We start from the raw sequence: 57671 nt of genomic DNA on the forward strand, positions 1-57671 counted from the left end.
TCGGCGACGATCTCCACGATGCGCCCATCGATGGCGTTGCGTTGACCGGTCAGCTCGGATAACTCCTCGAACAGCACATCCAGACGCTGGGCAGGACCCCTCCTAGGGGTGCCGGACAGTGCGGTCGTTGACATGAGCTCATCATCACAGCGGGGTCCGACAACTTCGGGCCGTCGGGTCCTTGATGGATGGCCGGCCCCACTTCAGGCGCTCGGTGCTGGCACATCCAGAAGCGCATCGCGAATGGCCGGAAAGTGTCTGAAAACCCCAGCTAGATGTCGCGATTAGGGGTGGTGGACCGCGGTCGCGGTGTGCCAGCATCGATGACATGAAAGCGCGCCGATCGATCGTATTGCTCGGTGTTCCGGTGCTGGCCGCCGTGGCGATGCTGGCCGGTGCTCCCGTCATCGCCCCCTCGGCGTCCGCGGCCAGCTGTCCCGACGTCGAGGTGACCTTCGCCCGTGGCACCGGCGAGGCAGCCGGCGTCGGCGGAGTCGGCCAGAGATTCGTCGACGCACTGCGCTCCCAGGCCGGAGGGCGGTCGGTCGGGGTATATGCGATCAACTACCCCGCCACCGATGACTGGCCGCCGTCGGCGTCCGCCGGCGCCGGCGATGCGAACGCTCACGTCCAATCCATGGTCGCGAACTGCCCCGACACCAAGCTGGTGCTCGGCGGATACTCCCAAGGCGCGATGGTCATCGACCTGATCACCATCGCGCGGGCATCGGTGGCGGGCTTCAACGCCGCCACTCTGTCGGAGGACGAGGCCGCGCACGTGGCGGCGGTCGCCGTCTTCGGGAACCCGACCGACAGGTACCTGGGGGGACCGATCAGCGAAATCAGCCCGTGGTACGGCGCCAAGGCCATTGATCTGTGTGCGAACGGCGATCCGATCTGCACCCCGGGCGCCCTGGCGCTGCCTTCACCGGAGGAGATGGTCTCCGCGCCGCACCTGTCCTATGCGCAGTCGCCGATGCCCGGTCAGGCCGCGTCCTTCGTGGCGAGCCACCTCTGACGCAGGACGCATACCCAACCCGCTTTACTCGATGACCTCTGAAGCCCAGTACTCGCGCAGGCTGGCGATCCGCTCCCCGGCGAACTCCAGGATGGCTACCTCGCGCATGCGCTTGCGGTGGCCCTGCACCCGGTCGTCGAAGGTGGCCTCCCACTCGGCGATCACCGTGGTGCCGTCGGTGGCGGTGTAGAGGTTGAGCAATCGGGCGTCGATATTGGCCTGTCCCTCAACCACCTTGCTCTGCCAGTAGTCGCGGATCCCGGCGCGGGTGCGGATCGGTTCTTCCAGCACCCGCTCGTGATAGGTCGCGTCGTCGGTGAAGATCGTGACGATCAGGGCCGGGTCCTGCTGCATCCAGGCCCGAAGGTAGGTGTCGATCGTGGCGCGGACGTCCATCAGGGGAGTGTGGCCCATGGCGCGGCGCCCCCTTCGCCGAACGCGCATTCAGTGCGAAAAAACCGCCGCGAAACCGCGCTCAGTGCACGTTCGGCGCGGCCGAGGGTCCAGGGCCAGCCAAGAGCCCGCCCGGATTTCCGGCGCGCCCCCCAGCGGGGTAATCTAACCCGGGAAATTAGGGCAGCCTTTACTAACAGACTGAATTGCATGCGAGGGGACCGGATGGACGACACCTCGGCCGTCGCGCAGTTTCCGACCTGGATGGGCCGCTTTTCCGGGCCCGGGCCGGCAACCCTGGTATTCCCGCACGCCGGGGGAGCGGCGGTCAACTACCGCCCCTTGGCGCTGGCTTTGGCCGCCGGCGTCGACACGTACGTCATGCAGTATCCGCAGCGCGCCGACCGGTTCCGCGAACCGCCCGCCGAAACCGTCCCGCAGCTGGCCCGCAGCCTCTTCGACGCGGCGCCCTGGCACCAGCTCGGGCCGCTGCGGCTCTTCGGGCACAGCATGGGCTCGCTCGTCGCCTTCGAGTTCGCCCGGATCGCCGAAGAACGCGGCATCGAGATTCAGCGGCTGTGGGCCTCGGCCGCGCCGGCCCCGGGCGTGGTGGCCGGGCTGCGCAAGGTGCCCACCGGTGATGCCGACCTGCGTGCCGAACTGGAGGAACTCGGCGGCACCGACCCGCGCATACTGGCGGACGAGGAATTCCTCACGCTGTTGCTCACCCCGGTGCGCTCGGACTATCTGGCGTTCAACCGCTACCAGTGCGCACCCGAGGTGCGGATCCGCGCCGCCATCAATGTGCTGGGCGGCCGCTCCGACGACCGCGTCGGCACCGACCTGCTCGAGGGATGGGCCCAACACACCACCGGCGCCTGCACCGTCTCGCTGTACGACGGCGGGCACTTCTATCACTACGAGCACATCGACACACTGGCGAATCGGATCATCGCCGATGCCTGATCGGTGTGAGGATCCGGTCGTCATCGTCGGCCTGGGCATCGAGGCGCCCGGCGGAATCGACACGGCCGAGCAGTACTGGTCGCTGCTGGCCGACGGACGTGAGGCGCTGAGCACCATTCCCGAGGACCGGGACTGGGCGGTGCGCGAACTCATCGACGGATCACACCGCGACGGCTTCAAGCCCATCTGCAACGCCGGCGGGTTCCTTTCCGGCGCCGCCGAATTCGACCCCGGATTCTTCGGAATCGCGCCACGCGAAGCCATCGCGATGGACCCGCAGCAGCGGGTCGCGCTGCGGGTGGCCTGGCGCGCGCTGGAGGACGCCGGCATCAACCCCGACGAGCTCACCGGCCACGACGTCGGCGTCTACCTGGGCGCATCGGTCACCGGCTACGGCCCGGACATGGCGCAGTTCTCCGCCCACAGCGGTCACCTGCTGCCCGGGACCGCGTTATCGGTGATCTCCGGCCGGGTCGCCTACACCCTCGGGCTGGCCGGTCCGGCCCTGACCGTCGACACCTCCTGCTCCTCGGCGCTCTCAGCGCTGCACCTGGCGATCCAGGCGATCCGGACCGGTGACGCCGACATGGCGCTCGCCGGCGGAGTGTGCGTGATGGGCTCACCCGGGTTCTTCGTCGAGTTCTCCAAGCAGCACGCGCTGTCCGACGACGGACACTGCCGGCCCTACAGCGCCGCCGCCACCGGAACGGTCTGGGCCGAGGGCGCCGGAATCTTTGTGCTGCAACGCAAGTCAGCGGCTTTGCGCGACGGCCGGCATATCTACGGTGAAGTGCTGGCCAGCCGGCTCAACCAGGACGGCCACACCACCGGCCTGCTCACCCCCAGTGAGCAGGCCCAGCAGCGACTGTTCCGGCACGCGCTGGCCGACGCGGACGTGCACCCGGGCCAGGTCGGCATGATCGAGGGCCACGGAACCGGCACCCGGGTCGGCGATCCTGTCGAACTGCGGTCGCTGATCAACGTCTACGGCGCCGACACCGAGCCGGGCGCCGGCCCGCGGCTCGGCTCGGTGAAGTCCAACATCGGGCACACCCAGGCCGCGGCCGGAGCGCTCGGGCTGACCAAGGTGCTGCTGGCCGCCGAACACCAGATGATCCCGCCCACCCTGCATGTGAGCGACGGCTGGCACGACGGCATCGACTGGGACGGCGGGGCCGCCGGCGGCATCACCCTGGCCGAGACCAGCACCGCCTGGCCGGCCGGTGATGGCCGCCGGATCGGCTCGGTGTCGGCGTTCGGGATGAGCGGCACCAATGCGCACGTGATCGTCGCCGTCGACGACGCGGAAATGGCGCCGTCGTGCTGAGCACCCACCCGACCGCCCTGCCCGACGGCCGCATCCCGGTCCTCATCTCGGCGCACGCCCGCGACCTGGTCCAGGCCGAGGCCGGCGCACTGGTGCGCTACCTGCACACCCGGCAGCCCGGCGTCGCGGCCGTGGCGCAGACGCTGCGGGCCACCCGCCCGATCCGCCGCTACCGCGCCGTCATCCGGGCCCGCGATGCGGGCGAACTGATCAGCGGCCTCGACGCCGTCTACCACGACGCCGACCATCCGCTGGTGGCCCGATCCCATCAGCAGGAGGCCGCCCGCACCGCCTTCGTGTTCCCCGGGCAGGGAAACCAGTGGCCCGGCATGGGGGCCGACCTGTTCGGCATCGCGGCCTATCGCGCCGAGGCGGACCGCTGCGCGGACGCCTTCCGCCGCGCCGGGCATCCCTCGCCGTTGACCTATCTGCGCGGCACCGACGACGCGGACCCGGTGGTGGTGCAGGCCGCGCAGTTCACCCACGCCGCGGCGCTGGCCGCCACCTGGCGGCACTTCGGGGTGCTGCCCGACATCACCGTCGGCCACAGTCTGGGAGAGCTCGCCGCCGCCTACACCGCCGGCGTGGTGGATCTCGACGCCGCGGTCGCGGTGGTGATCGCACGGGCGGAACTGACCGATGACACCCCGGGACGATTCGGCATGGCGATGATCGCGCTGGGCGCCGAGGCCGCTGCCGAATTCATCGCCGGCACCCCCGGCTGGGTGGAGCTGTCGGTGGTCAACGGCCCGCAATCGGTGGTGGTCTCGGGCGAATGGGCTGCGGTGCAGCAGATTCTGGCGCGCGCAGACCGTCGCGGGGTGTTCGCCCGCGAGCTGGCGGTGCGCTATCCGGCCCACACCAGCGTTTTGGAGCCCCTGCGTGATCGGATGATCGCACAGCTGCCCGACGCGCAATTCCACAGCGCCCCAGTGGAGTTCATCGGCTCGGTGTATGGTGGCCCGGTCCCGCCCGGCAAGACGTTCCGGCAGTACTGGTTCGACAACCTGCGCCAGCAGGTACGGTTCGACCTGGCCACCGGGGCCGCGGTGGCGCGCGGGGTCACCACGTTCGTCGAGATGTCGGCGCACCCCACCCTGCTGGTGCCGCTGGGCGACATCGCCGATTCCGCGCAGGTGCTGGCCAGCGCCGACCGCGATCGCCAGGCCGACGAGGCGCTGTCGGCCAACATCGCTGCTGCGGCGATCGCCGACCCTGGCTATCGCTGGCGGGACTTCGCCGCACCCGACGCAGGTGCACCGCTGCGGCACTTCCCGCACGCGCCGATGCACACTACCAGGCTGTGGGCCGGTGTCGAGCCGTCCGCGCAGCGCCACCGGCAGCCGGTCGTCATGACCGAACAGTGGGCGCCGGTCGACGAACCCGCCGACCGGCCGGTCGGGGTAGCCGTCATCGACTACACCGGCGAATCCGCTGAACTGGCCACCCGGCTGGCGGCCGGTTTGGACGCCGGTGCGGTCGCCCCAGCGAACGCCGAACTGCTGGTGCTCATCGCCCCGCCCGCCGACGATGCTGAGATCACCGCGGCCGCAAGAGCCTTCGCTGGTCACGCGGGAAGACAGACACCGCCGGCACCGGGCCCGAACTGCCGACGGGTGTGGCTGATCACCCGCGGCGCCGAAAGGCTCGACAGTGACCCGCTGCCGCGGCCCGGGGCCGCCGCACTGGCGGCGCTGCACCGCAGCACCGGATTCGGCTACCCCGACCAGACGTTCGCCCACCTGGATCTGCCGGTCCAGCTCAGCGCCGCCGACCTCCGGGCCGCGATCACCGCACTGACCCTGACCGACACCGAGGTCGCGGTGCGCTCCGGGCGGCTGTGGGCGCGACGACTGGTCGAGTCTTCCACCGCGCCGGGAGTGCCCGCGATTCCGGAGACCGTTGTGATCACCGGTGGCACCGGCGCCATCGGAATGGCCTTCGCGGCGTTCTGCGCCGAACGGGGTGCCCGCAGCATCGTGTTGCTCAGCCGCAGCGGGGCCGCCGGTGCCACTGCGGCGCAGCTGGATGCAGTGCGCGCACGCACCGGGGCAAACATCAGCGCGCTGCGGTGCGATATCACCGACGAGGCGGCGCTGGCGGCGCTGATCGCCGAGCACCAGCCGACGCCGGCCGGGCTCGTGGTGCACACCGCGTCGGCCGAAGCCATCGCCGCCGAACAAATCAGCGGTGGTGCTGTTCGGGACGCCTTCGGCGCCAAGGTAATCGGACTGGACAACCTGGTGCGACACTGGCCGCGGCACGCCGACGCGCAGGTGCTGGTCTGCTCGTCGGTGCTGGCGTTGTGGGGCGGATCGGGCCACGGCCTCTACGCGGCGGCCAACCGGATGGCCGACATCCTGGCGGAGCGGCTCCGGACAGAGGGCGTGAACGCGAACGCGATCCGCTGGGGGCTGTGGCAGAACGTCGCCGTGGTCAGCGGCGACGAGAAGAACCGAATCGCGCGGACCGGCCTGACACCGATGCCGCCCGAAGCGGCGATCACCGCCGGACTGCTGGCCGCGCCGAACAACCCGGCGATCCTGACCGCCGACTTCGACCGGCTGGCCGTGTTCTTCGACAGCCAAGGGGTGGGTAGCCCGTTCGCCGAATCACTGACCGCGTCATCGGCGGCCCCCGACACCGGCCGCCCGGTCGGCGAGGTGGTGGCCGTCGAACTCGCGACGGTGCTCGGCCTGGACTCACCCGACGACATCGACATGCACCGGGCCCTGGTCGATCTCGGCCTGGACTCACTGCTCGCCCTGGACCTGCGCAAGCGACTGGGCCGGGCCACCGGCCGGCGGGTAGCGCTTGGACCGCTGCTGGCCGGAATGACCGCCGCCCAGCTTACGGCCACGCTGCAGGACGACACCACGCCGGCCGCGGTGACGGAAAGGACTGTTTTCACCCATGACTGACACCGTCGACCAATCGACCGACGCGGCCGAGCTGCGGTTGGAGTTGCTGCGCCGCCGGCTCGCCGAACGCGGGCTGAGCGCGTCCGCGCCGGCCACCGAACCCGCGCAACCCGCGCAGCCGGAGATGAATGACGGCCAGCGCCGGATGTGGTTCGTGCAGACCCTCGATCCGGACGGCACCGTCGCCAACATCTCGCTCTCCTACCGACTGACCGGCCCGCTGGCGCCGGCCCGGCTGCGGTCCGCCCTGGCCGCGGTGGCTGCCCGACACCCGGTGCTGCGCACCACCTATGCCGTCGACGACAACGGGGAACCCCGGCCGGTGATCGGCGACGTGACACCCGGGTTCGCCGAACACGACCTCACCGACCTGGCCGAGCAAGCCCGGGCGCTGAGGCTGGAAGTGCTGGCTCAGCGCGAATTCGCCACCCCGTTCGGGCTGGAATCCGATGCCCCGCTCCGGCTCACCCTGATCCGGGTCCGGCCCGACGAACACATCCTGCTGCTGGTGGCCCACCACATCGCCTGGGATGACGCCTCCTGGGCGGTCTTCTTCGCAGACCTGACCGCCGCGTACACAGACCCCGATGCCTTCGCCGCCGTGGCCCCCGTACGCGCTGTCGCATCCACGCCCGGCGCCGATCACGAGGCCGACCTGAACTATTGGCGCGCCCTGCTGGCCGATCCGCCCGACCCGCTGGAACTGCCCGGCCCGCGCGGCTCGGCGGTGCCCCACACGCTGCGTGCTGGAATATGCACTCGCGCAGTGCCCGCCGAGTTGATGGACGGCATCGCCGAGCTGGCACGCGGCAACGGGGCCACGGCCTACATGGTGGTCGCCGCGGCGCTGTCCGCGCTGATCTACCGCTACACCGCCACCGACGACTTCCTCATCGCCTCACCGGTTCTCAACCGCACTGCCGGCACCGAGGACGCGATCGGCTACTTCGGCAACACCGTGGTGCTGCGCGCGAAGGTGGACGCCGCTGCCCGGTTCGTCGAACTGCTGGCTCAAACCCGTGACACCGCGCTGGGTGCGTTCGCGCATCAGGGCATCAACCTCGACCGGGTGGTCCGCGAACTCAACCCGGACCGGCGCAACGGGGGAGTGGAACGACTCACCCGGCTCAGCTTCGGCTTCCGCGCCGGCGACGGTGTGCACTCCGGCGGCTTCCGCCCGGCCGGAATCACCTGCGCGCGTGCCGATTACCGCGGCAAGATCGCCCAGCTGCCGCTGGGAATCATGGTCGAGACCGGTGAAGACGGTGCGCTGATCGAAGCCGAATATCTGCACGATGTGCTCGACGAGGGCCTGGTCGACCAACTGCTGCGGCACCTGGTGCAGCTGCTGGCCGCCGTGGTCGCACAACCGGACACCATCATCAGCGAACTGGACATGCTCGGCGAAGAGGACCGCTCCTGGCTGGACACGGTCTCCTGCGGACCGGACTTCGCCGGCCCGCCGATCACGCTGGGCGCGCTGGTCGCCGACCGAGCGGCGCTGACCCCCGACTCCATCGCCGTCGTCGACGATCACGGCCGCTACAGCTACGCCGAGATCAACGCCCGCGCCAACCGGATCGCCCACCACCTGATCGCGGCCGGCATCGGCACCGAGGACAAGGTCGCCGTGCTGCTGGGCCGCTCGCTCGACCTGGTGGTCATCGCGCTGGGCATCGCCAAGGCCGGCGCCGCCTATGTGCCCGTCGACCCTGAATATCCGCCGGACCGCATCGAATTCATCCTCGGCGATGCCCGGGCGAAGTTGGTGATACGCGAACCGCTCACCTCAGAGGAGCTGGCCGGCCGGCCCGACACCGACCCGACTGACGCCGATCGGGTACGCCCACTGCGGCCGGAAAGCCTGGCCTACCTCATCTACACCTCGGGTTCGACCGGGCTGCCCAAGGGCGTGGAGGTCGCGCACGCCCCGATCGCCGAATACCTGACATGGTTCGGCCAGGAGTACGGCATCGACGACACCGACGTGCTGCTGCAGGTCGCCTCACCGAGCTTCGACGTCTCGATCGGAGAACTGTTCGGCACCCTGGGAAACGGTGCGCGGTTGGTCATTCCACGTCCCGACGGGCTGCGTGACATCGGCTACCTGACCGACCTGCTGCAGCGCGAAGGCGTGACCGCCATGCACTTCGTGCCCTCGCTGCTCGGCCTGTTCCTGTCGCTGCCCGGAGTCAACCAGTGGCGCACCCTGCGACGCATCCCGATCGGCGGCGAACCGTTGCCCGGCGAGCTGGCCGACAAGTTCCACGCCACCTTCGATGCGCTGCTGCACAACTTCTACGGCCCCACCGAGACCGTGGTCAACTCCAGCCGCTACAAAGTCGAAGGCACCCAGGGCAACCGGATCGTGCCGATCGGCAGCCCCAACATCAACACCACCATCCGGCTGCTCGACGACGCCCTGCAACCGGTACCGGTCGGTGTGATCGGTGAGATCTACATTGGTGGAACGCATCTGGCCCGCGGCTACTTCGACCGGCCCGGCCTGACCGCGGAACGCTTCGTCGCCGACCCATGGGCGCTCGGGCAGCGGATGTACCGCACCGGTGACCTGGCCCGCCGCAACGCCGCCGGCGACCTGGAATTCATCGGCCGCGCCGACGACCAGGTCAAGGTCCGCGGCTTCCGCATCGAACTCGGCGAGGTGGCCGCGGCTATTTCGGTGGATCCCAGTGTCGGGCAGTGCGTGGTCGTGGTCTCCGAGCTGCCTGCGCTCGGCCGCAGCCTGGTCGCCTACCTGACCCCGGCCGGCGACGGGTCCGAGGTCGAGATCCCACGGATTCGGGCCCGGGTCGCCGCCGCGCTGCCGGAATACATGGCCCCGGCGGCCTACGTGGTGGTCGACGACATTCCGATCACCGCCCACGGCAAGATCGACCGCGCGGCCCTGCCCGATCCGCAGCCGATCGAGACCGCGGCCTACCGGGAACCGGAGACCGACACCGAACACACGGTGGCGCAGCTGTTCTCGCAACTGCTCGGCCGCGAACGCGTCGGCGCCGACGACTCGTTCTTCGACCTGGGTGGTCACTCATTGCTGGCCACCAAGCTGGTGGCGGCGATCCGCGACCGGTGCGGGGCGGAGATCGGTATCCGCGACATCTTCGAAGCGAGCACGGTGGCCCGGCTGGCCGCCGCGATAGAGCGGGCGCTGGCCGGTGAGAACGGGCCGAGCCGCCCGCCCTTGGTCGCGGTGCCGCGGTCGGGTCCGCTTCCGGTGTCGGCGTCGCAGCTGCGCACCTGGTTCGCCTACCGGCTGGACCCGGACGCGACCGGCGACAACATCCCGCTGTCGGCCCGGCTCACCGGACCCTGCGACACCGCGGCCCTGGCGCTGGCGATCAACGACGTGGTGGCCCGCCACGACAGCCTCCGCACCACCTTCTGCGAAATCGACGGACTACCGCACCAGATCATCAACCCACCCGCTCCGGTGCAGGTGAACGAGCTGCGCTGCCCGGCAACCGGTCCCGAAGAGGTGGCGCAGTGGACCCGGGCGCGCCTCGACGAGCAGCGCGGCGCCGGATTCGACCTGGAACACGAGTGGCCGATCCGGGCGGCGCTGCTGCACCTGCCCGGTGATGAGCGGGTGCTTTCCTTGGTGGTGCACCACATCGCCGCCGACCATTGGTCGGTGGAGGTGCTCTTCACCGACCTGCTGATCGCCTACCGGTCCCGGACCACCGGCGCCGAGCCCTCCTGGGCCCCACCGGCGTTGCAGTACGCGGATTTTGCGCACTGGCAAGGCGAACTGCTGCGCGATGAGTCCGGACTGATCGATGCGCAGCGCCGCTATTGGATGGAGCAGTTGGCCGGCCTGGCCGACGACACCGGCCCGCGACCGGATTTCCCGCGCCCGGCCACCGCGAACGGCTCCGGCGACTCCGTCGCGTTCACCATCACCCCGCAGGTGCGGGCCGGACTGGCGAACCTGGCCCGCGAGACCGGCGCCACCGAATTCATGGTGCTGCAGGCCGCGGTGGCGGTGCTGCTGCACCTGGCCGGCAGCGGCGACGACATCCCGCTCGGTGTGCCGGTCGCCGGCCGCGACGACAACGCACTGGACAACCTGGTCGGGTTCTTCGTCAACATCGTGGTGCTGCGAAACCGGTTGTCGGGCAATCCGACACTGCGCGAGGTGGTGCTCCGCGCACGCGAGGCGGCGCTGGGCGCCTACGCGCACGCCGACCTGCCGTTCGACCGACTGGTGGAGGCGCTCAACCCGGTCCGGACGCTGTCGCGCAACCCGCTGTTCCAGGTGGTGGTCCACGTCCGCGACGCCGCCGAGGTCAGCCACGTCGTGAACAGCAGCGCCGAGGGTGACCTGGTGTTCCGCACCGTGATGCCGACGTTCGACATCGCGCACGCCGACCTGTCGGTGAACCTGTTCGCCACCGAGGGCGGCGAGGCCGCTGGGTATGACGGGCATCTGATCTACCGCACCGACCTCTACGAGCGCACCACCGTGCAGCGCCTGGCCGACTGGTTGGGCCGGGTGCTGGCCGCGATGGCCACCGCCCCGGAGCGAACCCTGCGGGACATCGACCTCGTCGACGACGAGCAGCGCGAGTGGATCCTCACCCAAAGCCGCGGCGCCGAGATCCCCCAGGGGGATCCGCGCACGATCGCCGAGGTGCTGGCCCCGAGTCGAAGCTTCGACGGCGTCGCGGTGCGCTGCGCCGGTGTGGAGCTGACCTACCCGCAGCTGCACCACCGCTCAGATCGGTTCGCCGAACTGCTGATCAAGGCCGGCGTGCAGCCGGGAACGCTGGTGGGCCTGTCGGTGCGACGTGACCTCGACCTGGCGGTGGCGCTGGTCGGCATCATGAAGGCCGGCGCCGGCTACTTCCCGCTGGACCCGAGCTACCCGCGTCAGCGGCTGGAATTCATGGTCGCCGATGTCGCACCGAAGGTGATCGTGGTCAGCGCGGCGATGCGTGACGCGATGCCGGCGCCGGCCGGCGTGACGCTGGTGTGCCCCGATGATGCCGACGTGCAGGCGGAACTGTCGGAAGACGCCGCCGTGGCCGACCTTCCGGTGCCGCACCCCGATGACCCGATGTATCTGGTGTTCACCTCCGGCTCCACCGGTGTGCCCAAGGGCGTCGTGGGAACCCACCGGTCGATGAGTGCCCGGCTGAATTGGCAACTGGCCCACTATCCGGTGAATGGGCGCGACATCCGGCTGGCCCAGTCGTCGATGACGTTCCTCGAGGGCGGCATGGAGCTGCTGGCCGGGCTGGCCGCCGGGGCCACGATGATCCTGGCCGATGACAACGAGTTCCGCGACCCCGAGGCGCTGGCCCGGCTGATCGTCGACGAGCAGGTGGCCCAGGTGACCGCGGTCGCCAGCCTGATCTCGGTGCTGGTGGACTCCGCGCCCCAGGCGGTGGCCGGCCTGCGTCGTCTGGTGTGCAGCGGTGAGCCGGTCTCGGCGGACCTGCTGGCCCGGCTGTCCGCGGCGCTCGGGCCGAAGACGCAGCTGCTCAACAACTTCGGCGCCACCGAGACCTCCGGCGCGGTGGTGCGCGGCGAACTGGCACCACCCACCCCGAAATTGGGCCGCCCCACGCCCGGCGCGCAGGCCTACCTGCTCGACGACGCGCTGCAGCCGGTGCCGCCCGGGGTGGTCGGCGAGGTCTACTACGCCGGCCCGCAGGTCGTGCTCGGCTACTGGAAGCGCCCCGCGCTGACCGCCACCCGGTTTGTCGCCAACCCGTTCACTCCCGGTGATCGGCTCTACCGCAGCGGGGACCGCGCCCGCTGGAGCAGCGACGGCGTACTCGAGTTCGTCGGCCGCACCGACCATCAGGTCAAGGTGCGCGGTTTCCGGGTGGAGCTGGCCGAGGTGGAAGCGACGCTGCGGGGCGCCCCCGGGGTTGCGGCGGCGGCCGCGCGCACCTGGGAACAGCGCGGCGGCACCACGCTGGCCGGCTATGTGGTGCCGGCCGGTCCGATCGCCGATGCGGCGGAGTTCATCGCGTCGGTGCGGACCGCGGTGGCCGCGACTCTGCCCGGCTACATGGTGCCGTCGTCGCTGACGGTGCTGGAGACGATGCCGCTGACCGACTCCGGGAAGCTGAACCGGCCCGCACTGCCGCAGCCGGCGGTGGCCACCCGCGGGGAAGCCGACCCGCCGGTCACCGCCACCGAACAGACCCTGGTCGGCATCTGCAGCGAGTTGCTGGGCGTCGAGCGGATCGGGCGCAGCGACGGATTCTTCGAACTCGGCGGCGACAGCATCCTCTCGGTGCAACTGGCCGCCCGGGCGCGTGCGGCCGGATTGGATATCGACCCGCGGATGATCTTCGAGAACCCGACGTTCGCCGACCTCGCCGCTGCCGCTGACAGTCGAACCGCCGACGACAGCGCGCCGCACGATACGGCGTTCGCCCCGATGAGCGTCTCGGGTCTCAGCGGCGAGGCACTGGCGGATCTGACTGCGTCCTGGGGCGATTCGCCGTGACCGAGACCTCAACACAGCGCAACACCGCGTCATCGATCGAGGACGTGCTGGCACTGTCCCCGCTGCAGCAGGGACTGTTCTCACTGGCCAAGCTCGCCGCCGAAGTCGACGACGGGGTGGACGTCTACACCGTGCAGTTCGTCATCGATATCGTCGGCGCCGTCGACCCCGCGCTGCTGCGCCGCAGCGCCGAAGCGATGCTGGCCCGACACGCCAACCTGCGGGCGTCTTTCTGGGATGTCGACCTGCCGCACCCGGTGCAGATCATACCAGCGCAGGTCAGTCTACCGTGGCGCGAAATCGATTTGCCGCCAAGCGAATTCGATGGTCTCGCACGCACCGAACGTACCACCAACTTCGACCTGGCGCGCGGGCCCCTGCTGCGCTTCGTGCTGGCCCACTCCGGCATCGACCGGCACCGGCTGATCCTCACCGTGCACCACCTGCTGCTCGACGGCTGGTCGATGGCGGTGTTCTTCGACGAACTTGTGGCGATCTATCGGGCCGGCGGCGTCGACCCGCTGCCCCCGCCGCGCCCCTACCGCGACTACATCGGCTGGCTGGCCGCTCAAGACACTGATGACGCGGTCGCCGCCTGGCGCGACTACCTGGCCCCGCTGAGCGCCCCGACCATCCTGGCCGACGGCGAGCGGGCCGAGTTGGGCAGCGTCCTACCGCAGACCCACGAGGTGGCACTGGATCCCGGTGACACCGCCCGGCTGACCGAGTGGGCTCGGCGGCACGGCCTGACTCTGAACACCGTGCTGCAGTTCGCCTGGGCGGTGCTGCTCGGCCGGCTCACCGATCGCAACGAGGTGGCGTTCGGTGCGGTGGTCTCCGGTCGGCCCCAGCAACTCACCGGCGTCGAGTCCATGGTCGGACTGTTCATCAACACCGTTCCGGTGGTCGCATCGACGCCGCCGCGTGCCGAGGTCGCCGCGACCTGCCGTGCGCTGCAACGTGATGCCGCAGCCATGCGGGACCTGGGCTACGTGAGCCTGGCCACGGTGCAGCGAGCCAGTCCGAACGCGGTGTTCGACACCCTGCTGGTGTTCGAGAACGCTCCGATCGGTTCGGCGGCCGCCGGGGTGACCACTCCCGACGGAGTGCGGTTCGTCCCGGTCACAGTGGAAAGCCTTACCCACTATCCGCTGACACTCGTCAGCTCCCCGCCCCGCGACGGCCGCCTCACCGTGCTGCTGGAGGCGGTTCCGGACGCACTGGGTGAGCTGTCGGTTGCGGACTTGGGGCAGCGGCTTCTGCAGGTGCTGCGCCAGCTGGTCGACCCGGCGCGGACCCGCATCGCCGATTTGGAGGTGCTGCTGCCGTCCGAGCAGGCCCGTCGCGCCGAACCGGTGGCATCGGAGAACGTGTCCGCCACATCAGTGCCGGCCCTGTTCACCGCCGCTGCCGCCGCCCACCCGGACAGTCCGGCGGTTACCGACGAAAACCACACCCTGACCTACGCCGAGCTGGCCGCCGAAACGGCCAGGCTGGCGGGCGTGCTGGCCGGACGGGGAGTCGGTCCGGAAGACCGGGTCGCGATCGCGGTGCCGCGCTCGCTGGATTCGGTCATCGCGATTCTGGCGGTGTTGCAGGTCGGCGCCGCCTACGTCCCGATCGATGTCAGCCTGCCGCAAACCCGTATCGAATCCATTCTGCGCCAGTCTGATCCGAAACTGACGCTGACCGCCGCTCTGTTGGCCGAATTGCGTTCGGAGCAGACCGAGCAGCGCCCGCCGCCGCCGACGATCCACCCCGACTCCGCCGCGTACGTCATCTTCACCTCCGGTTCCACCGGGGAACCCAAGGGCGTCGTCGGCACCCACCGGGCGATCGCGTCGTACTTCGCTGACCACCAGCAGCGCATGTACGCACCCGCGGTGGCCCGGCTAGGCCGGGCATTGCGCATTGCGCACGCCTGGTCGCTGAGCTTCGATGCCAGCTGGCAGCCGCTGGTCGGCCTGTTGGGCGGGCACAGCGTGCACCTGTTCTCGGCCGAGGAGATGCGCGACGCCGAGGCGATCATCGAGGGCATCCGCCGCCACCGGCTGGACATGATCGACACCTCACCGTCGATGTTCACTCAGCTGTTCGACGCCGGCCTGCTCGACGCGAAGGCCGCCCACCGCCTCAGCGTGCTGGCGCTCGGCGGAGAGGCCATCGCCCCGCACACCTGGGCGAAGCTGCGCGCAGTGCCCGCGACAGCGGTGCACAACTGCTACGGGCCCACCGAGACCACCGTGGAGGCCGTCGTCGCCGACGTCGCGGACACCGAGGTGCCGGTGATCGGAGAAGTGGTCCGCGCCATGACCGCTCACGTGCTCGACTCCGGGCTACGCGAGGTGCCCGACGGGGTGGCCGGCGAGCTGTACCTGGCCGGTGAGCAGGTCACCCGCGGGTATCTGGGCCGGGCCGGTGCGACCGCGGCCCGCTACGTCGCCGATCCCTTTGCCGTCGGCGGACGGATGTATCGCACCGGGGATTTGGTCCGGCGCCGCGCCGATGGCCGGTTGGTGTACCTGGGCCGCGCCGACGACCAGGTCAAAGTGCGCGGCTACCGGGTCGAGATCGCCGAAGTCGAGACCGCCCTGGCCGCGGCGAGCGGCGTCACCGGCGCCGCGGTGCTGCCGGTGCAGGGACCGACCGGAACCCAACTGGCCGGCTTCGTCACCGGCCCCGGTGTGGACGTCATCCGGGTGCGCGCCGAGATCGGCGCCCGGTTGCCGACCTATCTGGTGCCGGCCCGCATCACCGCGGTGGAGTCGATGCCGTTGACCACCAACGGGAAACTCGACGCCGACGCGCTGCTCGCCTTGACCGGCCCCATCGTCGGCGGTGGTGCCGAACCGGCCACCGACACCGAGCGGGCTCTAGTGGAGATCCTGGCCGAGGTCTTCGGGAACATCGAAGGCTCAGAAGGTCTAGTAGGCGCGACCCCCGGTGTCGAGACCGATCTGCGAGATCTTGGCCTGGACAGCATCGTCGCGCTGTCGATGGTGCGGGCGGCACGCCGGCGCGGACTTCCGATGCGGCCGCGGACCGCCCTGACTTGTACCACCATCCGCGACCTGGCTGCGGCGTTGGACAACGAGGCTGCCGAAGCCGAACGAGCCGTCGAAGCCGCCGCCGACGTCGGTCCGATCCCGCTGTTGCCGGCCGGCCGCTGGCTCTACCAGTACGGCAGCCCGCGCCGGCTCGGGCAGGTCGAAGCGGTTCGACTTCCCCCCGGGACCGAACCTGACCGGCTGCGGTCTGCGCTGGCCGCGATCGTCGCGACGCATCCTGTGCTGCACGCGCGCCTCGACCCGGCGACTCTGCTGCTGCACCCGCTCGACCCCGGCGACGTCCTGACCGAAATCGCCGTCGACAACGATGATCTGGAGGCGGTCACCGACCACGGCACCCGGCTTCTGGCCAGCCTGGACCCGCAAGCCGGAATACTGCTGCGTGCGCTATGGCTTCGCCCGCCCACCGGAGCCGGGGTGCTGCTGCTGTGCGGGCATGTGCTGGTGCTGGATCCGGTTTCCTGGCAGGTGATTTTGGGAGAGTTGCACGCAGCGCTGGCGGGTGCCGACCCGCTGCCGGAACGCAGCGGCTACCGGCGCTGGGTCACCGCACTCACCGAACGCGCGCGGGCGCTGGACACCGTGGAGTACTGGGCTGCTCAACTGGCCGGCGATGACCCGGACCTGGGCGCGCGGCGGGTTCGTCCTGACCGCGACCGCGCCGGTGATCTGACCGTGTCGGTGGCCGCGGCCGACGCGACGATCACCGCTGCGCTGTTGGCCTCGCACGTGCCGATGCATGACCTGCTCGTGGCAGCGACGACGCGCATGGTCAACGCCTGGCGCGGGCGGCGCGGCCAAGACAGTACGGCGCCGCTGCTGGCGTTGGAGACCCACGGCCGCGCCGAAGACGTCATCCCCGACGTCGACACCGCCGACATCGCCGGGTTGCTGACCGCCATCTTCCCGCTGCGGGTGCCTCAGCCTGATCCGGCCGGCGTTGCCCGTGCGCTGGCCCAGATCCCCGGTAGCGGCATTGATTTCGGCCTGTTGTCTTACCTGCGTTCCGACACCGCCGCCAGGCTGGCCGCCGCACCCGGACCGCAGGTCCTGCTGAACTACCTGGGACGCGTCGACCGGGCCGGCGGCGGCCCCGCCGTGGCACCCGATCTGATCGCCGGCCTGCCGTCGGTGCCCGAACCCGAGCAGGCGGTACGCCACGAGCTGAGCATCTTCGCTGCGGTGGCCGATCTCGGGTCCGGCCCGGCGCTGATCACCCAGTGGCGCGCGCTGCCCGATGTTCTCAGCGCCGAAGAAATCGGCGCACTGCAAGAACTTTTCGTCGAAAGCTTGGGCGACTTGGTGGAGGAGCTGCGATGAGTACTTTGGCGGTGGTGGGCGCCGGGGCCAAAGCCGTCGCGGTGGCCGCCAAAGCCGCCGTGCTGCGCGAGATGGGAGTCGCCGCACCGGACGTCGTCGCCGTCGAACGCACCGAGGTGGCCGCCAACTGGCGCGCCTCCGGCGGCTGGACCGACGGCGCGCACCGGCTGGGCACCAGCCCGGAAAAAGACGTCGGCTTCCCCTACCGGTCGGCGGTGGTGGCCGGCCGCAACGCCGAGATCGACGAGCGGATGACGCGCTACAGCTGGCAGGCCTACCTGATCGCCACCGGCCAATTCGCCGAATGGGTGGATCGCGGCCGGCCCGCCCCCACCCATCTGCGGTGGAGTAAGTACCTGCGCTGGGTCGCCGATGCGGTGCAGCTGCAGGTGATCCCCGGTGAGGTGGACCGGCTGTCGGTCGACGGCACCGGCTGGTCGTTGCGGACCCGGGAGACCGAGGTGGCCGCCGACGCGGTGATGATCACCGGCCCCGGCCAGGCCGAGAAGTCGATCCTGCCCGGCAACCCGCTGGTGCTCTCGATCGCCCAGTTCTGGCACCGGGCTGCGGCCGACCGGATCAGCGCCGAGCGCGTCGCGGTTATCGGCGGCGGCGAAACCGCCGCATCGATGCTCAACGAGCTGTTCCGCCACCGGGTTTCGACGATCACGGTGATCTCCCCGCAGGTGACGCTGTTTACCCGCGGGGAAGGGTTCTTCGAGAACTCGCTGTTCTCCGACCCGACCGATTGGACCGCGCTCACCCTCTCCGAGCGGCGTGATGCGCTGGCCCGCACCGACCGCGGGGTGTTCTCGGCGCGAGTGCAGGACGCCTTGCTGGCCGATGACCGGATCCGGCATCTGCGGGGCCGGGTCGCGCACGCGGTAGCCCGGGACAGTCGAATCCGCTTGACGCTGAGCACGAACCGGGGCGGTGAGAACTTCGAGACCGTGCACGGCTTCGACCTGGTCATCGACGGGTCCGGCGCCGACCCGCTGTGGTTCGTGCCGTTGTTCGGCCAAGACACCCTGGATCTGCTGGAGCTGGGCCTGGGCGGCCCGCTGTCCGGGGACCGGCTGGCCGAGGCGATCGGCCACGACCTGGCCGTCGCCGGCGTCGCCCCGAAGCTGTTCCTGCCCAACCTGGCCGGACTCACCCAGGGGCCGGGTTTTCCGAACCTGAGCTGTCTGGGACTGCTGTCCGACCGAATCCTGGGCACCCACATCCCGGCGAGCAGCCGCCAAAGCCCCCTTTCGGCGCCGTCTGAGGGGGCTTTGGCGACTGCTCGCGGTCAAAATAACGAGGAGAACTCATGAGCACCAACCCCTTTGACGACGACACCGGCACCTTCTACGTGCTGGTCAACGACGAGGACCAGTACAGCCTGTGGCCGATCTTCGCCGACGTGCCCGCCGGCTGGCGAGTGGTCTACGGAGGCGAACAGGGTGCCGACCGCGCGGCGTGTCTGGAGTACGTCGAACAGCATTGGAACGACCTGCGGCCCAAGAGCCTTCGGGATGCCATGGCGGCCGACCGGGGTTAGCCTGGCGGCACTGCCGTTACGACAACCCGAAAGGCGGAGTTATGTCCGTGAAGCTGCTCATCATCGGTTTGGGCGCAGTGGCTGCGATCGCCGCACCTGGCACCGCAATCGCTGAAACGCCGAGTCAGCCACCGCTGACGGTGTTTCACGCGCCGCATCCGCAGGAGCCGCCGCCGGCAGCTGGCTTGCCGAGCGCCGAGCAGCTCACCGGAATTCTGGACGATCTGGTCGATCCGCGTGTTTCCGATGAGGTGAAAAGTGGATTGGTGGCCGGTGGCCTACAGCGGCACCAAGCCGACGTGCTGGACCATCAGCTGCGCCGATTGGGACACCACGGTGGGCTTCCGCTGACGTTCACCGCGTCCGACATCGCCTCCACCGGGCCCGACACCGTCACCGCCGACGTCACCGCGACCGGGCCCACGCTGCCGGCTCCGATCACCAAGCCGGTGACCTTCACCAACGAGAACGGCTGGATGCTGTCCCAGAACGGCGCCGATGAGCTGATGGAAGAGGTCGTCGGCCGGCTGCCACACTGAGTCGGGCAGGATCAACGACGGTTGAGCCGCGCGAACATGCCTTTCTGCGTCTTGTAGAGCCTGGGGAACTCGGCGAAGAGCCGGTCATAGACCGCCCGGTTCGCCGCGGCCGGCTCGAAGACGCCGTCGAGCGGGATCAGATCGCGCAACTCGTCGCGGTCTAGTTCGCCCATCCCGATGCCGGCGAACAGTGCGGCGCCGCGCAATTGGGCGTTGAGCGGGTCGGCGACCCGTTCGCAGGTGCGCCCGCTCACGTCGGCGATGATCTGGCACCACAGCTCTGAGCGGGCCCCGCCGCCGACGATCCGGATCGGCCCGTTGGTGCTGGTGAACCGGTTCACGCAGTCGAGCAGCCAGCGGCTGTTGTAGGCCACCCCTTCGAGCACCGCGCGCACCAGATCGGCGCGGGTGGTCTCCAGCGACAGGTTATGGAAGCCGCCTCGGGCGTTGCGGTCGTCGATGGGGGAGTGTTCGCCTTTGAGCCACGGGGTGAAGATGACCCCGTTCGAACCGGCCGGTGCGCCGGCGGCCAAAGCGGTCAGCGCGTCGTAATCCAGATCGCCGAAAATGTTGTCGCGCAACCATTGCAACGCCCGGCCGGCGGTGTCTTGATTGTTGACCAGCAGGTAGCTCGACGGGTCGAGGCCGGGCACCGTCGCGAGCTGGTGCAGCGCATCGGTCTTCTTGACCGCCACCGGGCAGCTGATCCATGAGGTGGTGCTGATGGTCATGTGCAACTCGCCGAGGCGCACCGCGCCGGAACCCACCGCCGCGCTGTGCAGGTCGGGGGTGCCGGTAACCACTTGTGCCGCAGGCGAAATGCCCAGCTCGGCGGCGACCGCCGGGGCTACGGGCGAGATGATCGAACCGGTCGGAACCAGCGGGGGCAGCCGGAACCGGTCGACGCCGGACAGCCGCACCAGCACGTCGTCGTAGTCGAGCACACTCAACCGGCGGTTGTCGGTGAGCCAGGCGCCCATCATCGAGGCGCGCGATGCCGCGGCGCGCCCGGTGAAACACATGCTCAGGTAGTCCACCGGCTCCAGAAGCCAACGGGCCCTGCCGAACACCGCCGGATCGCCGTGCGCCAGATGCAGCATGTGTCCGACCGGGTCGTCGCCGCTCGGACTCGGGATGCCGCCATTGCGCCGCAGCCAGTGCAGCAACGCCCGTGGTCGGTAGCCGGCCAGGCGCCCACCGAATGCCTTGCGGCTGTAGGTCGCTCCGCGGGTGTCCATCCACATCACGCACGGGCCCACCGGACGGCCGTCGCCGTCGACCGCGACCGTGCTGGCCCACTGCCCGGTGATCGACACCCCGGTCACCTGATCGCCGCGCAGCCTGCTTTCGGCGAGTCCGCGGCGGGTGGCGTCGCGGATGATCGCCCACCACAGACCGGCATCCTGGGTTGCCGCCCCGCCCGGCCCGTAGGAGGTCGGCACCGCGACGAGGTCGGACCACAGCACGGTGCCGTCCAGGGCGACGAAGCCTACTTTGGGGCCGCCGGTGCCCAGGTCGACGGCCAGGACGACGCGGTCAGCGCGGGTCATAGGGCGCCGCTCCTCCTCATTCATCACTCCGCCGGCGCTCAGCGCGCGTCATAGCGGCGGCAGTGACTGCTGGGTGTCGAGCATCTGCTCCATGAAGCCCTCGATGAATTGGGCTGCCTCATCGGTCATTCCGCCGGGCACGCCGCCGTAGATCGCGGCGCTGATCGGCGCCTTGCCGGCGGCGGTCTGCTTCTTGGCGTACTCCACCGCGTCGGCCAGGTCGGCGGCGAAGGCCTCGGCCACGCCGGGCTGGGTCTGCGGCCGGGTGACCGCCATATGGATGGCGTTGGGGTACTGCTGGCCGTTGAACCGCCAGCCCTTGGGCTTCATGGCGTCGGCGACGTGGTAGATGTCGAACTCGTCGGAGCGGAAGGCGAAGCAGAACGTCGGCGAACCCATGATCGTCAGCTCCGGGTGGCTGCGCACCGCGTCCTGCATGGTGAACGCGGTCTCCAAGATCGCCTTGGCATACGACCGGTAGCCCTCCCGGCCGAGCTGCACCATCGAGGCCCACGCCGCGGCGATCAGACCACCCGAGCGCGAGCCCTCGATGCCCGGCGAATGGTATTTCCCGCCGCTCCATTCGGGCAGATAGAAGTACTGCGCGTTGCGGTAGGCCTTGTCGCGGAACAGCAGGGTGGAGGCGCCCTTCAACGCATAGCCGTACTTGTGGTTGTCCGCCGAAATGCTGGTGACCCCGGGCACCCGGAAATCGAACAGCGGGACGTCATAGCCCAGCTCCTGGGCGAAGGGCAGGACGAACCCGCCCAGGCAGCCGTCGACGTGCAACCCCACGCCGCGGGACAAGGCCAGCTCGCCCAGCGCCGGGATCGGGTCGACGGTGCCATAGCCGTAGTTACAGGCCGAACCCATGATGGCGATGGTGTTCTCGTCGATGTTGTCGGCCACCCAGTCGACATCGACTTCGGTGGTCTGCGGGTCGATCGGCGCTGTGCGCATCTCGATGCCGAACAGGTGACAACCCTTGTCGAAGGCCGGATGACCGGTCTCGGGCTTGATGAAATTGGGTCGAGCGATGCCCCGGTGCCCCGCGGCATGCTCGCGGTAGGCCAGCAGGGCGTGGATGATGCTGCCGGTGCCGCCGGTGGTGACCATCCCCACCGGTTCCGTGTCGGTGACGGCGTTGGCGTGCATCAGGTCCAGGGCCATCGCGATGATCTCGCCCTCGAACTTGGTCGCCGACGGGCAGATGTCGCGCTGCAACACGTTCACATGGGCGAACAGTCCGAACGCCTCGTCCAGGAAGCGGTAGTGCTCATGGTCGCCGCAGTACATGGTTCCGGACACCTTGCCGGTCTCCCAGGTGGGATCTTCGGCCCGTGCCATCTCCCGCAGCTCGGCCAGCACCTCCTCGCGCGGCCGGCCCTGCTCCGGCAACACGCGATTGACGGTGAAGCGGTCGGTGTAGGGAAAGTCGGACATGCCGGTCCTCTCTTCTGCGCCAGCGTGCGGAGATGTACAGAAATCGCGGCGTGTCAGCGTGCAAACACGCACGTTCGCGCCGGGAAATAACCCAGAACGTAATCTAGTGCCTATGAGTGTGGCTGATGATCGTCGCTTCGAGGTGCTGCGCGCCATCGTCGCGGACTTCGTCGCGACCAAGGAACCGATCGGGTCCAAAGCCCTGGTCGAGCGGCACAACCTCGGGGTGTCCCCGGCCACCGTGCGCAACGACATGGCCGTGCTGGAGGCCGAAGGCTACATCGCCCAGCCGCATACCAGTTCGGGGCGGGTGCCCACCGAGAAGGGCTACCGGGAATTCGTCGACCGCATCGACGAGGTCAAACCGCTGTCGGCCGCGGAGCGCCGGGCGATCCTGTCGTTTCTGGACTCCGGTGTCGACCTCGACGATGTGCTGCGCCGCGCGGTGCGCACCCTGGCCCAGCTGACCCGCCAGGTGGCCGTGGTGCAGTACCCCACCCTGTCGGTGTCCACGGTGCGCCACCTCGAGGTGATAGCGCTCACGCCGGCGCGGTTGCTGCTGGTCGTCATCACCGACTCCGGCCGGGTCGACCAGCGCTTCGTCGAACTCGGGGACACCATCGACGAGCACCAGGTTTCCCAGCTGCGTGAGCTGCTCGGCGCCGCCTTGGAGGGCAAGCGGATCTCGGCGGCCTCCACCGCTGTGGCCGAGCTCGCCGGGCACCTCGATGGACGCAGCGGCCTTTCCCCGGGCCTGGCCAACGCGGTCGGGCGGTCGGCGACGGTGCTGCTGGAATCCCTGGTCGAGCACCGCGAGGAGCGTCTGCTGCTGGGCGGCACCGCCAACCTGACCCGCAACGCCGCCGACTTCGGCGACTCGCTGCGCTCCGTGCTGGAGGTGCTCGAAGAGCAGGTCGTGGTGCTGCGGCTGCTGGCAGTGCAGCAGGAAGCCGGTAAAGTCACGGTGCGCATCGGTCACGAGACCGAGGCGCAGGAGATGGCCGGGGCGTCGGTGGTGTCCACCGCTTACGGTTCCCAGGGCACCGTGTTCGGCGGTATGGGGGTGCTGGGCCCCACCCGGATGGACTATCCGGGAACTATCGCCAGTGTCGCTGCAGTTGCAATGTACATCGGTGAAGTGCTCGGAACCCGATAATCTCCGGTCGGCAGAAGTTGGGAAAGGTCAGGCGTGGCACGCGATTATTACGGACTGCTCGGCGTCGATAAGGATGTCAGCGACACGGAGCTCAAGCGCGCATACCGCAAGCTGGCTCGCAAATACCATCCCGACGTCAATCCCGACGAGGCGGCGCAGCACAAGTTCAAGGAGATCAGCGCCGCCTACGAGGTGCTGTCCGACCCGGAGAAGCGCCGCATCGTCGACCTCGGTGGCGACCCGCTGGAGAACGGCGGTGGCGCCGGTAACGGCTTCGGCGGGTTCGGCGGCGGCTTCGGCGGCCTCGGGGATGTCTTCGAAGCCTTCTTCGGTGGCGGCGCCACCTCGCGCGGGCCGGTCGGACGAGTCCGGCCGGGTTCGGACTCGCTGCTGCGGATGCGCCTGGACCTGACCGAATGCGCGACCGGGGTGACCAAGCAGGTCACGGTCGACACCGCGGTGCTCTGTGATCGCTGCCAGGGCCGCGGCACCCACGGCGATTCCCGCCCGATGGCCTGCGACACCTGCCACGGCCGCGGCGAGGTGCAGAGCGTGCAGCGCTCGCTGCTCGGCCAGGTGATGACGTCGCGGCCGTGCCCGACCTGCCGCGGCGTCGGCGAGGTGATCCCGGATCCGTGTCACCAGTGCGGTGGCGACGGCCGGGTGCGGGCCCGCCGCGATATCAGCGTGAAGATCCCCGCCGGCGTCGGCGACGGCATGCGGGTCCGGCTGGCCGCCCAGGGTGAGGTCGGGCCCGGCGGCGGCCCGGCCGGTGACCTCTATGTCGAGGTGCACGAACAGCCGCACGAGATCTTCGCCCGCGACGGCGACGACCTGCACTGCCACATCTCGGTGCCGATGGTCGACGCGGCGCTGGGCACCACCGTGGCGGTGGACGCGATCCTCGACGGCCCCACCGACATCACCATTCCGGCCGGCACCCAGCCGGGGGCCGTCATCGGATTGCGCGGCCACGGCATGCCGCAGCTGCGGTCCGGGGCGCGCGGCGACCTGCACGCCCACATCGAGGTGGTGGTGCCCGAGCGTCTGGACCACCACGACGTCGAGTTGCTGCGCTCGTTCAAGCAGCACCGGGAACGCGAGACCGCCGAGGTCCGCTCGGCGAACGCCCCGCACAGCGGCGGGCTGTTCAGCCGGCTGCGCGAAACCTTCAGCGGCCGCTGAGTCTTGGGCGGCCTGTTCTACGTCGAGGCGCTGCCCGAGGTGGGTGAGCTGGCCGACGTCGGCGGCGACGCCGGCTTTCACGCCGCGACGGTGCGCCGGATCCGGCCCGGGGAAGACCTGACGCTGAGTGATGGCGCCGGTGCGGTCGCCGAATGCCGGGTCGAAGAGGCCGATCGCGGCGGGTTGCGGGTCCGGGTGCTGCAGCGCCGGACGGTCCAGGCGCCCGCGCCGCCGGTCACCGTGGTGCAGGCCCTCCCGAAATCCGAACGCTCCGAGCTGGCCGTGGAGCTGGCCACCGAGGCCGGCGCCGACGCGTTCGTGGCCTGGCAGGCCGAGCGCTGCGTGGCCCGCTGGGACGGCGCGCGGGCCGACAAGGGCCTGCGGCGCTGGCGGGCGGTGGCCCGCGCGGCGGCCGGACAATCCCGCCGGGCCTGGGTGCCGCCGGTGGACGGCGTCTTGGGGACCGCCGCGCTGGTGGCGTGGGTCGCCGAACAGGTCGCCGGAGGCACGGCGGTGCTGGTGCTGCACGACGCGGCGGCGGCCGGGTTGCCCGACGTTGCCGCTGCTCCGGCGCTGGCCGTGGTGGTCGGCCCGGAGGGCGGCATCACCGAAGCCGAGATGACGGCGCTCACCGGGGCCGGGGCCGTCGCCGCGCGGCTGGGACCGACCGTGCTGCGCACCTCGACCGCGGCAGCGGTCGCGCTGGGCGCGCTGGGAGTGCTGACCCCGCGCTGGGGCAGTGCGTAGCCGCGCGCCGTCGCTTCTCATCAGCGACGGCTACGCGGTGTATCGCGGCCCGGTGGGCGGCGGTCCGATTCACCGCCACGGCGCGTTCCAGATCGTGGTCGCCGGGCGAGGCGAACTGGCGATGGTGGACGTCTCCGGAACCCGCCACCAGTCCGCTGCGCTGGTGGTGTCACCGATGGCGCCGCACCGCATCCTGCCCGCACCGCAACTGGTCACCTACTTCATCGAGCCGCACTGCCTGTTCGCCGACCGGCTGCGCCGGCGCTACCCGGCCGGAATCGCCGCCGCACCGGAGTTGGGCGAGCTGAGTGAGCAGGGTGTCGCAGACGCGTGCCGCCGACCGTCGCGAGAGCTCGACGCGCGACTGGTGACGGCGCTGGCCATGCTGGCCGACGGCACCATTTCGATACCGAATCTGGCTGCTGCGGTGGGTGTTTCCCCGCAACGCCTGCGGGCGCTGGCGCGCCAGGACCTGGGGATGCCGCTGACCCGCTGGCGGGTGTGGTCACGGCTACGCCGGGCCGTCGAGGCGTTGCAGTCGGGGAGGGCGCTGGCCGATGCTGCGGTCATCGCGGGGTTCTCCGACCAGGCCCACTTCACCCGGCAGATGCGGGAGATGATGGGCCTGACACCGGCGCTGGTCCTGCGCGCCCTGAGCGATCAGCGCTTGGCGGCGACATAGATCGAGATCGACCCGGTGATGGTCGGAATTACTTCCGCCTCTCGCACGTCAGCGAAGCCGGCGGCCGACATCAGTTCCGGCAGAACGCCGTCGGCATTGGGCTGGGTGTCGGTTTTGCCGTCGGCCAGCTGCACGATCCGAAACCCGGTGCGCATCAGCCGCGTTCGCTGCCACCCGTAGTCGGCGATCACCAGCCGGCCGCCCGGTCGCAACACCGCGAACATCGACGCCAAGATGGTGCGCTTTACCGGCATTGGGCACTGGTGCAACACCAGGCTGGACATCACGGCGTCCATCGACTCCGCGCCCACCGACTCCACCAGGTTGTCGCCCATCCCGGTCAGCCAGCGAACCTGCGCGTCGGGGTCCTTGTGCCGGGCCACCGCCAAGACCTCGGGATCGGGGTCCAAGCCGGTGATCCGGGCCCGTGGCTGCACCCGGGCCGCGAGCACCGCCAATGATCCGGTGCCGCAGCCCACGTCGAGGATCGCCTCGTCGGGCTGCGGTGCCAGGTGCGTGACGGTCAATCCGCGCCATAGCCGCTCGCGCGTCATGGCGACCACATAGTCGAAGAAGCGGGCCGGTGCCAGGCGGCCCAGGGCAGGGGTAAAGGCGTCTTCGCTCATACCCGCAGTTTCAGCGCCGGGGGGTGTTCCCGTCTTGAACGAACCGCTCACCCTGCCGCGAATGACGCCGTCAGCCGCCACAATCGCCACTGCCGTCGCAGGGACCACAGGTGTCACCGGGACGACGGGTATGGCGACGTGCCCGGCTCTGAGCGACAACGCGGTTTGTCGCTGATAGCCGGGCAAATGCGCATATGGTCGCGATCCAGTTATTGCCGTGGCGCTTGTCCGACACCGCCTGGCAGTGCCCGACGGTAGACTCGCAGCAATCGTCTGACCCGCGGCTAACCCGCGAAAACCAAGAAAGCAGGTATCGGAAACCCCGTGACGCCCCGCGATACCCCCGCTGCCGGACCGGCCTCGCAGGTTCGCAGCAGCGTCGAGATTCCACCTGACCTGGTCGTGGGTCTGCTGGGTTCCGCCGATGAGAACCTGCGCGCGCTGGAACGCCTGCTCGCCGCCGATCTGCATGTGCGCGGCAACGCCGTCACCTTCTCCGGCGAGCCGGCCGATGTCGCCCTGGCCGAGCGGGTGGTCTCCGAACTGGTCGCGATCGTGGCCCGCGGCCAGGCCCTGACCCCGGAAGCCGTGCGGCACAGCGTCGGCATGCTGGTGGGCGCCGGCAACGAGTCACCGGCCGAGGTGCTGAGCTTGGACATCCTGTCCCGGCGGGGTAAGACGATCCGGCCCAAGACGCTCAACCAGAAACGCTATGTCGACGCGATCGACGCCCACACCATCGTGTTCGGCATCGGCCCGGCCGGCACCGGAAAGACCTATCTGGCGATGGCCAAGGCGGTCAGTGCGCTGCAGAGCAAGCAGGTCACCCGCATCATCTTGACCCGGCCGGCCGTGGAAGCCGGTGAGAGCCTTGGGTTTCTTCCCGGAACGCTGAGCGAGAAGATCGACCCGTATCTGCGCCCGCTCTATGACGCGCTCTACGACATGATGGACCCGGAGCTGATTCCCAAGCTGATGAACTCCGGGGTGATCGAGGTGGCGCCGCTGGCCTACATGCGCGGCCGAAGTCTCAACAGCGCCTTCATCATCCTCGACGAGGCGCAGAACACCACCGCCGAGCAGATGAAGATGTTCCTGACCCGGTTGGGGTTCGGCTCCAAGATGGTGGTCACCGGCGACGTCACCCAGATCGACCTGCCCGGTGGCGCGAGGTCGGGTCTGCGGGCCGCCGTGAACATCCTCGACGACGTCGACGACATCTGCGTCGCCGAACTGAGCAGCGTCGATGTCGTGCGGCACCGGCTGGTCTCCGAGATCGTCGACGCCTACTCCCGCCACGAAGCCGACAGCAACGGGCCGGGTCTGACGATGAACCGGGCGGCCAGGCGCGCGTCGGGGGGCAGGTCGCGCCGGTGAGCATCGAGGTCTCCAACGAATCCGGTTTGGACGTCTCCGAGGTCGAGCTGGTCAGCGTCGCCAAGTTCGTGCTGGCCAAGATGGACGTCAACCCCGGCGCCGAGCTGTCGATGGTGCTGCTGGACACCGCCGCGATGGCCGACCTGCACATGCGCTGGATGGACCTGCCCGGGCCCACCGACGTGATGAGCTTCCCGATGGACGAGCTGGAGCCCGGCGGCCGCCCGGATGCGCCCGAGCAGGGCCCGTCGATGCTCGGCGACATCGCATTGTGCCCGGAGTTCGCCGCCGAACAGGCCGCGGCCGCAGGCCATTCGCTCGGCCAGGAACTGGCACTGCTTACCGTGCACGGCGTACTGCACCTGCTGGGCTACGACCACGCCGAGCCGGACGAGGAAAAAGAGATGTTCGCCCTGCAGCGCCGGCTGCTCGAGGAATGGGTCGCCGACCAGGTAGAGAGCTACCGGGCGGAGACCCAGACCGAGAAAGACCGCCGGCTGCTCGACAAGTCCCGGTACTTCGACGAACTGTGACCGGAACACCGCTGTTAGTCAGCGTGATCGCGCTGATCGGTCTGGGTGGACTGTTCGCGGCGATCGACGCCGCGATGAACACCGTCTCGCCGGCCCGCGTCGATGAACTGGTCCGGGCGAAACGTCCCGGCGCGGTGTGGCTGGCCACGCTGATGGCCGAACGGCCCCGCTACATCAACCTGGTGGTGTTGCTGCGCATCACCTGCGAAATCACCGCCACCGCGCTGCTGGTGTTCCTGTTGCACGCGGTGCTCGGCCTGGACTGGGGACTGTTCGCCGCCGCCGCGGTCATGGTGGTGGTCAGCTTCGTGGTGATCGGCGTGGGGCCTCGCACCCTGGGCCGACAGAACGCCTATTCGATCGCGTTGGCGTCCGCGCTTCCGCTGCACGTGCTTTCGGTGTTGCTCACCCCGATCAGCCGGCTGCTGGTGGTGCTGGGCAACGCGCTGACGCCCGGGCGGGGCTTCCGTAACGGGCCGTTCTCCTCGGAGGTCGAGTTGCGCGAGGTGGTCGACCTGGCGCAGCAGCGCGGAGTGGTTGCCGCTGACGAACGGCGCATGATCCAGTCGGTCTTCGAACTCGCCGACACCCCGGCCCGCGAAGTGATGGTGCCGCGCACCGAGATGGTGTGGATCGAAAGCGGCAAATCCGCGGGCCAGGCGACGTCGCTGGCGGTGCGCAGCGGCCACTCCCGCATCCCGGTGGTGGGCGAGAACGTCGACGACATCCTCGGTGTCGTTTACCTGAAAGACCTTGTCCAACAAACTTATTACTCGACGAACGGTGGGCGGGACACCACGGTCGCGCAGGTGATGCGCCCGGCGGTGTTCATGCCGGACTCCAAGGCGCTCAACGCGCTGCTGCACGACATGCAGCGCGGCCGCTACCACATGGCGCTGCTGGTCGATGAGTACGGCGCGATAGCCGGGCTGGTCACCATCGAGGACGTGTTGGAGGAGATCGTCGGGGAGATCGCCGACGAGTACGACCAGGGCGAGGTGGCCCCGGTGGAGGATTTGGGCGCCAACGTATTTCGGGTTTCGGCTCGGCTGCCCATCGAGGACGTGGGCGAGCTGTACGGTGTGCAGTTCGACTCCGCTCTCGACGTCGACACCGTCGGCGGCCTGATGGCGTTGGAGCTGGGCCGGGTTCCATTGCCCGGTGTCGAGGTAACCTCACACGGGCTGCGACTGCACGCCGAGGGCAGCCGCGACAGTCGGGGGCGGGTGCGGATCAGCACCGTTCTGATCAGTCCGGCGCAACCCGCCGGTGAGGAGACCGTAAGTGAGCAGTGACACCGAGTTCCATTCGGGCTTTGTGTGTTTCGTCGGCCGGCCCAACACCGGCAAGTCCACCTTGACCAACGCCCTGGTCGGCCAGAAGGTGGCGATCACCTCCAACCGGCCGCAGACCACCCGGCACACCATTCGCGGCATCGTGCACCGGGAGGACTTTCAGATCATCCTGGTCGACACCCCGGGCCTGCACCGCCCACGCACGTTGCTGGGCAAGCGGCTCAACGAGTTGGTCAAAGACACCTACTCGCAAGTTGACGTCATCGGGTTGTGCATCCCCGCCGACGAGGCGATCGGCCCGGGGGACCGTTGGATCATCGAGCAGATCCGGGCAGTCGCGCCCAAAACCAAGCTGGTCGTCGTCGTCACCAAGATCGACAAGACCAGCCGCGACAAAATCGCCGCGCAACTCGTCGCCGTCGGCGAACTGGCCCCCGAGGCCGAGATCATCCCCGTCTCGGCGGTCAGCGGCGAGCAGGTCGACGTACTGATCGACGTGCTGGCCGCGGCGCTGCCGGTCGGCCCGGCCTTCTACCCCGACGGTGAGTTGACCGACGAGCCCGAAGAGACCCTGATGGCCGAGTTCATCCGCGAAGCCGCCCTGGAAGGAGTGCGCGACGAACTGCCGCATTCCCTGGCGGTGGTGATCGAGGAGGTGCGCCAGCGCGAGGACCGTGACGATCTGATCGAGGTGTACGCGCTGCTCTACGTCGAACGGGACAGTCAGAAGGGGATCGTGATCGGCCGAGGCGGCGCCCGGCTGCGCGAGGTGGGCACCGCCGCGCGCACCCAGATCGAAAAACTCTTGGGCACCAAAGTGTTTCTCGACCTGCGGGTCAAGGTGGCCAAGAACTGGCAGCGCGACCCCAAGCAGCTGGGCCGGCTGGGTTTCTAATAGGGGTGTGCCGCCCAGCGCCGCAGACAGCCATTGGGTACATTCCAGGGGTGCTGGAACCCAAGTCGTTGGTTGTCTCCTCGGTTGCCCTGATCATGTGCGCGCAAGCACTGACCGGTTGCGGGGGATCCCACAAGCCGTTCGATACCACCAAGCTGTTCAACGTCGAGTCGACGTTCGGCTCGGACTTCAAGACGCAGACCAAGGGCCCCAACGAAATCGATCCCAAGATCCTCGGGCCGCAGAAGATGCCGCCCGGGGTGACCTTCGACCCGTCCGACTGCGCCGACTACGCGGCCAGCAGCGGTCGGCCGCCCAAGGGCATCCGGGGCAAGATGTCGATGGTGTCGGTCGTCGGCAACGGCAACCAGTTCGTCGCGATCGCCATGCAAGCCGACCAGGACCTGCCGTTCGACGCCGCGGCCGCCGAGAAGTGCAAGCACGTCTCGTTCCAGGCCGGCAAGCTCACGGGCTACCTGGACGAGACGGACGCTCCACACATCGACCGCGCCCAGACGACGGGTTCGCACTCGGAGATCGAGATCACCGGCAAGGACGGCCAACAGCAGTCCCGTGAGTCCTACACCTTCACCGCCTACCTCGGCACCGCGCTGGTGCAGGTCACCGCGAACCCGCAGCCGGTGCGCGGGCAGCCGCTGGCGATGGTCGATGCCGACCGGGCCCGCCAGCTGCTGGTCGATGCGGTGTCGGCGCTGCGCAGCTAGCCCATGCCCACGTCGTCGGTGCGGGATCTGCGGGTACTGATCACCGGCGGCGCCCGCGGGATCGGGGCGGCCACCGCGGCACTGTTCGCCGCCCGCGGCGCGCGGGTGTGGATCGGTGACGTCGACGAGGACGCCTGCCGCCGTACCGCTGACCAGCTCGGTGTGCGTGCCGGCCGGCTGGACGTGACCAGCATGGCGTCCTGGCGGCAGATGCTGGAGAGCATCGCGCAGGACTCCGCTGTCGGGGACCCGCTGGACATCCTGGTCAACAACGCCGGAGTGATGCCGCTGGGGGCGCTGCAGGACGAGACAGAGCAGGTCAGGGATCTGATTCTGGACGTCAACGTTCGCGGCGTGCTCAACGGGATGCAGGCCGTGCTGCCCGGGATGGCCCGACGGGGCTACGGTCACGTCGTCAACGTCGCCTCGATGGCCGGCATGATTCCGCTGCCCGGCATGGTCACCTACAACGCGAGTAAGTTCGCTGTCGTGGGGGCGTCGCTGGCCGCGCGGCGCGAGTACGCCGGCACCGGGGTCGCGGTGTCGGCTGTGCTGCCCTCGGCGGTGCGCACCGAGTTGACCTCCGGTGCGCCGCTGGGCCGCGGTATGCCCACGGTCGACCCGGACGACGTGGCGGCGGCGATCCTTGCCGTGCTCGGGTCACGCGCCGCGCGCCGGTCGGTGCCCCGGTGGCTGGCCCCGGCCTGGTCGGCGACGGCGTTCGTGCCAGAGCGGCTGCAGAATCTGGCCCGGCGACTGCTCGACGATCGACGGGCGCTGACCTCCCTCGACACCACGGCGCGCAGCGCCTACATCGAGCGGGTGAACCGGCAGGCCCTGGCTCATCGCGCCCATACCGACAAGCCGGCATCATGACCGCACGCGAGCCCCGAGTGATCGTGATCGGCGCGGGCATAGCCGGTATCACCACCGCCTATGTCCTGCGGGAGCGCGGTTTCACCGACGTCACCGTGCTGGAGAAGGGGTCCGATGTCGGCGGCGTCTGGTACTGGAATCACTATCCGGGACTGCGCTGCGATGTTCCGTCGCAGGCCTACCAGTTCGGGTTCGCGCCGAAGCCCGACTGGCGCGACACCTGGGCAACCGGCGCGACGATCCAGCGCTACCACCGCGATGTCGTCGATCGGCTCGGACTGGCCCCGCTGATCCGGCTCGACACCGAGGTGACCGCCGCGCAGTGGGATGAGCACCGGCATTGGACCCTCACCACCGCCACCGGTGAGGAGCTGACCGCCGACTTCGTGATCTGTGCGACCGGCGTGCTGCACCACCCGTTCACCCCTGACATTCCCGGCCTGGCCGATTTCGCCGGGCCGGTGGTGCACACCGCCCGCTGGGACGACGACCTCGACACCGCCGGAAAGCGGGTCGCGGTGATCGGTACCGGGTCGACCGGTGTGCAGGTGGTATCCGCACTGCAGCCCGACGCCGCGTCGATCGACCACTACGTGCGGTCGGCGCAGTGGATCCTGTGGGCGCCCACGGCGCTGCGGCAGCTGCCGGGTGCGGCTGCGGTGCTGGCGCGGTTGCCCAAGATGCACCGGGCGCTCTACCGGTTGCTGGCGCTGGGCGGGTCGGCGCTGTTGACCGATGTCACCACCCGGGAATCGTGGCGGCGCCGGGCGGTGCAGTCCTATGCCCGGGCCTGCCTGCGACTGCAGGTGCCGGACAAGGCATTACGGGCCGAACTTCAGCCCGACTACCAGCCGCTGTGTAAGCGCCAAGTGATCTCCGGAAGCTACTACCGGGCGATCCGCGCCGACAACGCCGAGCTGATCACCGACGGCATCGCCGAAGTCACCCCGCGCGGCATCCGCACCGCCGACGGCACCCACCACGACACCGACGTCATTGTGCTGGCGACCGGATTCCACGCTCACAACTACATGCGCCCCATGCGGCTGACCGGCCGGGAGCGGATCGACATCGACGACGCGTGGGCCAAGGGGCCGCGCGCCTACCGGATGACCGCGATCCCCGGGTTCCCCAATCTGTTCACCGTGCTGGGCCCGAACTCACCCACCGGATCGATCTCGCTGCAATACACCTCGGAGCTGACCGCGCGTTACATTGCGCAGTGGCTGGAGAAGTTCCGGGCGGGGGAGCTGAGCACCGTCGAGGTCACCGAACAGGCGACCACGCGGTTCAACGATGACGTCGCCACCGCGATGGGCCCGACGGTCTGGAACACCGGCTGCAACTCGTGGTACCTGACCGAGGGCGGTGCGGTCGACCTGTGGCCGTTCGACCGGGCGACGATGGAAGCCATGCTGGGCAGCCCGGACCCGGCGGATTTCCACCTGGGCTGATTGGAGTTCTCAGGCGTCGCCGCGGGCCACCGGGCGGGACGGGTCCGAACTCCACTGCGACCACGACCCGGGGAACAGCGCGGCCGGACGGCCGGCTGCCGCGAGTGCCGCCACGATCACCGTGGCGCTGATTCCCGAACCGCAGTACGCGCCCACCGTGTCGTCGGCGCCGACGCCGCGTTCGGAGAGCAGCCGGGCGAGATCATCGTCGGGCAGGAAGGTTCCGTCGGGCGCCAGCAGGGCGGTGAACGGCAGGTTCTTGGCGCCGGGGATGTGGCCGGCGGCCGCATCGACCGGTTCGTTGTCGGCGCGGAACCGTTCGGGGGCGCGGGCGTCGAGCAATGCCACGGCGCCGGAGCCGGCCTCATCGGCGGTCAGCGTGGGCCGGACGCCGTCGTAGAGGTCTTCGGGCAACACGGTGACGTTGCCCGGTTCGGGGCTGATGTCGCCGGCTTCCAGCTCGCCCCCGGCCGCCGTCCAGGCCGCCAGGCCCCCGTCGAGAATGCGTACGTCGCGCAGCCCGGAGGTGGTCAGCAGCCACCACAGGCGCCCGGACGCGGCGCGGTTCCAGTCGTCGTAGACCACCACCGGCTTGGTGCGCCGCACCCCCCACCGGCGGGCGGCGGCTTCCAGATTGCGGCCGGTCGGCAGTGGATGCCGACCGCGGTCCGGGACGTCGTGGTCGGACAGCTCGTCCTCGAGCGAGACGTATACCGCACCCGGGATGTGACCCTGCAGGTAGGCGGGATGCCCGTCGGGAACCTCCAGGCTCCAGCGGACGTCCAGGACGGTCACCGGATCACCGGCCCGCAGCAGCTCAGCGAGCTCGGCGGCGCTGATCAGGACCTTGTCACGCAGGCCCACGGCGACGATCCGCTCAGTAGTTGTTGCAGGAACCGGCGACCGAGGTGATGGTGCCGATGTACGGCTGCGCCTCGGGCATGCTCTGGATCATGGTGGCGTACTGCTGCCGCTTGGCAGGAGGCGAGTTCAGGAACATCTGCAACATGCCACTGGCGTTGCCGGACGCGTTGAACTCCGCGGCCGCTGCGGGGTTCTCCGCATTGAGGGCAGCCACCACCTGCGAGTAGCTGCAGGTCGTGTTGATGATCGGGCCGAGGTCCGGGCTCGCGGAAGCCAACCCGGCTCCGGCGGACAGCGACAAAGCCAGACTGCCGGCTGCGACAGCGATCCTGGTCAACGACAGAGAGGCCATTTCGAAGACGCCTTTCACCTGTTGGACTGTTACGTGATTTACGAAGTCCAAAACGACCGTGTCAGCTTAGCGGAGAGTCGAATACCACGCAGAAGACAAAGGTGACGGGCTTTTCGGTGCGTTACCGGCAGGAATCGGGCTCGGTGCGCCACCACGGCGTGGGTTGTCGCGCCGCCCAGCCGCCGATGCCCTCCAACTCCGCGGCCAGCGAAACCAGCAGACCGTCGCTGTGGGCCGGTCCCATCAATTGCACCCCGATCGGCAGTCCTTCGGAGGTGAACCCGGCCGGCACGTTGATCGACGGCCATCCCAGCAGGTTCCACGGCCAGGTCACCGGGCAGGCCGCGACGATAGCGCGGTCGGTCTCCAGGGCGTTCAGGTCGTCGAAGGCCTGCACCAGCGGCGCAGGTTGGGCGGTGGTCGGCGCCAGCACCACGTCGACGATGCGGAAGATCGACCCCACCCGGCGCTGGTCCTTCGACTCGTGGGAGCGGGCCTTGCGTAGTACGGCCTGCGACAGCAGTCGGCCGGTGCGCATATTGGCCAGCGTCCGCGGGTCCAGCGTGACGCCGCCGCCGAGGTTGCTCGCCGCGGCCAACACACCCGAAGTGGAGCGGGACAAAAAGTTCCACGACAGCCGCACCCCGTAGTCGGGGTTGCCCGGCAGCACGACGTGCCCCAGTAACCGCAGCTGTCCGGCGACGTGCTCCAGGGCGGCGCCGATCTGCGGGTGCAACCGGGCCGGGAACCCGGTATAAGGAAAGCGGGTCGACAGCGCGATCCGCAATTGGCCCGGCGCGCTTCCCACGTAATCGGAGACGGTGACCGGCGGCGGTTTGTGCCGATCGCCCTCGGCGTTGCCGGCGGCCGCGTCCAGCACCAGCGCCGCGTCCGCCACCGTGCGGGCCAGCACCCCGTTGACGGTGAGGCCGTTGAACGCCTCGGGCAGCGGCCAGGTGGAGATGCGGCCGCGTTGCGGTTTGATGCCCACCAGATGTGTCCATGCGGCGGGGATACGCACACTGCCGGCGGTGTCGGATCCGATCGCCGCGGCGACCAGGCCGGCGGCGACCGCGGCGGCGCTGCCCCCCGACGAGCCGCCCGGGGTGTGCCGGCGCGACCAGGGATTGCGGGTGTGGCCGAACCCGGGGCCGCTGGTGAACGGCCACTGGCCCAGCTCGCAGGTGTTGGTCTTGCCGACGATCACCGCGCCGGCGGCTTTGAGCCGCCGCACCACCTCGGCGTCGCCGCTGGCGGGTTCGACGTAGCCGATCGTGCCGAACGAGGTTGGCACGCCGGCGATGTCGGTGTCGTCTTTGACCGCGATCGGGACGCCCAGCAGCGGGGCGCGGTGGCCGGCAGCCCGGCGCCGGTCGGCGTCGGCGGCACTGCGCAGCGCCGACTCGGTGAACACCACCCGGAAGGCGTTCAGCGTGGACTGGCTGTTGTCGATGGCGTGCAGCGAGCGGCGGACCAGGTCGACCGAGGTCACCTCGCCGCTGGCCAGCTGGTAGAGCTGCTCGGTGAGAGTGGGAAAGCGGGTGCCGGGCGCCGCGGGCGGGTGGGTCATCGGTGACGAGAGTATCCGGCGTGCCACGCCGGTGACCGTCCTCGAAACGTCCCTGTGGTGATGCGAAACTGGTGCGATGCGGCTGTACCGGGACCGGGCGGTGGTGCTGCGCCAGCACAAGCTCGGCGAAGCCGACCGGATCGTCACTTTGCTCACCCGCGACCACGGGCTGGTCCGCGCGGTGGCCAAGGGAGTGCGCCGTACCCGCAGTAAGTTCGGCGCCCGGCTGGAGCCGTTCGCCCACATCGACGTGCAGCTGCATCCGGGCCGCAACCTCGACATCGTCACCCAGGTGGTGTCGGTGGACTCGTTCGCCGGCAACATCGTCAGCGACTACGGCCGCTACACCTGTGCCTGCGTGATGCTGGAGACCGCCGAACGCCTCGCCGGCGCCGAGCGGGCTCCGGCGACGGCGCTGCACCGGCTCACGGTCGGTGCGCTGCGGGCGGTGGCCGACGGCAGCCGCCCCCGCGAATTGGTGTTGGACGCCTACCTGTTACGGGCGATGTCGGTGGCCGGGTGGGCGCCGGCGCTGACCGAGTGCGCCCGTTGCGCCACCCCCGGCCCGCACCGGGCCTTTCACGTCGCTGCCGGCGGCAGCGTCTGCGGCCACTGCCGCCCGGCCGGCGCGACCACCCCGCCGTTGGGGGTGCTGGACCTGATGTCGGCGCTGCACGACGGGGACTGGGAGGCCGCACAGGCTTCGACCTCGGCGCACCGCAGCCACGCCAGCGGATTGGTGGCCGCCCATCTGCAGTGGCACCTGGAGCGCCGGCTGCGAACATTGCCCCTGGTGGAGCGGGTTCAGCGGGCAGCGGGACAGGGCGCCGCGGCGGATACGGACGCCAAGGCGGCCGGCAGCGACGGCTGACTCACCCCGACCGACCTGGCATTTGTGTCCGTTTCGGTGGACCGCCCACGCGTCGGCGGTAGGCTGATGCGACTTCACGATCCGAACGCTCAATGTGGAAGGCAGGCCGAATGATTCACGACACCGGGTGGGGGCGCTGGGCGCACTACACTGCGCCGCGTTACGTGGCCGGGCTCGGCGCCGCGGCGGGCGCCCTGCTGGTCGCGGGAATGGTCCCGGTGGTCGTCCCGGTCGCGCAGGCGGGCATCGGAGCCGTCCCCGGTGTCGGGATCATGGCCCCACTGCCGGCGCATGCCCCCGGCGCTGACGGAGCCGACGGCGCCGACGGCGCTGACGGGGCCGACGGTGCCCCGGGTGCTGCCGGCAAGGGCGGTCAGGGTGGCAAGGGCGGCCAAGGTGGCAAGGGCGGCCAGGGTGGCAAGGGCGGCCAAGGCGGTCAAGGTGGCAAGGGCGGCGACGGTGGCAAGGGCGGCGCCGGCGGACACGGCGGTGCCGGGGGCGCCGGTGGTGTCGGCGGCAAACCCGGCGCAGGCGGTGCCGGTGGCGCGGGCGGTGCCGCCGGACCGGGCGGAACCCCCGGCCAGCCCGGTCAGCCGGGCCAACCCGGCCAACCCGGGCACGCCCGCTGAGATCGCAAAACAGAATCAACCGACGCGTCTGACACGCCGCTCCGATGTGAGCCGCACCCGTCGCGCCGGCCCGAATAACCCCCGCTAGAGTCTGATTCGATCGCCGGGGGCAACGCAACAAGGAGCCACAACGAAGTGACCGAGAACCCACGCGCCGACGTCGTCTCCCGTCAGTACGAGCGGTGGACGTACCCGCCGCCGATCCACGACCTGCAGGCGTGGTCGGCCGGCAACTGGGAGTGGTTCGACCCGAGCCATGCGCACCGGGTGCTGTGGCCGGACCGGGACTACCGGCCCGACCTCGACATCTTGATCGCGGGCTGCGGCACCAACCAGGCGGCGGTCTTCGCCTACAACAACCCCAAGGCCCGGGTGGTGGCCGTCGACATCAGCGCCTCGTCGCTGGGGCATCAGCAGTACCTCAAGGACAAGCACGGGTTGTGGAACCTGGAGCTCCATCAGCTGCCGATCGAGGAGCTGTCCACGCTGGGCCAGGACTTCGACCTGGCGGTCTCCACCGGGGTGCTGCACCACATGGCCGACCCGAAGGTGGGCATGAAGGCGGTGGCGGACTGCCTGCGACCCGACGGCGTCGCCGGCATCATGCTCTACGCGCGCTACGGCCGGATCGGCATCGAGATCCTCGAGGGCGTCTTCCAGGACCTCGGGTTGGAACAGAGCGACGAGTCGATCCAGACCGTTCGCCAGGCCATCCGGATGCTGTCGCAGGACCATCCCGTCCAGCCGTACCTCAAGATCGCCGGCGACCTGGCCTCAGATTCGGGTCTGGTGGACACCTTCCTGCATGGTCGGGCCAAGAGCTACGACGTCGACGGCTGCATCGACCTGGCCAATTCGGCCGGACTCGACTTCCAGGGCTGGCTGCTCAAGGCGCCGTACTACGCCCACGATGTGGCCGCGCCGGGCGGCGGCTTCTACGAGAAGGTGAATGCGCTGCCGGAGGCCAAGATCTGGTCGGTGATGGAGCGCATCCACACCCTCAACGCGCGGCACTTCTTCATTGCCACCCGCCCTGAGCGTCCCAAGAACAGCTACGTGATCGACTTCGCCACGGCCGACAGCCTCGACTACGTGCCGCTGTACCGCTTCAAGTGCGGCCTCAACGGCAACGAGATCTTCCGGCCGGGCTGGCGAATGCCGCTCAACGCCACCCAGCTGCCGTTCGTTCAGAGCATCGACGGCCGCCGCAGCATCCGGGAGATCGCGGCGAACCTGGCGCAGGCCGGCGGTTCGGTGCGGGCGAGCGCGGCGGACCTGGAGAAGTTCGGGCGCAGGCTGTTCCAGTCGCTGTGGCGGCTGGACTTCGTCGCGATGGACCTCAGTGCCGATTCCTGATCGTCGCGCTGACAGGTAAGCCGCCGCGGCGGATACGTGATCGCCGCGGGCGGCGCGGTACCGGTCGGGCAGGATAGGGCAGATGGTGTTGAATCGGGCTGGGCGCAAGGCTGCGTTCCCGCAGCTTCCCGCGGCCCCCGACGACTATCCGGTGTTCCCGGACAAGTCCACCTGGCCGGTGGTCTTTCCGGCGTTGCCGGTGCCGCCGGGAGGTGGGCCGTGCCGTCCGCCGCAGCACACCTCCAAGGCGGTGGCCCCGCAGATCCCGGCCGAGGCGCTGCCCAACCACGTCGCGGTGGTGATGGACGGCAACGGCCGCTGGGCCACTCAACGCGGGCTGAGCCGCACCGAGGGGCACAAGATGGGCGAGGCGGTGCTGATCGACATCACCTGCGGCGCAATCGAACTCGGCGTCAAGTGGCTGACGGTGTATGCGTTCTCCACGGAGAACTGGAAGCGCTCCACCGAAGAGGTGCGCTTCCTGATGGGGTTCAACCGTGAGGTGGTGCGCCGCCGCCGGGAGAACCTCAACGCGATGGGGGTGCGGATGCGCTGGGTTGGTTCGCGGCCGAAGATGTGGCGCAGCGTCATCAAGGAATTCGAGATCGCCGAGGACATGACCGTCGGCAACGACGTCATCACCATCAACTACTGCGTCAACTACGGGGGGCGCACCGAGATCGCCGAAGCCGCGCAGGCGATCGCCGCCGAAGCCGTTGCGGGCAAGCTCAAGCCGAACCGGATCACCGAGGCCACCGTCGCCCGGCATCTGCACCGGCCGGACATGCCCGACGTCGACCTGTTGATCCGCACCTCCGGGGAGCAGCGGTCGTCCAACTTCATGCTGTGGCAGGCCGCCTACGCGGAGTACATCTTTCAAGAGAAACTGTGGCCGGACTACGACCGCCGCGACCTCTGGGAGGCGTGCGAACAGTACGCCTCACGCCAGCGCCGATTCGGGACGGCGTGATGACAGGGCTGGCCGACCGCCTCGCCACGGTGCTGGCCACCGTGCTGACCACCGACGCCGAGCCCGACGGCGCGTTGACCGTCCACCACGAGGGCACCCTGGCCTCGTTGCGGGTGGTGCCGATCACCGACGAGCTGGAGCTGGTGTCACTGACCCAGATCTTGGGCTGGGATCTGGCGCTGACCAAGAAACTTCGCGAGCGGGCGGCCGAGCAGGCGCGGCTCAGCCAACTGGGGACCGTCACGGTGGTCGAGAAGGGCACCACCAAGACCGCAGATGTGTTGCTGCGCTACAACTTTCCCGGCTCGGGCCTGACCGACGACGCGCTGTGCACGCTGGTGCTGCTGGTGCTGGCCAAAGGCGTTGACATCCGCCAGGCGCTCACGTCCTGACCCGGGCTTCTTTGACGGCCCCTCTCCGAGGCGTTAGCTTAACGTGATCTGAGGGTTCGCTGATCTGTCCCCAAAGGCGGGAGATTGGGGGCGACGTGATCGCCAAGCATCGCGGCGGCCGGGCCGCGGTCACTGCCGTCGGCACCGTGCTGGCATTCGGCATGACCCCGGCAGCCGTCCCGCCGGTACGGGCCGACGTCGTCGATACCGACTGGCTACTCGATCTGCTGGCCCCCGAGCCGGCTCCGGCGGTCGCCTTCGACCCCGTCGACCTGAGTCACCTGTTCGACCAGTGGTTCTACACCCCGCTGCACGCCGGGGTGGCGGAGTGGCTCGACAGCGCCGCCGGCCAGCAAATCGCCGACGCGGTCAACGTGGTGCTCGGCAGCTTTGCCATCGGCAACGGCGCGGCCGGTACCGCCGATCACCTCGACGGGTTCGCCGGTGGCTGGCTGCTCGGTGACGGCGGTGCCGGGTGCGACGGCGGCAACGGCGGCGATGCCGGGATGTTCGGCAACGGCGGGGCGGGCGGCGCCGGAAGCGACGGCTTGGCCGGCGGCGACGGCGGTGCCGGAGGCTGGCTGCTGGGCAGAGGCGGCGACGGCGGGGACGGTGGCGCCGGAATCGCCGGGGCGGACGGCGCGGCGGGAATCAATGCCGCCGGCGGCGACGGTGCCGACGGTGGCAACGGTGGCGCCGGTGGCCGCGGCGGCGCGGGCGGGCTGGTGTTCGGCGTCGGCGGCCGGGGCGGTTCCGGTGGTGCGGCCGGAACCGGGGGTAGCGGTGGTACCGGTGCCGACGGCGCCGACGGGCACCTCGATGGCTGGGCGGGCGGTGCCGGCGGTAATGCCGGGCTGGCCGGCGCCGGCGGGCGCGGCGGTATCGCCGGTCTGTTCGGGGCAACTGGGTCCGGCGGGGCGACCGGCGATGCGGTCGACGGGATCAGCGGTAACGGCGGGGCCGGCGGCAACGGCATGGACGCCGGCGTGGACGGCGCGACCGGAGGCAACGGGGGCGCCGGCGGTGCCGGCGGCGATCACGGCGACGGCGGCGCCGGCGGGAACGGCGGTAACGGCGCTGGGGGCGCGGACGGAGCCGATGCCGAACCCACCGTGACCGGCGGCGCCGACGGCGCGGCAGGACAGGCCGGTCAGGCCGGGGGTGCCGGCGGTGATGGCGGCGCCGGCGGGGCCGGGGGCGCGATCGCGGGCAATGGTGGCGCCGGCGGCCGCGGCGGTGACGGTGGCCGGGGCGGTGTCGGCGGTGTCGGCGCAGACGGCGGCGACGGGGTATTCGGCGGCAACGGCGGCAATGCCGGGCTGGGCGGGGCCGGCGGCGATGGCGGTTTTGGTGGCCGGGGTGGCGACGGCGGGGCGGCCGCCCACGGGCTGGCCGGCGCCAACGGTGGTGGCGGAAACGGCGGAGCCGGTGGGAATTCCGGTTCCGGGGGCAACGGCGGTGACGGCGGCGCCGGCACCGCGGCGCACACCGCGGGCGGCAACGGCGGCGACGGCGCCGACCCCGGCGCGGTCGGAGCCGGCGGCGCCGCCGGAGCGGCGGGCAGCGGCGGGCTGGCCGGCAGCGGTAGTGCCGGTACGGCCGGTGCCGACGGGCAGATGGCTACCGGTGGCGGCAACGGCGGTATCGGTGGACGCGGCTACGACTATTCGGGGACGGGTTCGGTGGCCAGGTTCGCCGTTCTGGCCTCGGGTGGCGCCGCGACCGGGGGCGCCGGTGGCCTCGGCGGCAACGCCGCCGCGCTCAACGGGGTCGGCGGAGCCGGGGGCGACGGCGGCAACGGCGGGGCCGGGGGCCTCGGCGGAAGCGGCGGGTATCAGGGCGGAGCCGGTGGCAAGGGCGGCGACGGCGGAGCCGGCGGGACCGGTGGGGCGGGCAGCCTGACCGGGGCCGCCGGCACCGGCGGCCGCGGCGGCAACGGCGGCGCCGGCGGGGCGGGCGGGAACTGCCTGGATCTGCCCGGCGCCAGCTGTGCCGGCGGCATCGGCGCCGGAGGTCAGGGCGGTGCCGGCGGCAAGGGCGGCGCCGGCGGCGTGGGAGCGAACGGCACCGGCGGGGCGATCGCTGTCAACAATGGTGCCGGCGGAAATGGGACCAACGGCGGCGTCGGCGGCCAGGGCGGTGTCGGCGGCCGCGGTGGTGATGCCGGCACCAACCTCGCTACCGGGGCGGTCGGCGTCAACGGCAACGGCGGTGCCGGCGGGGCCGGGGGTGTCGCTGGCGCGGGTGGCAACGGCGGCGCTGGCGCCGACAACACCAGCGACCCCAGCAATGTCATCAATAACGGCATCGGCGGGGCGGGCGGCCGCGGCGGTGACGCCGGCACCGGTGGTGGCGGCGGCAACGGCGGTGCGGCCGGCGACACCCCGGGCGGCGGGGGCACTGCTGGGACCGCCGGTGCGGCCGGCGGGCTGCCGAGCGGGCCCAGTGGCAATGGCGGCGACGGCGGACGCGGCTATAACCCGACGACCAGCGGTGCCGCCGGAGGACAGGGCGGCCGCGGCGGCGATGGCGGCAATATCGGCAACGGCGGTCAGGGCGGCGCCGGCGGAAACGGGGCGCAGGGAGCGACGGGGACGAACCCGACACCGACCGGAACGGCCGCTGGAGGAAAGGCCGGCTCGTCCCAAGTGTTTCTGCCCCCTGCCGGCAACGGTGGTACAGGCACCAATGGCAGCACCACGAGCGTCGAGACCGGTGGGACCGGCGGCAAGGGCGGCAGCGCTGGTGGGTTGCTCGGGGTGGGAGAGTTCGTCGGCGGCAACGGTGGCAATGGCGGCAACGGCAGCCCGGGCGTGGCGGGCGCGCCGACCGGAACCGGTGCACCCGGCGGGGTGGGGGGCGCCGGCGGCGCCGCCGGTGTCGGGCTGGGATTGACGACTGAGGTCACCGGCGGCAACGGTGGTACAGGCGGGATCGGTGGTATCGGTGGCACTGGTGGGGCCGGAGGAGTGGGCGGTGCCGGTGGTGCCGGTGGTGCCGGTGGCTCTGTCTCCGGGGATGGGGGCGCCGGTGGTATTGGTGGTGCCGGCGGGCAGGGCGGTACCGGCGCCCTCGGCCGACTGGGGGGCGCCGGCGGGGCAGGTGGTGACGCTACAGGCGTGATCGCCAGCGGCGCTACGCACGGTGGTAACGGCGGTGTCGGTGGCTCCGGCGGGGTGGGCGGCTCCGGCGGGGTGGGCGGCGTCGGCGGTCAAGGCGGTGCCGCAGGCACGGCGCTGAATGGGGCGGCAGGTAACGCCGGCAATGGCGGCGTCGGTGGTAAGGCCGGGACCGGCGGCGACGGTGGCACAGGTGGGAGTGGCGGTGCTGGCGGACGCGCCCTGAATGCGGTCGGCGGCCTGCTCGATCTGAATAAGCAAGGCGTCGGGGGCACCGGGGGCAACGGCGGCGGCGGTGGCGCGGCGGGCACCGCAGGTTCCGGAGGCGCCGCCGGTACCGGCGGCGGTGGCACGGCGGGTGGCAAAGGTGGCGTCGGGCTGCCAGGTCTGGCCGGCGTTACCGGCTCGAAAGGCTGCACTCCGCTGGGGTCGCCGCCTTGCTAAAGAAATCGCGGCGATGCAGCGAACTGGGCTGCCCGATCAGCGACAGCGCCACTAAGATGAAAAGAACATGAGCGCTTTCTCAAATTTCTTTTGGAAATTCTGCTCCAAAAACATAGACTCGCGCCTGGGCGAGGAATAAGTGAATCAAAAACCCGGACTGGGGGTCTGGATAGGAGACTCTCGATGTCTGGTGGGCGCCGTGGCACGGGACAGCTGGTCGCACTTCGCACAGGAAAGCTTCAGCATCGCCGCGCACTGGGTGCCGGAACCGCTGTCGGGGCATTCCTCGCGTTCGGCATGGCGCCACTGGCCGGCGCACCGCCGGCGCACGCGGACCTGGATTTCAGCTGGCTGACCGACCTGTTCGGGGCCGCGCCGCTGTCCGATGTCGACCCAGGCGCACCAGCCGGCGTCTTCGATCTGCAGGACTGGTCCAACCCGACGACCTGGGACGACCAGCTGCCCGGCCTGGCCTGGGGCTCACCGACCGACTGGACCGCGCTGTTCGACCAGTGGATCTACACCCCGCTGCACGCCGGCCTGCAGGACTGGATCAACAGCCCGTTCGGCAGCCAGGTCGACACCGCGATCAACGGTCTGCTGGGTTCCTTCGCGATCGGCAACGGCGCCGCCGGCGACGCGGCCAACCCGGACGGCGGGGCCGGCGGCTGGCTCTTCGGTGACGGTGGTGCCGGCTACGACGGCAGTGCCGACGGCACCGCCGGCGGCGCCGGGGGCGTCGCAGGCTTCCTCGGTAACGGTGGGGCGGGCGGCGCCAGCGGCGGCGGCTTCGTCGGGGGCGCCGGCGGCGACGGTGGGTCGTTCATGGGTGTCGGCGGCAGCGGTGGCGCCGGCGGCGACGGGGGCGCGGGATTCACCGGAGGCAACGGCGGCGCCGGTGGCGCCGGAATGGGCTGGCTATTCGGCAGCGGTGGCGCCGGGGGGCTCGGCGGTGACGGCGGCCTGGGCACCGCGGGAGTCGCCGGCGCCCAGGGCATCTGGTCGGTGGGCGGTGGTACCGGCGGGCTGGGCGGCGTGGGCGGCGGTGGCGGCGCCGGTGGCAACGGCGGCGCGGGAGGCTCCAGTTCGTCGCTGCTGTTCGGTGACGGTGGCCGCGGCGGCAGTGCCGGCAACGGCGCTACCGGCGGCAACGGCGGCGTCGGTGGCCTGGGCGCTACCGGTGACTTCGCTGCTCATGCGACTGGTGCCGGCGGCGATGGTGGCGACGGCGGTAACGGCGGCGTCGGTGGCGCCGGCGGCCAAGCCGGCGCCGGTGGCGGTGGCGCGCACTTCGGCAGTGCGGGCCTGGCTGGGGCCGACGGCAACGGCGGGTCCGGTGGCAACTCCGGTGCCGCCGGGGATGGCGGCGCAGGAGCCGCCGGTACCGCCGACCACGCCGACGGTGGTGCCGGCGGCAACGGCGGTGAGGTCGGCAAGGCCGGTGCCGGCGGGCTGGGCGCGACCGGGCTGGCAGCCGCCGGCCGGACGGCCACCAGCGGTGGTGACGGGGGTGGTGGCGGAGCGGGCTGGACATCGACCGCTTCCGCCCTCGACGGCGGAAACGGTGGTGCCGGCGGCAACGGCGGCAGCTACGGCAACGGCGGAAACGGTGGCGCCGGCGGCGCCGGAGCAGCCGGCGACCAGGGCGACGACGGCACAGCAGCGACATCGGCCGGGCAGCTCAGCACCGCTGGTGAGGTCGGCGGCGCCGGCAGCAACGGCGGGGCCGGCGGCAACGGCGGGCTGGGCGGATCGATCGCCGGTGACGGCGGCGAAGGCGGCGCCGGAGGTGCCGGTGGCGCCGGCGGTCGCGGCGGGCTCGGCGGCGACGGCTACGACGCGGCGACCGACGCTCATGCCGCCGGTGGCGCCAACGGCGGTGACGCCGCACTCGGCGGCAACGGCGGCCAGGGCGGCAACGGTGGTGCCGGTGGTGCCGGTGGCGGTGTGGCCGCGGGCGGTTCCGGCAGCGCCGGGGCCAACGGTGACGGTGGCATCGGCGGCCTCGGCGGTGACGCCGGTTCCGGTGGCAATGGCGGCGATGCCGCCCACGGCACCGCCGGCCACGTCGACGGCGGTAACGGGGGCGCCGGTGCCAATGCCGGTGTGGCCGGCGCCGGCGGCCTCGGGGGTGCCGCCGGGACCGGCGGGCTGGCCGGCACCGGCGTGGCCGGATCCGACGGCGCCGACGGCGTTAAGGGACTGCTGGGCGGCAACGGGGGCGACGGCGGCAACGGCTTCAACCAGACGCCAGTTGCTCAGGGTGGCTTCGCCGGGCAGGCCGCCACCCTCATGTCCGACGGTGCTCGGACCGGGCTGGCCGGTGGCAACGGCGGGTTGGGCGGTAGCGCGGCCTTCGACGCCGGCGTCGGCGGTGACGGCGGCAACGGTGGTTCCGGGGGTGCCGGCGGTGCCGGCGGGTCCGGTGGCTGGGCGGCCGGCAACGGCGGTACCGGCGGCAGCGGCGGCAAGGGCGGTGCCGGCGGGGAGGGCAGTTCCATTGCCGCCGGCGGAAAGGGCGGCGCGGGCGGGGCCGGAGGCAACGGCGGCGCCGGTGGCAACTGGACCGGCGACCAGTCCAGTCTCGACGCGGGCGCGCCGGGCACCGCCGGCAACGGTGGCGACGCCGGCCAGGGCGGCCAGGGCGGCCAGGGTGGGGTCGGCTACATCGGTCAGCAGGGCGTGCTGTCCACCAACGACGGCGCCGGTCAGGCTGGCGGCCAGGGTGGCGAGGGCGGGCAGGGTGGCGCAGGCGGCACCGGCGGCAACGCCGGCACCGGCGCCAATGCCACGGTGGGAGTCAACGGCAATGGCGGAAACGGCGGCCAGGGCGGCAACGGTGGTACCGCCGGCTCCGGCGGTGAGGGTGCGACTGGCGACGCGACGCTGGCGGTCAACCAAGGTGCCGGCGGCAGTGGCGGCGCGGCCGGAACCGCCGGGGCGGGCGGTCGCGGCGGTGACGGTGGCGGGGGCGGGTCGACCGCCGGTGGCACGGCCGGCAACAACGGCTCCGGCGGCAAGGGTGGTGACGGCGGCGCCGGGGCCGGCGGCGGCAACGGTGGCGTCGGCGCGCAGGGGCTGGCCGGAGTAGCCGGCTCGGACGGAGCACTCGGCGCCGGCGGCGACGGCGGGAACGGCGGCAACTCAGCCCAAGGCGGGGCCGCCGGCGGCGGTGGCAACGCCGGCACCGGCGGCACCGGCACGGCCGGCACGGCCGGCGGCTCCGGCACCGGTGGACAGAGCCTTTCGGTAGCGGCCGGCAACGGCGGTGCCGGCGGCAACGGCTACGACCCGACCGCAGCTGGTTCCGGGGCGGCCGCTGGAACCGACGGCGGCAACGGCGGCAACGGCGGTAACGGCGGCAATATCGGCGCCGGCGGTTTGGGCGGCGACGGTGGCTCCGGCATCGCCGGAGCCGACAACTCCGCCACCCAGGGCGGAGCGGACGTCAACGGGGTAGCGCAGGCCGGCGGCGTCAACGGTTTGGCCGGTGGATCCGGCGGCGCCGGTGGTAACGGTGGCCACGGCGGCAATGGTGGATCGACTTCCGGGGCCGCGGGTAGCGGTGGTAACGCCGGTAGCGGCGCCAATGGTGGCGGCGGCGGTGGTGGGCTTGCGGGTGTCGCGGGTGCTAACGGTGGTGCTGCCGGGACGACGCTCGGCAACGGTGGCGCCGGCACCGCCGGTGGCGTAGGTGGTCGCGGCGGCGACGGTGGCGTCGGCGGTAACGGCGGCGCGGCGGGCAGCGTCACCAACGGGGCGGCCGGTTCGGTGGGCACCAACGGCACGGGTGGCTCCGGCGGCCAAGGCGGTGCCGGTGGTAACGCCGGCGCCGGCGGGGCCGGCGCGCTGGGCGTGGCGGGAACCGCCGGTGGTGATGACACCGGTGCGGCGCTCGGCGGTGGTGGCAACGGTGGTGCTGCGGGCACCGCAGGTGTCGGCGGTGCCGGCGGCAACGGCGGTGCGGGTGGCTCGACTGCCGGTACCGCCGCGGGCGCCGACGGTGCCGGCGGGCACGGCGGGAATGGCGGCGACGGGGCCGCCGGTGGTGGCGGCGGCACGGGTGCGGCAGGCACCGCCACCGATGCCGGTTTCGATGGTGTCGCCGGTTCGGGCGGGCACGGCGGTAACGGCGGGGATTCGGCGATCGCCGGTGCCGGTGGTGCTGCCGGGACGAACGGCGACGGCACGACGACTCCGGGCAATGAGGGCAATGCGGGCACCGGGGTGAGCGGGCCGGCCGGCAACGGCGGTGACGGCGGTGCCGGTTATGACCCGTCAGCGGCGGGTTCCGGGGCGTCGGCGGGGACCAACGGCGGCAACGGTGGCGCCGCGGGCAATGGCGGCAATATCGGCAAGGGCGGTGACGGCGGCGCCGGTGGCTCCGGCACGGCGGGCAGCAACGGAGCCGCGGGGACGTCGACCGTCGTCGACGGCGGATCCGGCCTCAACGGCGGCTCGGGCGGCGCGGGCGGCAACGGCGGACTCGGTGGTTCGATCTCCGGCGCCGGCGGTAGAGGCGGCGCCGGCGGTAACGGCGCGGTCGGCGGTAATGCCGGCGCCGGCTACAGCTTCGCCGGTACCACAGGCGGGACCGGCGTCAATGACATGGACGGCCAGGCCGGCGGCGACGCCGGCGGCGTCGGGACCGGTGGCAGTGGCGGCCACGGCGGTGACGGCGGCGGCACTGCCGGTGGGAGTGGCGCTCTCGGGGCGAACGGTGATGGCGGCAACGCCGGAGCCGGTGGCAACGGTGCCACCGGTGGTGACGGTGGAGCCGGTAAAGCCGGGGTGGCCGGACAGACCATCCACGGCAGCGCCGGCGGTGGCGGCAACGGTGGCGCCGGCGGCGATTCCACCCAGGGCGGGGCCGCCGGCACCGCGGGCGCGGCCGGAACCGGCGGGGCGGCGGGCACCGGCAGCGCCGGCGATACGGCTGCCGACGGCGAAGGCGTGGCCGGGCCGGCCGGCAACGGTGGCGCCGGTGGTGCCGGGTATGACCCGTCAGCGGGCGGGGCGCCGGCGGGAACTTCCGGCGGCAACGGCGGTGCCGGCGGCGACGGCGGCAACATCGGTAAGGGCGGCAACGGCGGTACCGGCGGCTCGGGAACCGCGGGCACCGACAACTCCGCGAACACCACCGGCTTGGACGGCGGCAACGGCGGCTCCGGCGGTAATGGCGGTCAAGGCGGCAACGGCGGCTCGATCTCCGGGGCAGCTGGGACCGGCGGCAACGGCGGTACCGGTGCGATCGGTGGCGGCGGCGGAATGGGAACCGTCGGCTCGGTCGGCACCTCGAGCACGGTTGCGGGCACCCAGGGCGGCGTCGGCGGTGCCGGTGGTGACGGTGGCAACGGTGGCAACGGCGGAGCCGGCGGCAAACTGCTGGGCGGCACCGGTGCCCAGGCGGCCACCGGCACCGGTGGTAACGCCGGAACCGGCGGAACCGGTGGACAGGGCGGCACCGGCGGCGCCGGATACACCGGTAGCAACGGCGTCAACACCTCGAGCGTCACCGCCAATGGCCAGTCCGGAAGCGCGGGCGGCACCGGCGGCATCGGAGGCCAGGGCGGTACCGGCGGCAACGGCGGGACCGGAAGCACCATCGGCGCCAACGGCAACGGTGGCCAAGGCGGCCAGGGCGGTACCGGTGGCAACGCCGGAGCAGGCGGCAACGGCGGCGCCGGCCAGTCGGGCATCGCCGGCGGCAGCGACACCGGCGCGGCCAAGGGCGGCGGCGGCACCGGCGGCAACGCCGGCACCGCCGGCGGGGGCGGCCAGGGCGGCGACGGTGGCGGCGGCGGTACCACCGCCGGGGCCGGTGGCACCAACGGCAACGGTGGTGCCGGTGGCACCGGCGGCAACGGCGCCCTCGCCGGCGATGGCGGTAACGGGGCCCAGGGCGCAGCCGGGGTGGCCGGCGGCGGCGTCGGCGCGGCGATTGGCGACAACGAAGGTGCCGGTGGCAACGGCGGCAATGGCGGTACCACCAGTTTGCGGGGCGCCGGGGGCTCCGGCGGCGACGCCGGTAGCGGTGGCGCCGGTGGCGGGGGAACGGCCGGCACATCCGGAGCGGCCGGTAGCAACCCTGCGCCACTGCCGGCCGGCAACGGTGGCGACGGCGGCGACGGTTACGACCCGTCGGGGACCAACACCGGCGCCTCCGGCGGCAACGGCGGTAACGGTGGCAACGGCGGCAACCTGGGCCGGGGCGGCGAAGGTGGCGAAGGAGGTAGCGGCGCCAGCAACGGCTCGCCGGGCTGATCCGACCGGCGGGTTTACTTACTTCCTGCAGTCGGCGCAGGTACCGAAGATCTCGATGGTGTGGCTGACGTCGGAGAAGCCGTGCTCGGCGGCGATCTGGGCCGCCCACTCCTCGACCTCGTGATCGCCCACCTCGACGGTGGCACCGCAGTGGCGGCAGACCAGATGGTGGTGATGGTGCTCCGAGCAGCGCCGGTACACCGACTCGCCGGTGTCGGCGCGCAACGTGTCGACCTGTCCGGCCGACGCCATCGCCTGCAGCGTGCGATAGACCGTCGTCAGTCCGATGTTCTCCCCGCGCTCACGCAGCGCGTCGTGCAGTTCCTGGGCCGAACGGAAATCGTCGACGGTCTCCAGCAGCGCCGAGATCGCTGCGCGCTGCCGGGTGGAGCGCACTCCCGGGGCGGTCAACGGTCCTCACCGGCGTGGGCCACCGCGTCGATGACGATGTGCGCCAGGTGGTGGTCGGCCAACCGGTAGAGCACTTCGCGGCCCGACCGTTCCCCGGTGACCACCCCGGCGGATTTGAGGATCTTCAGGTGCTGGCTGACCAGCGGCTGGGGCACCCCGAGCGCGTCGACGAGCTCGTGCACGCAGCGGTGCGATTCCTGCAGCTGCAGAACGATCGCGATGCGCACCGGAGCGGCCAGCGCCCGCAGCAATTCGCCGGCGGCGTCGAGGATCTCCCGCGGCGGCGTGGCGGGGAAAGCGGGGCCGTGGTGCTGGTGGTCGTCGGCTACCAGCTCCGATGCTGTGGGCGACATACCACCACCTCCGCCCATGTTGGAAATCGTTTTCAGCTGGCTCCACTGTTCCATGCGTAATGACGCATGTCAAAGAACCTCGGCGGTGTCGATACGATGACTGAGATTTTGTGTGTCGGCGTTGCCGGCGCGTCCCGTCAAGACAGGAGAGCACCCCCTCGTGGCGTCCATCATCGACACCGTTGCCAACCTCGCCAAGCGACGTGGCCTGGTCTTCCAGTCGGGCGAGATCTACGGCGGCACAAAGTCGGCGTGGGATTACGGGCCACTCGGGGTGGAGCTCAAGGAGAACATCAAGCGTCAGTGGTGGCGCTCGGTCGTGACGTCGCGAGACGATGTCGTGGGCTTGGACAGTGCGATCATCCTGCCGCGGCAGGTGTGGGTCGCCTCCGGTCACGTCGCGGTGTTCAACGATCCGCTGGTGGAGTGCCTCAACTGCCACAAGCGGCACCGCCAGGACCACATGCAGGAAGCGGTGGCACTGAAAAAGGGTGGTAACCCCGACGACGTTCCGATGAGCGAGATTTCCTGCCCGGACTGCGGCACCAAGGGCGAGTGGACCGAGCCCCGTGACTTCAACATGATGCTCAAGACCTTCCTGGGCCCGATCGAGTCTGAAGAGGGTCTGCACTACCTGCGGCCCGAAACGGCGCAGGGCATCTTCGTCAACTTCGCCAACGTGGTGACCACGGCACGTCGCAAGCCGCCGTTCGGAATCGGCCAGATCGGCAAGAGCTTCCGCAACGAGATCACCCCCGGCAACTTCATCTTCCGGACCCGTGAGTTCGAGCAGATGGAGATGGAATTCTTCGTCGAGCCGTCCACCGCGACCGAGTGGCACCAGTACTGGATCGACGCGCGCCTGCAGTGGTACGTCGACCTGGGTATCAAGCGTGAGAACCTGCGCCTCTACGAACACCCGCTCGAGAAGCTGTCGCACTACTCCGCCGGCACCACCGACATCGAGTACAAGTTCGGTTTCGCCGGGAACCCGTGGGGTGAGCTGGAAGGCATCGCCAACCGCACCAACTTCGATCTGACCACGCACTCAGAGCATTCCGGTGTGGACCTGTCGTTCTACGACCAGGCATCCGACACCCGCTACGTGCCGTACGTGATCGAACCGGCAGCCGGCCTGACCCGCTCGCTGATGGCCTTCCTGGTCGACTCCTACCAGGAGGACGAGGCCCCCAACGCCAAGGGCGGGGTGGACAAGCGCACCGTGCTGCGGCTGGACCCGCGACTGGCGCCGGTCAAGGCTGCTGTGCTGCCGCTGAGCCGCAACGCCGACCTTTCGCCCAAGGCCCGGGATCTGGCCGCCGAGTTGCGGCAATCCTGGAACGTCGAGTTTGACGACGCCGGGGCGGTGGGCCGGCGCTACCGGCGTCAGGACGAGATCGGCACCCCGTTCTGCATCACGGTCGACTTCGACTCACTCGAAGATCACGCCGTCACGGTGCGCGAACGCGACAGCATGGCGCAGGAGCGGGTGGCCATCGACGCGGTGGCCGATTATCTGGCCGTGCGCCTCAAGGGCTGCTGAACGACCCAGCCGGCAAAACCGAGTGCGCTCCAACGGGTTATCCGACTCAAAATGTCGACTGTAGGAGTGATTCCGTAACCTGTTGTCCTGCAAGGGCAACAGGACGGGCAGGCATTCCTGAGACTGTTGCGGGTCAGGTTGACAGCCGCGCCGCGTCCCGGTTGGCTCAACGGTAGCTAAGAAACGAGACAGATTCTTACGCCGCGGAATTGGGTTGAACAAGGGAGGGTGGCAGATGGCCAACAGTAAGTACGTAGGGAAACCGCATGATTCGCGTGCCGCGGGGGCACGCCGCCGCAGTCGCGTGATCGGGGTTTCAAGCACTGCAGCCGCATTCTTGGCATTCGGGATGGCCCCATTGGCCACCGCGCCCGACGCACACGCCGACGGTCTTGACTGGCTGATGGACCTATTCGACCCCGGCATGGTCGCCGGCTCAGCAGCGGACACCACCGGGGTGGATGACGTGTTCGGCGACTCGCCGTTCTGGGACCAACTGCTGCTGGCCAACCCGAGTCTTGACCCGGCGAGTGTGATCGACTCGTGGATGTATGACCCGTGGCACTCGATGATGGAGAGCTGGATCACCAGTGACTTCGGCCAGCAGATCGACAATGCCATCAACGCGGCCTACATCCAGATGAACGGCATCGACAGCCTCGACGGAGCGTGCGGCCTGATCTGCAACGGTGTCGACGGCACCGCGGAGAGCCCGGACGGCGGAGCCGGTGGGCTGTGGTTCGGCGATGGCGGCGACGGCTGGGACTCCACCGTTCAGGGTGAGGTCGGTGGTGACGGTGGTGCTGCCGGGTTCTTCGGTAACGGCGGCGACGGCGGCGACGGTTGGGACTCCACCGAGGCCGGGATCGACGGTGGCGCCGGCGGCAATGGCGGTACCGGCGGCACGATCATGGGCGACGGCGGGGTCGGCGGTACCGGTGGCGACGGGTACGCCGCCACCGCCAACGGTTCCGGCGGCGTTGCGGTCAGCTCTGACGGTGGTGCCGGCGGCAATGGTGGCAACACCAGCGATGCCGCCACCTTGATCTTCGGCAACGGTGGTGCCGGTGGTGCCGGTGGTGCCGGCGGCGCCGCCACCGCCAACGGTTCCGATGGCACCGTGACCGGTGGCAACGGCGGTATGGGTGGCACCGGCGGCAACTCGTTCGCACCCATTGGCAACGGCGGTGAAGGTGGTGCCGGAGGTGCGGGTGGTGCTGGCGGCGAGGGCACCTCTAACGGCTCTGGCGGTAATTCGACCGGCGGTGACGGTGGCACCGGTGGCACCGGCGGTACCGCCGAGAACGGCCACGGCGGCACCGGCGGTGTCGGCGGCGCCGGCGGCGACGCCACCGCCAACGGCCACCCGGGCATCGCGACCGCCGGTGACGGCGGTACCGGCGGTACCGGTGGCCAGGGCCTCATCGCCGGCACCGGTGGTGACGGTGGCGCCGGTGGCGACGCCCGGGCCAACGGCGCCGGGGGCATCGCGACCGCTGGTGACGGTGGCGCGGGCGGTGTCGGTGCCCTGGGTGCTACCGGTGCGGCCGGCCAGCCCGGCGGGACCGGTGGTGCCGGCGGCAATGGCGGGGCCGGTGGCGACGCCACGACCAAGGGTTCCGGGGGCGTCTCGACTGCTGGTAACGGCGGCGACGGTGGCGCGGGCGGCAACGGCGGCACTGGCGGCGCCGGCGCGGTCGGCGGGGCCGGCGGCCCGGGCGGCGCGCCCGGCGCTGGCGGCACCGCGTCTGCGACCGGCAAGGACAGCGTGGAGCACGACGGTACGGCCGGTGAGGCCGGGCCGGACGGCCAGCCGGGGGCGGCCGGACCGACCAGCACCACTCCCTGACCCGCCTCGGAGTAAAAGTGCCCGCACGCTTCGGCGTGCGGGCACTTTCCGTTGTGGTGTTCGTCCGGTGCTGAACAGTGCTGGCCTAGAAGCGGCCACCGCCGCCGAAGAAGCCGCCGCCACCGGAGGAGCCGCCGAACGAGGTCGGGCTCCACCCGCCTCCGCCGCCACCGAAGCCGGCGCCGCCCATCCGGCCGCCGCTGAGGATGTTGCCGATGATGATGCCGCCGAGCATGGCGCCGGTGTCGTTGCCACCGCCGGGGCCGCCGTAGCGCCCGTAATACTCTCGCTGCGCAGCTTGCACGTCCGCCTTGGCCAGGGACTGCGCCGCGGCTGCCAGCGTGGCCGCGCCGTTGGCCTGGCTGATGGCGCCGGCGACGTCGGTGCCGCGCATGTCCTGCGCGGCGTCCAGCCGGCGGCGGGCCTCGGCCAGCCGGGTGCGCGCCTCCGGGCCGACGCTGCCGCGGCGCGTGTCGATGTAATCCGACACCGCGCGGATGCGCGACGACGCGGTGAACACCGCCTGTTCCAGGGTTCGGGCCAATCGCTCGGCGGCCGCGCGTTCCTCGGCCACGGTGTCCAACAGCCGGTCCAAGTCGGAGTCTGCCTTCGTCAACGCGGTGAACGCCCCCAGCGGGTCACCGCTGGCGCGGGCGGCGGCAACGGCCTTGACCGCGGTATCGCGGGCTGCGGTCAGCTCGGCGCGGTGTGCGCCCGCCCCGCGCCGCAGTTGCGTGTTGGCCTGCTCGATACCGGTCTCGGCGTCGGTGATGGCCTCCGGCAGCGTGGCCACCGCGTGGCGGATGTCTCGGGCGGCGTTGTCCACCGCGTCGAGCAGGGCCCGGCCCTGACCCAGCCCCGACTCGGCGGCCCGTACCACGTCGACCAGTTCGCTCTGCCCGCCGGTCACCGGGTGGTCGGCCAGCCCGCGCGCCCGGGTGATGTTGCGTTCGGCGAAGGCCACCCGGTCCTGCGCGGTCTTGACGTTGCCGGCCACCGAACTGAGTGCCGTGGCGTCGAATTCGCGGTGCAACTCGACCAGATGCTGCTCGGAGGCCGGGATGCGCCCGGTCAGCTCCACGAGCTGCCGGGTCAGATCGTCGAGGCGCGCCGGTGCGTTGAGAACCAGGTCGCGCAACTGCTCGAACGACGCGCGCTGGGTCTCCAATTCGCGGTCGGCCTTCGAGGCGGTGACGATGACCCCGGTCAGCAGGTCGCGCTGCTGGGCCGGTGTCTCGGGAATGTCGTCGTCGAGTTGCTGACGCACCGTGAAGGCGTGCTCCATGGCGGACTTGGCGCTGGCGACCGCCTGCGCGAACGGCCGGGTGCGTTCCTCGCCGAACTCCTCGAGCGCCAGCTGCAACTCGTTGGTGCTGGTGCGGACCGCGTTGTCGACCTGGACCACCTTCTCCCCGGACAGCGCATCCAGGGCGAACACCGGCACGTCGGCCAGCGCATTCGGATCGGTCGAATCGACCCGCCGGGCCGCGACCAGCGCCGCGTTGTGCCGGCGCCGCCGCAGGTGACGTGCAACCAGCAGCACCACCACGCCGGCGGCGGCCACCGCGCCCAGCGCGATCAGGATCGGCGCCCAACTCACCTCCGCCGGTGCTGCCGCAGCGTCCAGTCCGCTGGCGGCGACGGTGGCCGCCCCGGCCCAATCGCCCCGGTGCAGGGCCGGCTCGATCTGGTTGCGCCGCAGTGCATCAACCTTGCCGGTGCTGATCTCGGAGATGCCGCTGGACACCAGGAACGCGTAGCTGCGGTCGGCGGTGGCGACCGCCAGCATCGCGTCGTTGCTGCCCAGGTCGCTGAGCCGGGCCGTGCTGCGTCCCCAGTCGTCGGCGGTCTGCCCGGAGAAGACGTCGACGTAGACCACCCACAGCCGGACGTGCCGGTCGGCGTAGAGCTTGTCGAGTGCGGCCTGCACTCCGGCGCGATCGGAGGGCGAGAGCACCCCGGCGCTGTCGGTGATCGAGCTGGGCAGCCGCAGCGGGGGTTGCGCCGCGGCGCCCGGCGCCACCAGCAGCACGGCGGCCAGAATCGCCACGGCGGCGCTGATCAGGCGAGTGATTCGCATGCTCGCCAATGTATATGCGTTCGGCGGCTGATCGCCGGAATCCTGCGGCCGGTACCGCCCATGCGCACAGGGTCAAAATAGACTGGCGGCGGTGGCCATCAACGAGTACGACAACTACGGCGCGCACGACCGCGACCGTCTCGTGGGGGAGTCGTCGAAGACGGCCGGCCTGCCCGGGACCGGCGGTCAGCACCGCACCGACTTCGCCCGCGACCGGGCCCGGGTGCTGCACAGTGCCGCCCTGCGGCGGTTGGCCGACAAGACCCAGGTCGTCGGCCCCCGCGATGGCGACACCCCGCGCACCCGGCTGACCCACTCGCTGGAGGTGGCGCAGATCGGGCGGGGGATGGCGATCGGGCTGGGCTGCGATCCCGACCTGGTCGACCTGGCCGGGCTGGCCCACGACATCGGACACCCGCCGTATGGGCACAACGGCGAACAGGCGCTCAACGAAATCGCCTCGCAGTGCGGCGGATTC

General features: G+C 70.8%; 40 protein-coding genes (1 of these 40 running past the window's edge). 30 read left to right on the forward strand and 10 right to left on the reverse strand.

What is annotated here, in order from left to right:
• The first annotated feature begins 328 nt into the window (after positions 1-328).
• Positions 329-1018, forward strand: a complete 690-nt coding sequence (locus tag A5648_RS08070) for a cutinase family protein (protein ID WP_165607310.1) — start codon at positions 329-331, stop codon at positions 1016-1018.
• Between the two features lie 24 nt (positions 1019-1042).
• On the opposite strand, the gene A5648_RS08075 is transcribed toward A5648_RS08070, so the two are convergent.
• Positions 1043-1432, reverse strand: coding sequence for a nuclear transport factor 2 family protein (locus A5648_RS08075; RefSeq protein ID WP_234787359.1), 390 nt, complete (start codon positions 1430-1432; stop codon positions 1043-1045).
• A 204-nt stretch (positions 1433-1636) separates the two neighbouring features.
• Between A5648_RS08075 and A5648_RS08080 the strand changes: the two genes are divergently transcribed.
• From A5648_RS08080 to A5648_RS08115, 8 genes are read left to right on the forward strand one after another with little or no spacing between them, the layout of a single operon-like run.
• Positions 1637-2377: a thioesterase II family protein gene (locus tag A5648_RS08080; protein ID WP_109470724.1), complete on the forward strand. Its 741-nt coding sequence runs from the start codon at positions 1637-1639 to the stop codon at positions 2375-2377.
• Complete coding sequence (locus A5648_RS08085; protein WP_065024042.1) at positions 2370-3704, forward strand: polyketide synthase; 1335 nt, start codon at positions 2370-2372, stop codon at positions 3702-3704. The genes A5648_RS08080 and A5648_RS08085 overlap by 8 nt, the downstream gene beginning before the upstream one ends.
• Positions 3698-6625, forward strand: coding sequence for an SDR family NAD(P)-dependent oxidoreductase (locus A5648_RS08090; RefSeq protein ID WP_082966377.1), 2928 nt, complete (start codon positions 3698-3700; stop codon positions 6623-6625). Before A5648_RS08085 ends, A5648_RS08090 begins: the two co-directional genes overlap by 7 nt.
• Complete coding sequence (locus tag A5648_RS08095; RefSeq protein WP_065024043.1) at positions 6618-13112, forward strand: non-ribosomal peptide synthetase; 6495 nt, start codon at positions 6618-6620, stop codon at positions 13110-13112. The genes A5648_RS08090 and A5648_RS08095 overlap by 8 nt, the downstream gene beginning before the upstream one ends.
• The gene (locus A5648_RS08100; protein ID WP_065024044.1) at positions 13109-17500 is read left to right on the forward strand and encodes a non-ribosomal peptide synthetase; all 4392 of its coding nucleotides are present in this window, start codon (positions 13109-13111) and stop codon (positions 17498-17500) included. The genes A5648_RS08095 and A5648_RS08100 overlap by 4 nt, the downstream gene beginning before the upstream one ends.
• A complete protein-coding gene (gene mbtG, locus A5648_RS08105) occupies positions 17497-18816 on the forward strand; it encodes an NADPH-dependent L-lysine N(6)-monooxygenase MbtG (protein WP_065024045.1) in 1320 nt (439 codons plus the stop codon). The genes A5648_RS08100 and mbtG overlap by 4 nt, the downstream gene beginning before the upstream one ends.
• Positions 18813-19043, forward strand: coding sequence for an MbtH family protein (locus tag A5648_RS08110; RefSeq protein WP_065024046.1), 231 nt, complete (start codon positions 18813-18815; stop codon positions 19041-19043). Before mbtG ends, A5648_RS08110 begins: the two co-directional genes overlap by 4 nt.
• 41 nt (positions 19044-19084) lie before the next feature.
• Entirely contained in the window at positions 19085-19582 is a 498-nt protein-coding gene (locus tag A5648_RS08115) for a hypothetical protein (protein ID WP_065024047.1), read from the forward strand.
• An 11-nt stretch (positions 19583-19593) separates the two neighbouring features.
• On the opposite strand, the gene A5648_RS08120 is transcribed toward A5648_RS08115, so the two are convergent.
• Together A5648_RS08120 and A5648_RS08125 are read right to left on the reverse strand one after the other, a co-directional pair.
• Entirely contained in the window at positions 19594-21132 is a 1539-nt protein-coding gene (locus tag A5648_RS08120; protein ID WP_065024048.1) for a xylulokinase, read from the reverse strand.
• 48 nt (positions 21133-21180) lie between these two features.
• The gene (locus tag A5648_RS08125; RefSeq protein WP_065024049.1) at positions 21181-22575 is read right to left on the reverse strand and encodes a pyridoxal phosphate-dependent decarboxylase family protein; all 1395 of its coding nucleotides are present in this window, start codon (positions 22573-22575) and stop codon (positions 21181-21183) included.
• 112 nt (positions 22576-22687) lie between these two features.
• Between A5648_RS08125 and hrcA the strand changes: the two genes are divergently transcribed.
• The 4 genes from hrcA to A5648_RS08145 are packed head-to-tail and all read left to right on the forward strand — an operon-like array spanning position 22688 to position 26345.
• Entirely contained in the window at positions 22688-23731 is a 1044-nt protein-coding gene (hrcA, locus tag A5648_RS08130; RefSeq protein ID WP_065024050.1) for a heat-inducible transcriptional repressor HrcA, read from the forward strand.
• Positions 23732-23764: 33 nt separating this feature from the next.
• Positions 23765-24916, forward strand: coding sequence for a molecular chaperone DnaJ (gene dnaJ / locus A5648_RS08135; RefSeq protein ID WP_065024051.1), 1152 nt, complete (start codon positions 23765-23767; stop codon positions 24914-24916).
• A gap of 3 nt (positions 24917-24919) precedes the next feature.
• Entirely contained in the window at positions 24920-25663 is a 744-nt protein-coding gene (locus tag A5648_RS08140; RefSeq protein WP_065024052.1) for a 16S rRNA (uracil(1498)-N(3))-methyltransferase, read from the forward strand.
• Entirely contained in the window at positions 25656-26345 is a 690-nt protein-coding gene (locus A5648_RS08145; protein ID WP_065024053.1) for a helix-turn-helix domain-containing protein, read from the forward strand. The genes A5648_RS08140 and A5648_RS08145 overlap by 8 nt, the downstream gene beginning before the upstream one ends.
• Here the strand turns inward: A5648_RS08145 and A5648_RS08150 are convergent.
• On the reverse strand, positions 26324-26971 hold the full coding sequence (locus A5648_RS08150; protein WP_065024054.1) for a class I SAM-dependent methyltransferase: 648 nt from the start codon (positions 26969-26971) through the stop codon (positions 26324-26326). The genes A5648_RS08145 and A5648_RS08150 overlap by 22 nt on opposite strands.
• A gap of 324 nt (positions 26972-27295) precedes the next feature.
• Between A5648_RS08150 and A5648_RS08155 the strand changes: the two genes are divergently transcribed.
• From A5648_RS08155 to A5648_RS08185, 7 genes are read left to right on the forward strand one after another with little or no spacing between them, the layout of a single operon-like run.
• The gene (locus tag A5648_RS08155; RefSeq protein ID WP_065024055.1) at positions 27296-28348 is read left to right on the forward strand and encodes a PhoH family protein; all 1053 of its coding nucleotides are present in this window, start codon (positions 27296-27298) and stop codon (positions 28346-28348) included.
• Positions 28345-28881, forward strand: a complete 537-nt coding sequence (gene ybeY / locus A5648_RS08160; protein WP_065024056.1) for an rRNA maturation RNase YbeY — start codon at positions 28345-28347, stop codon at positions 28879-28881. Before A5648_RS08155 ends, ybeY begins: the two co-directional genes overlap by 4 nt.
• On the forward strand, positions 28878-30176 hold the full coding sequence (locus tag A5648_RS08165) for a hemolysin family protein (protein ID WP_065024057.1): 1299 nt from the start codon (positions 28878-28880) through the stop codon (positions 30174-30176). Before ybeY ends, A5648_RS08165 begins: the two co-directional genes overlap by 4 nt.
• Positions 30166-31071 (forward strand): GTPase Era, encoded by a 906-nt coding sequence (gene era / locus A5648_RS08170; protein ID WP_065024058.1) that lies wholly within the window; start codon positions 30166-30168, stop codon positions 31069-31071. Before A5648_RS08165 ends, era begins: the two co-directional genes overlap by 11 nt.
• Before the next feature lie 50 nt (positions 31072-31121).
• Entirely contained in the window at positions 31122-31796 is a 675-nt protein-coding gene (locus A5648_RS08175) for a DUF5642 family protein (RefSeq protein WP_165607311.1), read from the forward strand.
• Between the two features lie 3 nt (positions 31797-31799).
• Positions 31800-32672: an SDR family oxidoreductase gene (locus tag A5648_RS08180; protein ID WP_065024059.1), complete on the forward strand. Its 873-nt coding sequence runs from the start codon at positions 31800-31802 to the stop codon at positions 32670-32672.
• Positions 32669-34126, forward strand: a complete 1458-nt coding sequence (locus A5648_RS08185) for a flavin-containing monooxygenase (RefSeq protein WP_065024060.1) — start codon at positions 32669-32671, stop codon at positions 34124-34126. The genes A5648_RS08180 and A5648_RS08185 overlap by 4 nt, the downstream gene beginning before the upstream one ends.
• A gap of 9 nt (positions 34127-34135) precedes the next feature.
• On the opposite strand, the gene A5648_RS08190 is transcribed toward A5648_RS08185, so the two are convergent.
• From A5648_RS08190 to A5648_RS08200, 3 genes are all read right to left on the reverse strand, one after another.
• The gene (locus A5648_RS08190; RefSeq protein WP_065024061.1) at positions 34136-34990 is read right to left on the reverse strand and encodes a sulfurtransferase; all 855 of its coding nucleotides are present in this window, start codon (positions 34988-34990) and stop codon (positions 34136-34138) included.
• Between the two features lie 13 nt (positions 34991-35003).
• Positions 35004-35342 (reverse strand): hemophore-related protein, encoded by a 339-nt coding sequence (locus A5648_RS08195; protein WP_065024088.1) that lies wholly within the window; start codon positions 35340-35342, stop codon positions 35004-35006.
• A 121-nt stretch (positions 35343-35463) separates the two neighbouring features.
• Positions 35464-36912 (reverse strand): amidase, encoded by a 1449-nt coding sequence (locus tag A5648_RS08200; RefSeq protein ID WP_065024062.1) that lies wholly within the window; start codon positions 36910-36912, stop codon positions 35464-35466.
• Positions 36913-36988: 76 nt separating this feature from the next.
• On the opposite strand from A5648_RS08200, the gene recO reads away from it, so the two are divergent.
• From recO to A5648_RS24865, 7 genes are all read left to right on the forward strand, one after another.
• Complete coding sequence (recO, locus tag A5648_RS08205; protein ID WP_065024063.1) at positions 36989-37783, forward strand: DNA repair protein RecO; 795 nt, start codon at positions 36989-36991, stop codon at positions 37781-37783.
• A 110-nt stretch (positions 37784-37893) separates the two neighbouring features.
• Entirely contained in the window at positions 37894-38412 is a 519-nt protein-coding gene (locus A5648_RS24855; RefSeq protein ID WP_207511621.1) for a hypothetical protein, read from the forward strand.
• A 135-nt stretch (positions 38413-38547) separates the two neighbouring features.
• Positions 38548-39768, forward strand: coding sequence for a class I SAM-dependent methyltransferase (locus A5648_RS08215; protein WP_065024064.1), 1221 nt, complete (start codon positions 38548-38550; stop codon positions 39766-39768).
• Positions 39769-39850: 82 nt separating this feature from the next.
• Complete coding sequence (locus A5648_RS08220) at positions 39851-40738, forward strand: decaprenyl diphosphate synthase (RefSeq protein WP_065024065.1); 888 nt, start codon at positions 39851-39853, stop codon at positions 40736-40738.
• Positions 40738-41130 carry a hypothetical protein gene (locus A5648_RS08225; RefSeq protein WP_065024066.1) on the forward strand — a complete coding sequence of 131 codons (393 nt, stop codon included), beginning with the start codon at positions 40738-40740 and terminating at the stop codon, positions 41128-41130. Before A5648_RS08220 ends, A5648_RS08225 begins: the two co-directional genes overlap by 1 nt.
• 95 nt (positions 41131-41225) lie before the next feature.
• Complete coding sequence (locus A5648_RS24860; RefSeq protein WP_065024067.1) at positions 41226-44693, forward strand: hypothetical protein; 3468 nt, start codon at positions 41226-41228, stop codon at positions 44691-44693.
• A 183-nt stretch (positions 44694-44876) separates the two neighbouring features.
• Positions 44877-50957 carry a PGRS repeat-containing protein gene (locus A5648_RS24865; protein ID WP_165607312.1) on the forward strand — a complete coding sequence of 2027 codons (6081 nt, stop codon included), beginning with the start codon at positions 44877-44879 and terminating at the stop codon, positions 50955-50957.
• 18 nt (positions 50958-50975) lie between these two features.
• Here A5648_RS24865 and A5648_RS08240 read toward each other — a convergent pair whose 3' ends face one another.
• Entirely contained in the window at positions 50976-51368 is a 393-nt protein-coding gene (locus A5648_RS08240; protein ID WP_065024069.1) for a Fur family transcriptional regulator, read from the reverse strand.
• Positions 51365-51739: an ArsR/SmtB family transcription factor gene (locus A5648_RS08245; protein ID WP_428844321.1), complete on the reverse strand. Its 375-nt coding sequence runs from the start codon at positions 51737-51739 to the stop codon at positions 51365-51367. The genes A5648_RS08240 and A5648_RS08245 overlap by 4 nt, the downstream gene beginning before the upstream one ends.
• 142 nt (positions 51740-51881) lie before the next feature.
• Here A5648_RS08245 and A5648_RS08250 point away from each other — a divergent pair, with 142 nt between their 5' ends.
• Both A5648_RS08250 and A5648_RS24870 read left to right on the forward strand, forming a co-directional pair.
• A complete protein-coding gene (locus A5648_RS08250; RefSeq protein ID WP_065024070.1) occupies positions 51882-53264 on the forward strand; it encodes a glycine--tRNA ligase in 1383 nt (460 codons plus the stop codon).
• A 349-nt stretch (positions 53265-53613) separates the two neighbouring features.
• Positions 53614-55113, forward strand: coding sequence for a PGRS repeat-containing protein (locus A5648_RS24870; RefSeq protein WP_065024071.1), 1500 nt, complete (start codon positions 53614-53616; stop codon positions 55111-55113).
• 85 nt (positions 55114-55198) lie between these two features.
• Here A5648_RS24870 and A5648_RS08260 read toward each other — a convergent pair whose 3' ends face one another.
• Positions 55199-57193: a TPM domain-containing protein gene (locus tag A5648_RS08260; protein WP_065024072.1), complete on the reverse strand. Its 1995-nt coding sequence runs from the start codon at positions 57191-57193 to the stop codon at positions 55199-55201.
• Positions 57194-57284: 91 nt separating this feature from the next.
• On the opposite strand from A5648_RS08260, the gene A5648_RS08265 reads away from it, so the two are divergent.
• Positions 57285-57671 carry the 5' end (the start) of a deoxyguanosinetriphosphate triphosphohydrolase gene (locus A5648_RS08265; protein WP_065024073.1) on the forward strand. The gene runs 864 nt beyond the window's last position, so 387 of the gene's 1251 nt are visible here — the first part of the coding sequence; it begins with the start codon at positions 57285-57287; the stop codon falls past the right edge of the window.

Source organism: Mycolicibacter sinensis, from assembly GCF_001673565.1.
In the GTDB taxonomy this organism is placed as follows: Bacteria; Actinomycetota; Actinomycetes; order Mycobacteriales; family Mycobacteriaceae; genus Mycobacterium; species Mycobacterium sinense_C.

Excerpts from the sequence above, each read along its gene's own strand:
- A5648_RS08070 (WP_165607310.1), top strand. The coding sequence starts at position 329 with ATGAAAGCGCGCCGATCGATCGTATTGCTCGGTGTTCCGGTGCTGGCC.
- A5648_RS08075 (WP_234787359.1), bottom strand. The coding sequence starts at position 1,432 with ATGGGCCACACTCCCCTGATGGACGTCCGCGCCACGATCGACACCTAC.
- A5648_RS08080 (WP_109470724.1), top strand. The coding sequence starts at position 1,637 with ATGGACGACACCTCGGCCGTCGCGCAGTTTCCGACCTGGATGGGCCGC.
- A5648_RS08085 (WP_065024042.1), top strand. The coding sequence starts at position 2,370 with ATGCCTGATCGGTGTGAGGATCCGGTCGTCATCGTCGGCCTGGGCATC.
- A5648_RS08095 (WP_065024043.1), top strand. The coding sequence starts at position 6,618 with ATGACTGACACCGTCGACCAATCGACCGACGCGGCCGAGCTGCGGTTG.
- mbtG (WP_065024045.1), top strand. The coding sequence starts at position 17,497 with ATGAGTACTTTGGCGGTGGTGGGCGCCGGGGCCAAAGCCGTCGCGGTG.
- A5648_RS08110 (WP_065024046.1), top strand. The coding sequence starts at position 18,813 with ATGAGCACCAACCCCTTTGACGACGACACCGGCACCTTCTACGTGCTG.
- A5648_RS08115 (WP_065024047.1), top strand. The coding sequence starts at position 19,085 with ATGTCCGTGAAGCTGCTCATCATCGGTTTGGGCGCAGTGGCTGCGATC.
- A5648_RS08120 (WP_065024048.1), bottom strand. The coding sequence starts at position 21,132 with ATGACCCGCGCTGACCGCGTCGTCCTGGCCGTCGACCTGGGCACCGGC.
- A5648_RS08125 (WP_065024049.1), bottom strand. The coding sequence starts at position 22,575 with ATGTCCGACTTTCCCTACACCGACCGCTTCACCGTCAATCGCGTGTTG.
- hrcA (WP_065024050.1), top strand. The coding sequence starts at position 22,688 with ATGAGTGTGGCTGATGATCGTCGCTTCGAGGTGCTGCGCGCCATCGTC.
- A5648_RS08150 (WP_065024054.1), bottom strand. The coding sequence starts at position 26,971 with ATGAGCGAAGACGCCTTTACCCCTGCCCTGGGCCGCCTGGCACCGGCC.
- A5648_RS08180 (WP_065024059.1), top strand. The coding sequence starts at position 31,800 with ATGCCCACGTCGTCGGTGCGGGATCTGCGGGTACTGATCACCGGCGGC.
- A5648_RS08185 (WP_065024060.1), top strand. The coding sequence starts at position 32,669 with ATGACCGCACGCGAGCCCCGAGTGATCGTGATCGGCGCGGGCATAGCC.
- A5648_RS08195 (WP_065024088.1), bottom strand. The coding sequence starts at position 35,342 with ATGGCCTCTCTGTCGTTGACCAGGATCGCTGTCGCAGCCGGCAGTCTG.
- A5648_RS08200 (WP_065024062.1), bottom strand. The coding sequence starts at position 36,912 with ATGACCCACCCGCCCGCGGCGCCCGGCACCCGCTTTCCCACTCTCACC.
- recO (WP_065024063.1), top strand. The coding sequence starts at position 36,989 with ATGCGGCTGTACCGGGACCGGGCGGTGGTGCTGCGCCAGCACAAGCTC.
- A5648_RS24855 (WP_207511621.1), top strand. The coding sequence starts at position 37,894 with ATGATTCACGACACCGGGTGGGGGCGCTGGGCGCACTACACTGCGCCG.
- A5648_RS08220 (WP_065024065.1), top strand. The coding sequence starts at position 39,851 with ATGGTGTTGAATCGGGCTGGGCGCAAGGCTGCGTTCCCGCAGCTTCCC.
- A5648_RS08225 (WP_065024066.1), top strand. The coding sequence starts at position 40,738 with ATGACAGGGCTGGCCGACCGCCTCGCCACGGTGCTGGCCACCGTGCTG.
- A5648_RS24865 (WP_165607312.1), top strand. The coding sequence starts at position 44,877 with ATGTCTGGTGGGCGCCGTGGCACGGGACAGCTGGTCGCACTTCGCACA.
- A5648_RS08245 (WP_428844321.1), bottom strand. The coding sequence starts at position 51,739 with ATGGGCGGAGGTGGTGGTATGTCGCCCACAGCATCGGAGCTGGTAGCC.
- A5648_RS24870 (WP_065024071.1), top strand. The coding sequence starts at position 53,614 with ATGGCCCCATTGGCCACCGCGCCCGACGCACACGCCGACGGTCTTGAC.
- A5648_RS08260 (WP_065024072.1), bottom strand. The coding sequence starts at position 57,193 with ATGCGAATCACTCGCCTGATCAGCGCCGCCGTGGCGATTCTGGCCGCC.